We start from the raw sequence: 57,671 nt of genomic DNA on the forward strand, positions 1-57,671 counted from the left end.
GATAGGTCTGAGGTGGAAGCGTGGTGACACGTGGAGCTGACAGATACTAATAGATCGAGGACTTAACCTATATTCTAATGTGAAACATGAACATTGTTATCTAGTTTTGAGAGAACATTCTCTCCATCAGGTTTGGTGGCGATAGCGAAGAGGTCACACCCGTTCCCATACCGAACACGGAAGTTAAGCTCTTCAGCGCCGATGGTAGTTGGGGGTTTCCCCCTGTGAGAGTAGGACGCCGCCAAGCTTTTTGTTTATATCCTTCCAATGGAAGAAGTTACTTTATCATTCCGCAGTAGCTCAGTGGTAGAGCTATCGGCTGTTAACCGATCGGTCGTAGGTTCGAGTCCTACCTGCGGAGCCATGCTTCCATAGCTCAGTAGGTAGAGCACTTCCATGGTAAGGAAGAGGTCAGCGGTTCGAGCCCGCTTGGAAGCTTTCCTCTATATGTTGATATGACAAGGTTTCTCGATGATGAGAAGGCTTTTTTTTATGTCTTTTTTTATTGTGCGGGGGACGTATTGGGGACGAAATTTATGGTTATGTATATCATGACAGGCGATGTCTTACGGATGATGATGATTGGCGAATGGTGACATGGTAGAGGAGTTGGATTTATTGAGTTAAAGAGCAAATTTCCTTTGTTTCTGTCACGGACTTGATCCAAGCTTTCCATCAGGGGAAAGAACTCTAATCTGTTGTGATTGATTTGTCTGAAGCGCGTATATGGGATGAATCTGGCGTAGCAGCGTTAGGACGTATAAAGGAGAGGTATCAAGCAATTGGCGTCCAGGTGGACGTAGTTGGAATGGGTACATCAAGTCGAAAGCTTGTGAAACAAGTGAATGGTTCTTAAAAAGGCCTTTCTGTCTGTTACAATAGAAAAGGTAAGAAAGTGAAGGGATGGAGGTGGCCGGCATGCTTGTGCGTTTGAACCAAGTGCTCGGCCGGATGATGCCGCTTATTACACCTTTTAGTGTGTTACTCGGTGTTTTATTGGCGGCTTATTTAAAGGATTTTACGTTTTTGGTGCCATGGGTATTTGCTGTGATGACCTTTGCAGGGAGTTTGTCTTCTACTTTTTCGGCTTTAAAGCATACGGTGATGCACCCATTGCCTTTGATTTTATCGTTTATGATTTTGCATGTGTTGATGCCTCTTTATGCTTGGTCAGCCGGACATCTCATATTTGCGGGAGATGCCATGACGATCACGGGTTTGACACTTGCAATGGTGATTCCCACAGGAGTCTCTAGTTTAATATGGGCGGCAATGTATAAAGGGAATGTTGGATTAACGTTATCCATTATTTTAATTGATACATTGCTTTCGCCATTAATTGTGCCAGCCAGTTTGTCACTTTTGGCCGGTACACAAGTTCATATGGACATGGTGGCGATCATGAAAGGGCTGTTTGGGATGGTGGTGCTTCCATCTATTTTAGGGATGCTCGTTCGTCACTATGCAAAGCCTGCTGTGACAAAAATGATCAGTCAGACACTGTCACCTTTTTCAAAAATAGGCTTGTTTTTAGTGGTGTCGATTAACAGTTCTGTTGTTGCGCCTTACTTACGTGAACTGGATGCCGCATTTTTTAGCAAAGCAGCAACGGTGTTTCTCATTGCGATGAGCGGATATGCGTTTGCATGGTTGATTGGGAAGGCGATGAAATGTACTCAAGGAGAGATTGTGGCCATCGTGTATACGGGCGGTATGAGAAACATTAGTGCGGGGGCTGTGCTTGCCATTAGCTTTTTCCCGCCTGCTGTCGCTGTTCCGGTGGTGATTGGCATGCTGTTTCAGCAAGTGCTTGCTGCCTTGTTCGGCTTCTTACTCAATCGTTTTGAGCTGAAAGCACCTGCTGTGACCAAGTCTTTCTCATGAAAAAAACCTCTATCCTTTGATAGATGGAGGTTTTTTTGTGATTTAATAGATGAGATATTTTTTTCGCTTCTTTTCGAATGTTTTGAGGTCATGATGATAACGTTTCATGATGTGTTTGACGGAAGTTCCCTTTTTGATTTCTTCTTTCATCCAGCCATTCCCGATGAGTTTGTCAAAGCTGCCTGTTTGAAGGAACTGAAAGTCGTTAGGGTATAAATCATGTATTGCTTTGATGATGGATAACCCCGTTTTCACCGCTTCGAAAGATGAGCGGTCTGTGACGTATAACTGCACACCGTGAGATAGTGTACCGGCATGTTTAGAAAATGTGGGGGTGAATGACACAGGTCTAAATTGAACGCCTTTTAGTTTTAGCTGATTTAAATGATCTGCCAGCTCGCTGCTATTGATATATGGTGCACCAATGAGCTCGAATGGTTTTGTCGTTCCTCTGCCTTCAGAGACATTTGTGCCTTCAATTAATCCTGTGGCAGGATATACAAAGGTACTATCCACTGTTGGCATGTTAGGGGAAGGAAGGACGAACGGCAGCTTCGTGTCATCAAATGTCATGGACCGCTTCCAATTTTTCATTTTGATGATTGTTACATCAGCATTGATATGAAACTCTTTGTTAAACAGTTTTGCAAGCTCACCAGTAGTCATTCCGTGTCTTAGCGGAATAGGATAGAGCCCTACAAATGAGGCGTGTTCAGGCTCTAAAACAGGTCCTTCTACTTTTAGTCCGTCAATGGGATTTGGGCGGTCTAGGACAACAAATGGAATGTTGTTTTCTTTAGCGGCTTCCATCGCATAGGCCATTGTGTAAATATAGGTGTAATAACGAGTACCAACGTCTTGAATATCAAACAGCAGGACATCTACATTTTTCAGCATTTCAGGAGTTGGTTTTCTTGTTTTTCCATAAAGAGAGTAAACAGGAAGACCTGTTTTTTCATCGGTATAGGATTCGACGCCTTCTCCTGCTTGTGCATCGCCGCGCACGCCGTGTTCAGGCCCATATAAAGCAGTGAGCTTGATATTTGGATGTTCAAATAGGAGGTCGACACTGCTTTTCATATTTGCATCAATGCCAGTCGGGTTAGTAATGAGACCAACCCTTTTCCCTTTTAGCCATGAAAGATTGCTTGAGAGTAGTGTTTCGATCCCTGTTTTGACTGCTGCTTTTTTTCCTTTTGTGTCTGTTCGTTCTTGATCTGCGGGAGAGGCGGCGGTCAATGTGCTCATCATGAGAATGCTTGCGAGTATGAAACTTGCTGTTTTCTTCAAGAGAATCCCTCCTATTTGATCTGTTTTCCTTTCAAATTGAGTCCATAGCCGAATGGGTAAAGGGTTTGATTTGGATGAGTGACAGATGGGATATCAACTGGCAGTTTCCCTTTAGGTGATGCAGCTCCAAATATCACTTCTAGTCCAGCAGGAATATTTGGCTGATTGAATTGTCCGTTTGAGTAGCCTTTAAAACCGTACACAGCTAGTAAGGCATCGGCTTCTTCAAAATTTGCGGCATCATAAGGGTTTCTAAGACTCATGATGACCATTTTTTTGTTTTGTGCTGCTGCTTCTTTCATGACAGCACGAGGGAAGGCAGTAGCCCATTTTTTCGGATCCTGGACATTGTCATCAATTACGCCATCATTCACAGCTGGATCATTTTGGACAACGTAAGAGCCAGTGATGACATAGTCAGCTTCTTGAATTAGTTTGGCCGAGTCTTTGGTGAACGTTTTATCCGCAAAAGCATATGACTGGATGCGTACAGGCTTGATCTTTTTTTGTTTCATGAGAGATTCGACTGTGACAGACATTGCTTTAGTCTGATCTTCGTAAGGTGCCATGACCACGATTTTGTCATTCTTTTTAGGCTTGAAAGGTAAGGTCTTTTTGTTGTTTTTAAGCAGGGTGATTCCTTCACGTGCCATTTTTTGTTCTGCTTGACGGTGCGATTTTTTCCCGACGACTTGAGTGGCTTTTTTGATTTTTTTCTCAAGACTGATTGGTTTTTTGGAGGAAATAATGCCGCGTTTGATTTTCAATTGAAGAATTTTTTCGACGGATTCGTTAATCTGCGACATCGGAATTTCTTTCTTTAAAATCGCTTGTTTGACCGCATTAAATACATTCTCTAGGTTTTTCTCTGTTTTTAATGAGGTAACTGGTGCTGGCATGAGAGCGATGTCGACGCCTGCTTTAATGGCCATCACTACGGCTTCTTCCTGTCCGAAATTATCTGCAATCGCTTTCATGTTTAGGGCGTCTGTCACAACAACACCTTGAAAGCCCATCTCTTCTTTTAATAAGTGAGTGATGACTTTTTTTGATAAGGTTGCTGGAACCATGATGTCCTCGCCATCTTTCTTGCTTCGATACGTTGTGTCATCAATGGCAGGAAATTGCACATGAGCGGTCATGACCATATCTGTACCAGCATTGATCGCTTGTTGAAATGGATACAGCTCAACCTTTTTTAAACGATCTAGGTCATGCTCTACGAGCGGCAAGCCATAGTGACTGTCGACGGCTGTATCACCATGTCCCGGGAAATGTTTTAGTGTGGAAATGGTCTTTTCCTTTTGAAGTCCTTTCATGGTTTGAAGGCCAAGTCTAGAGACAAGAGCAGGATCAGAGCTAAAGGAACGGACACCAATGACGGGGTTGTTTGGGTTATTATTCACATCAAGCACAGGAGAGAAGTTTGTATTAATCCCTAAGGCGTTTAATTCTTTTCCGATGATTTTTCCTGTGTCATATGCATTTTTTTTGCTTCTAGAGGCACCAATCGACATATTTCCTGGGAAATGTGTTCCCTTTTGTAACCTTGTGACGATTCCGCCTTCTTGATCAATGGAAATGAGTAAAGGAATGTTTGGTGATGCTTTTTGAAATTCGTGGGTGAGTTTCACGGTTTGTTCCGTATCAACGACATTCTCCGCAAATAAGATGACACCACCTAGATGATATTTTTCTACAAGGTGAGATACTTCGTTATTCATCTTTGTGAAGCCTGTAGGTGCGGATTCATCTTTTGTTTGCCAATTGCGAAAGTCCGGCATGAGCATTTGACCTATCTTTTCATCCAGTGACATGTCTTGAACCATTTGTTTAGCGGTTGGCAGAGAGGCAGAGCTAACCTTTTCCGTTGGAATGGAAGAGGTTAGCAGGGCTAAAACTAGTGCAGCGGGGAAGAGAGCTTTCAACATCGAATTCCTCCTTTTACTTAAAAGATTCGTAGATTGCGGTCATAATGCTTCCATAAGTACCAGTTGGGAACATGTCACCTTCAAATTGATTAGGATTGGTTTCTGGTGAAACAACGGGTGAATGTTTTTTATTCGTCAGCAAGACGACACCTAAATTGTGTTTAGGATCAATCAACGTCATTGTGCCGGTCCAGCCAGTATGTCCATAGGCTTCGTTACTTGCAAATTTTCCAAACATCCATTCCATGTCAGTATGACCGTTTTTTCGCCAGCCTAGCCCGTAGGTTGGGTTCGTAGCAGAGGAGGCTGTAAAGAGATCGATGGAAGCTTGATCAAAGATGGTTGTTTTTCCATAGCCACCTTTGTTAAGCATCAGCTGAAGCAGCACGGCCATATCTGAGGTATTCGAGAAAAGTCCAGCGTGGCCGGAGATACCTGCCATTGAGTAATATGCTTTCTCGTCGTGTACTTCACCTAGCAGGGTGTACCGTCGGATGTTTTCAAAATCGATCACACCGTCTCGTGAATTGCCTAAACGTTCTGTTGCTGCAAAATGCTTCGGCTTGAACCCCTTTTGCAGCGGATTGAACATTGTGTGTTTGAGACCTAGCGGCCGATAAATGGTTGACTCGACATATTGATCAAGAGGCATGCCTGTTTTCTTCTCGATAATCATGCCCAGCAGCATGTAATCAATATCGCTATAAATGTGCTGGGTACCTGGTTTGTATTGCAGTGGTACCTTTGGCAGCCATTTCATCGTTGTTTTTCTATCTTGAGAATAAAAAGAGCCAGCTGATTCTTTGCTATAAAATAAGACACTGGAAGGGAGACCGGCAGAATGGGTGAGAAGATCCTTTACTCGGAGCTGGTCTTTACCGGTTACCTTTGCATCAGGTTCATCCTGAAAATCTGGAAGGATGGTCTGTATTTTTTCGTTGACATCAAGTTTTTGCTCGTAGACAAGCTTTTGCAGGGCATAGTTGGTCGCATACATTTTTGTATTAGATGCCAAATCGAATAGTGTATTCTTTTTCATTTTTTTATATGATTTGAGCTCTGTTGTACCATCGTATTTTTGCCGGTAGCCATAGGCTTTTTGATGGACGATCTTTCCGTCCTTAATAATAATGAGAGCGGCTCCTGGAAATCCTGCTTTGATATCGTTTTGAATCATTTGATCAACCTTCCTCAGCTGCCTGGAAGAAAAACCTACTTGTTCCGGTCGTTTTGCTTTTTTTAAGACGGGATATTCTTCAGGTGCTGTTTTAGACAAAGACGATCCAGGATGGGAGCTAGTTGCAAATGTTTGTACTGGAAACCCAAGGAGCATGAGCAGGCATGTGATCAAGAGAAAACATTTCTTCAAGGTCTAGACCTCCTTATTGATTGTGATCCTCGAATTCAACTGCCATATCATCATGAAATCCAAATAAGTATGTGAAGAAAAATCCAGCAACATATGCGATAAATAGTCCAATTAAATAAAGAAGCATTTGATGTGTGTGAACAATAAAGGTTAATGGTAGACCGGATACACCGATGGCTTTCGTCGCGATTTGGAAGTAGGCTTGAAATGCGCCGCCGATTCCTGCACCAAGACAAGCGGTGAGAAATGGTCGTCCTAGCGGGAGTGTGACACCGAAAATGAGTGGTTCACCAATGCCCAGCATCCCAGAAGGAAGTCCACCAGCAATGGCTCTTTTGAGCTTTTTCTTTTTTGTTTTCATATAAATGGCGAATGCAGCGCCGACCTGTCCTGCACCGCCCATAGCGAGAATTGGCAGAAGCGGGTCATCTCCAATTGAATTGATCAGTTCCATATGAATCGGTGTCAGCCCTTGATGAAGTCCTGTTACAACAAGTGGAAGGAAGGTCGCACCAAGAACAAATCCTGCGAAGATTCCGCCCATATTTAATAGGTAAGTCAGTCCTGAGGTGATGGCATCAGATATAAATCCGCCGACTGGCATGAAGACAACATAAGTGAAAATGCCTGTAATGAGTAGTGTGATGGTTGGTGTGACGATGATATCAAGTGATTGCGGGACGAAGCGTCTCATTCTAGTTTCCACAAGTGCCATAAAGATGGCGGCTAGAAGAACACCGATGAGTCCGCCTCTGCCTGGTAGAATATTTGTGCCAAATAGCATAATGTCTGCGGAGGCTGGGTTAATAATGAGAATACCAGCTAATGCGCCTAATGCAGGAGAGCCTCCAAATTCCTTTGCGGCGTTTGTTCCGACTAATATCCCTAGGTAGGCGAAAAGGCCAGAACCGATAACTGTTAAAATAACTGCGGCTTGAGATTTTTCGTCAAGCCAGCCTGCTTGCACGATCGCTTTTGTAATTCCAGTAATAAGACCTGAAGCAACAAGTGCCGGAATGATTGGAATAAAAATGCTGGCGATCCGTCGTAAGAACAGCTTGAACGGTGTGCGGTTTTTTTGTGAAATGGCTTGCTTGTTTTTTTGTGCTTCGTTGTTTAAATCATAAGAGCCAGAGGCATTTAGGAGCTGTTCAAACGCACTTGATACTTGGTTGACAACACCAGTGCCTAAAATGATTTGAAGCGTTTCTGCTTCGACGACGCCAATGACGCCATCGAGTTCTTTGATTGCTGTGATGTGAACTTTTTCATTATCGATCGGTGTAATTCGAAGACGTGTCATACAATGTGTATGGGAAGAGATATTTTCAGAACCACCACAGAGTGAAAGAATGTCTTTCGCCAACTGCTGATATTTCTTTTGATGACTCATGTTGAATCCCCCTTTGTTTTTCGTTTCATGGAGCGGATGGCATGCCTTGTCTTGTCAATATATTGGGCTGTCTCTTCATATTGACGAGAAGCTAAACTGAGGAACAAGACATCAATTAAGTAGAGCTGTGCCATTCTAGAGGAAGTGGCAGCACTGCGAAAAGGTGCTTCATTGGAACCGGACGTCGATAGGTGAACATCACATAAAGCAGAAACGCTTGTATGACCTGGATGTGTTAAAGCAATTGTTTTCACTTGGTTGTCTTTTGCGAGCTGAAGGGCTTGAATGATGTCTAACGTTTCTCCTGAAAAGGAGATGCCAAACACAATGTCATTCTCTCCCGCATTTGCGATGACCGTAGATGCAATGTGCATGTCAGTGAAGGCTGTCGCTGCATAGTTAATTCTGAGAAATTTCTGCTGGGCATCAGCTGCGACGATGCCAGATGCACCAACACCGATAAAATGAATTTGGTTTGCATTCAGCAGTAATTGAACAGCCTTTTCTAAAGCGTCTGCATTTAAAATAGAAGCGGTGTCCTTAATCGATTGAATCGAGTTTCCTGCTGTTTTTTGAATAATGGATTGAAGTGGTTCATCTTGTTCGATATCTCTGTAGCCTTGTTTATCGTCATGCATCAAATCTCCAGCGATCCGCATTTTTAAATCTTGATAGCCATCCAGCCCGAGAGATTTACAAAGACGGATGACTGCAGAGCTGCTTGCGCCGGCTGCCTGACTGATTTCGTGTACTGTACTTTTAATGACTTTGTCAGGATGGGCAAGGATATAGTCTGCAATGATTTTTTCAGATTGGGGGAGCTTTGATTTGATTGTGTGTAGTAGGGTAAGTCCACCTGCTGACATGAGCTCTGCCTCCTTTAGGATTGATAACGTGAGATTGCTTTGTCGATATGACCATTCGTTTTGCTCAGTAAATCTTTGGCTGTTTTCTTGTCTGTGTTTGTTTGGAGCATGACGATGGCGGTTTTGACTTCTAAGTCTGCTGCTTCGAGAGTCTTTACGGCTTGTTCGTAGGAAGCATTTGTCACATGTTGAATGATGGTGATGGCGCGTTCTTTTAATTTATGATTGCTGACTTTAACATCAACCATCAGGTTTTCATATACTTTGCCTTGTCTGATCATGACTGAGGTGGAAAGCATATTTAAAATCATTTTATGAGCGGATGCTGCTTTCATTCTTGTTGACCCAGTGATGGCTTCTGGTCCTACAATGACCTCAATGGCGCAATCTGCAAGCTCGCTAATTTCTGCTTGTTCATTGCAGCTGAGTGCTACTGTTTTAGCTCCAATTGACTTTGCATAGTTTAAAGCGCCGATGATATAAGGTGTCCTGCCGCTTGCGGCAATTCCGACGACTGTATCTTTTGATGTGAGATTGATGTGTATTAAATCCTGTTTGCCGGCTTCTTCACTGTCTTCCACATCTTCGGCAGCTTGAGAAAAAGCTGAGTCTCCGCCTGCCATGATGCCTACAATGACATCAGGTGAGACGCTATAGGTTGGGGGACATTCGACAGCATCCATTACGCCAATTCGGCCGCTTGTTCCGGCGCCTAAATAAACGAGTCTGCCTCCATTTGAGATGGATTCATAGGCAAAGTCACTTGCTGTTTTGACATGTGGAAGTACAAGGTTGACTGCTTGAGCGACCTTCCTATCTTCTTCATTAATCATCTGGAGTATTTCAAGCGGATCTGCTTGAGAAATTCCCATTGTGTTGGGGTTTCTTGATTCTGTTGTCAAAGAACGCAGTTGAGATGGCTGCATGTGACATACCTCCTTATTTCTTCATTTTCAGTATATTGAGTATGATATGAAATTTCAACATTATATTTGAATATTGAAATTATATTTCAGTTGAAATGTTGAATAAATAGGGAGTGAATAGTTAGAAAATAAAAAAAATAAAAATCCCCTTTACAAAAGGGGGACAACCTGTATATAATAACTTTTGTCAGCTTCACGGAAACAACAAACTTGACAAACTGGCCCGTTGGTCAAGCGGTTAAGACACCGCCCTTTCACGGCGGTAACACGGGTTCGAATCCCGTACGGGTCACCATGATGTGGAGGATTAGCTCAGCTGGGAGAGCATCTGCCTTACAAGCAGAGGGTCGGCGGTTCGAGCCCGTCATCCTCCACCATATGCCGGTGTAGCTCAACTGGTAGAGCAACTGACTTGTAATCAGTAGGTTGGGGGTTCAAGTCCTCTTGCCGGCACTGTTTTTCTTTATCAATTTCATATGTGGAGGGGTAGCGAAGTGGCTAAACGCGGCGGACTGTAAATCCGCTCCCTCCGGGTTCGGCGGTTCGAATCCGCCCCCCTCCACCATTTTTGGGCTATAGCCAAGCGGTAAGGCAACGGACTTTGACTCCGTCATGCGTTGGTTCGAATCCAGCTAGCCCAGTTAAGACACCTTTTTCAAAAAGGTGTCTTTTTTTATGTTGGCAGAGAGAATGTATAACTATTCAAAATGTTGTTGAGTTGAGTCAGAAGGCATCAAGAAAGTAAAATATAAGCATGAACGGAAAGGGGATGTACATATGGGAGAGCAAAAGAAGGTCACGATTGTTGGAGTTCCGATGGACTTGGGTCAAACGAGAAGGGGCGTCGATATGGGGCCGAGTGCGATTCGTTGTGCAGGCGTAAAAGAAAAATTGGAAACGCTCTCATTTGATGTGGAGGATCTCGGAGATATTCCAGTTGAACAAAGAGATGATGAGAAAGGTTTATATACAAGTGAAAAGCTAAAAAATTTGACCGAGAATGCTGGGGCGAATCAACTGCTTGCTGAGAAGGTTGACAGTATTGTGCAATCAGGTTCGTTTCCGCTCATTTTAGGTGGTGATCACAGCATTGCGATTGGCACACTTGCTGGGGTAGCCAAGCATTATGAAAACTTAGGAGTCATTTGGTATGATGCGCATGGTGATTTAAATACGGAGGAAACCTCACCTTCTGGAAATATTCATGGCATGCCGCTTGCTGTCAGTCTCGGTCTTGGGCATGCTGATTTAATAAACATTGGCGGTTATTCTCCTAAATTGAAGCCTGAAAATGTCGTTTTAATTGGTGCTAGATCCTTAGATGAAGGAGAGCGGGCATTGATTCGAGAGAAAGGTATTAAAGTGTATACGATGCATGAAATTGATCGTTTAGGGATGACAAGGGTGATGGAGGAAGCTATTGCTTATCTAAAGGAAAGAACAGATGGTGTCCATCTCTCGCTTGATTTAGACGGGCTGGACCCAGCGGAATGCCCTGGTGTAGGCACTCCGGTAGCAGGCGGCATTAGTTACCGGGAGAGTCATCTTGCAATGGAGCTTTTAGAGGAGGCGGGTATTTTAACGTCTGCTGAATTTGTTGAAGTAAATCCGGTTTTAGATGAGAAAAACAAAACAGCAGAAGCGGCTGTGGCATTAATTGGATCGTTAATGGGTGAAAAGCTATTGTAGAGCGGGACTTGTTCCCGTTCTTTTTTGTTTTGGGAAAATTTAAGGATATGTTAAGGTTTTTACCGGTTGATAAGCGTAACACACTGTCAAAAATTTGTTACACTATTTTTTAGAGGAGAATGAAACCTTTTGGAAAGAGGTTCGTATACATAAAGACCGGTGAAGGCAGAGGTTGAATATACTATGGACACAATGATTAAAAAGAGAATTAAGCAAGTGAAAAAAGGCGACCAGAACGCATTTGCAGACATCGTAGACCTGTATAAAGACAAAATTTATCAGCTGTGCTACCGTATGCTTGGGAATGCACATGAAGCGGAGGATATTGCGCAGGAGGCGTTTATTCGTGCTTATGTGAATATCGAAAGCTTTGATGTGAATCGTAAGTTTTCCACGTGGCTGTACCGCATTGCAACCAACCTGACCATCGACCGTATTCGCAAAAAAAAGCCGGATTACTATTTAGATGCAGAGGTGGCAGGAACAGAAGGATTAAATATGTATTCTCAAATTGCTGCTGATGGCATTTTGCCAGAGGATGAGGTGGTGTCTCTTGAATTATCGAGCACCATTCAGCAAAAAATTCTAAGATTACCCGACAAATATCGTTCGGTCATCGTATTAAAGTATATTGATGAACTCTCGTTAAAAGAAATTAGTGAGATTCTAAATATACCAGTTGGTACGGTGAAAACGAGAATACACAGGGGTAGAGAGGCTCTCCGGAAACAGTTGAGAGACCTTTGAGTGAGGTGATTTTGATGAGCTGTCAGGATAGAATCGTCCAGCTTATGCATCAGTATTTAGACGGGGACATTGAGCCCCAAGACGAAAAAGAATTAAAAAGCCATCTGCAATCGTGTGAGGAGTGCCGTACTCATTTTCAACAAATTGAGAAATCCATCGCGCTAGTGCAGAGTACATCTCATATAGAAGCACCATCTGATTTCACTGCAAAGGTGATGGCAGGTCTTCCAAAGGAGAAAAAGCGTGTGTCGGTTCAAAGATGGATCAAAGCTCACCCGCTGATGGTAGCCGCTGCCCTCTTTCTCATTTTAATGGGAGGCAGTTTGTTTACGAGCTGGAATACCGATCATAATTTCAGTGTGTCAAAGCAGCCGAATCTCGTCGTTGAAAATGATACAGTGACCGTACCTAAAGGGGAAACCGTAAAGGGAGATGTCACTGTCAAAAATGGCAAGCTGATTGTAGAAGGCAAGGTTGATGGAAATGTCACCGTCGTCAATGGGGAACAGTTGACTGCTTCTGCCGGACAAGTCACTGGTCAAATTAATGAAATTAATGAAGTGTTTGATTGGATCTGGTACAAAATGAAATCAACAGCACAAAACGTAATGCGGGTCATTGGGCCAGAGGAGCAAAAGTAACTCAATCGGCTTAAAGAGCAGTCTCTAAGGGGGCTGCTCTTTTTCTATACATTTGTGAGATTCACGCATACTAGTAAGTCAGCCAGATATGGCAACTATTTTCCTTGCTGAAACAAAATGTGGTATAATAGCCACGCTATGTATTGATACATAGGCTCTTTTTATATTAAAAAATGCATCAAACGAAGAATAACTGAAAATTCTGGAGGACGAGGAAATGGCTTTAGGGGATATTCCTTTTTTGCAGTACCTCGGTAATGCTGTTGATATTCTCGTTGTTTGGTATGTGATATATAAATTAATGATGGTCATCCGCGGAACAAAAGCGGTTCAGCTTCTCAAGGGAATTGTGGTCATTGTTCTCGTCAGGATGGGAAGTGCGTATCTCGGTCTTAACACACTTCAATGGCTGATGGATCAAGCGATTACGTGGGGATTCCTTGCGATCATTATTATTTTTCAGCCAGAGCTAAGGAGAGCGCTTGAGCAGCTTGGGCGCGGCCGTTTCTTCTCAAGAAGCGGGACACCTGTAGAGGAACAGCAGCAGAAAACGATCGAGGCAATTACAAAAGCAATTAACTATATGGCGAAACGCAGAATCGGCGCGCTGCTGACAATTGAGCGCGATACCGGAATGAATGATTACATAGAGACAGGGATTCCTTTGAATGCAAAGGTGAGTTCAGAGCTGCTCATTAATATTTTCATTCCGAATACACCGCTTCATGACGGTGCTGTCATTATGAAGCGGGATGAGATTGCAGCTGCAGCTTGCTATTTACCGCTGTCAGAAAGCCCTTTTATCTCTAAGGAGCTTGGGACGCGTCATAGGGCGGCAGTTGGAATAAGTGAAGTGACAGACAGCTTAACTGTCATCGTTTCTGAGGAAACTGGCGGCATTTCTGTCGCAAGAAATGGTGATCTCCACCGAGAATTGACAGAAGAAGCGCTTGAAGAAATGCTGATTGCTGAATTTAGTAAGAACAGCAAAGATGCTTCCTCGACCAAATGGTATTGGAGGGGCAAGAAAAATGGATAAGATTTTGAATAATCGCTGGGCCGTTAAGCTTCTTGCATTGGTCTTCGCTTTATTGCTGTATGGTGCAGTCAATTCAGCGCAAGCGCCCACGCCGAAAAAAATCGGTGAATCCTTTTTCCCAACATCGACGACAGATGAAGCAACTTTAACCGACATTCCTGTTAAAGCGTATTATGATGACGAGAAGTACGTCGTCACTGGTGTGCCGCAGACAGTCAATGTCACGATTAAAGGATCAACAAGTGCTGTGAAAACAGCAAGACAAACAAAGAATTTTGAAATTTACGCAGACATGCAGAACTTATCGACAGGTACACATAAAGTGGAGCTGAAGGCAAGAGATGTATCGAAGGGGCTCACACTATCGATTAATCCATCTGTGACGACTGTGACGATACAAGAAAAAACGACAGCTGAATTTCCTGTTGAAACCGAATTTTATAATCAAAATAAAATCAAAGACGGCTATTCTCCTGAACAGCCCATTGTGAATCCGAAAAAGGTCACAGTCACTGGATCAAAGGACGTCCTCGACAAAATTTCTGTCATTAAAGCTTTTGTGAACTTAGAGGATGTCGATCAGCAAATTGAAAAAGAAGCGAAGCTCACTGTGTATGATAGCAGTGGGAATGAGCTGCCAGTCGAAGTAAGTCCATCCGTGGTGGATATTACAGTCCCAATCTCGAGTCCGAGCAAAAAGGTTCCGTTTAAACTTGAGCGGACGGGCAGCTTGCCAGAAGGGATTAGCATCTCAAGCATTGAGACAAGCCCGAGTGAGGTCACAGTGTACGGCTCTCAAAAGGCACTGGATGCACTTGATTTTATTGATGGCGTCAAGCTGGACCTAAGCAAGATCAAAGATGATACGGAGATTGATGCCGACATTCCCCTGCCAGATGGTGTGAAAAAGGTATCACCCGAAACTGTAAAGATCAAAGTGAAGGTTGCAACAGCTGAAGAAAAAAAGATTGATAATGTACCGATTTCTGTCGTGGGTTTGAGCAAGGATCTCACATCTGATTTTGTGAGCCCATCTTCTGGACGGATCACGTTAACAGCAAAGGGATCAAAGAGTGCGATTGATAAACTAAAGGCTTCAGATGTTGAAGCTTATATCAATGCAGGGGACTTGAACGAAGGAACCCATGAGGTCAAAGTTCAAGTGAACGGTCCTCAAAATGTGACATGGACATTATCAAGATCAAAGGTCAAAGTGAAACTCACTTCTACTGATACAGAGGATCAGCCGGCGTCGACGAATGATCGAAAGGATCAAAAAGATCAATCAACTGATGATGATGATCAGAGTGAGAAGAGTAAAGAAGAATCCACACAAGATAAAGCAAAGAAAGAATCAAGTCAAAGACAGCCGGTCAAAGAAGATAAAAAAGAGGACGAAGCGTCCTCTTGAATGGAAAAAAGGAGCGATTGAAACATGGGCAAGTACTTTGGAACTGACGGTGTAAGGGGTGTAGCAAATAGCGAACTAACGCCAGAGCTCGCATTTAAAATTGGGAGATTTGGCGGCTATGTGCTCACAAAGGATAAAGAACGTCCAAAGGTACTCGTTGGACGAGACACACGTGTATCCGGTCATATGTTAGAAGGAGCGCTCGTTGCAGGCTTACTTTCAATTGGAGCTGAAGTGATGCGTCTAGGTGTGATCTCAACACCTGGTGTGTCTTATTTAACGAAGGCAATGGATGCAGAAGCGGGTGTCATGATTTCTGCTTCACACAATCCAGTTCAAGACAACGGCATTAAATTCTTCGGCGGTGACGGCTTTAAGCTGTCAGATGAACAGGAAAACGAAATTGAGCAGCTGATGGATCAGCCAGTCGATCAATTACCTCGCCCAGTTGGAGCCGATCTTGGAACGGTGAACGACTACTTCGAAGGCGGTCAGAAATATTTGCAATTCTTGAAGCAGACAGCGGACGAGGATTTCACAGGTATTCACGTGGCGCTTGACTGTGCACACGGTGCAACCTCTTCTCTAGCGACACATTTATTTGCAGATTTAGATGCTGATGTGTCCACAATGGGAACATCACCAAACGGATTGAATATCAATGATGGTGTAGGCTCCACTCATCCAGAGGCACTTTCTGCTTTTGTGAAGGAGAAGGGTGCAGATATTGGTCTTGCGTTTGATGGTGACGGTGACCGTTTAATTGCAGTCGATGAAAAAGGTGATATCGTAGACGGCGATCAAATTATGTACATATGTGCACGTTATTTGAAGGATGAAGGCCGATTAAAGGATGACACCGTCGTGTCAACGGTCATGAGTAACCTTGGTTTCTATAAAGCGCTTGAGAAGCAAGGTATTAAGAGCATTCAAACTGCTGTTGGTGACCGCTATGTGGTCGAAGCGATGAAAAATGATGGCTATAATGTCGGCGGTGAGCAGTCAGGCCATTTGATTTTCCTTGATTATAATACGACAGGTGATGGCATGCTTTCTGCGATCATGCTTGTGAATACGCTCAAAGCGACAGGGAAAACATTATCAGAGCTTGCAGCGGAAATGGAAAAGTTCCCACAGCTTTTAGTGAATGTGAAAGTGTCTGATAAATATAAAGTAGAAGAAAATGAAAAAGTAAAAGCGGTGATCCAAGAGGTCGAAAAAGAGATGAATGGTGACGGCCGTATCCTTGTTCGTCCATCGGGAACAGAGCCGCTTGTACGTGTCATGGCAGAGGCGAAAACAAAAGAGCTGTGTAATGAATATGTGTCTCGAATTACAGCTGTTGTGAAAGAAGAAATGGGTATTGAGTAATAGATGAAGGCAAACCGCTGGCAGCGGTTTGCTTTTTTTTGAATAAACGACATAATTGGATGGATCTATACGAATGATATAAGCGAGGGCACCTTGAAGCTGCCTTCATACATAGGAGAGCATATCAAAGGTAGAACGTGACAAGCCTCATCGCATATAGTGTATGGAGGTCTCACTTTCTCAAATGAAGGGGATCACCCGCTAAATTGTGATTGACGGAGGTCAGACCTTATAGTACAATCATCCTTGTGTTACTGGATTTTTATTCTATCAGGAAAGGCAGGGTAGATGTTCAGGAACTCTCTTATAATTATAGCGCCCGAACTAAGCGATCGGACGAAAGATGCTTAGTTGACGAGGATGGAGGTTATCGAATTTTCGGCGGATGCCTCCCGGCTGATCAAAAAAAGAGATCACAGCCGTAAGTGTTTCTTTAAACCAAAGAGGTGACTCTTTGTACAAAGGGAATACACATGATCTCCCAAAATAAACATGTAGAGAGGGACGAAGAAATGTCCCTTCTATTTTAGTAGGCTTTCTTTGTCCCTTTCACATGATCGGGAGGAAGAATATTTATGTGTGGAATCGTAGGTTATATTGGTCAGAATGATGCGAAGGAAATCTTATTAAAAGGTTTAGAGAAGCTTGAGTACCGCGGGTATGATTCAGCAGGTATCGCTGTGGCAAACGAAGAAGGCGTGCACGTGTTCAAAGAAAAAGGACGTATCGCTGAGCTTCGCGAAGTCGTTGATGCAAACGTGGCATCTTCAGCAGGAATTGGACATACACGCTGGGCAACTCACGGTGTACCAAGCCATCTAAATGCGCATCCGCATCAAAGTGCTTCTGGCCGTTTTACGCTTGTTCATAACGGTGTCATCGAGAACTATGTTCAATTGACACGCGAATATTTACAAGACGTCACACTAAAAAGCGACACAGATACAGAGGTTGTTGTTCAAGTCATCGAACAATTTGTCAGCAGAGGTCTTGATACAGAGGAAGCTTTCCGTCAAACGCTTCTTCAACTAAAAGGCTCTTACGCGATTGCCCTTTTCGATAACGAAAACAAAGAAACAATCTATGTGGCGAAAAACAAAAGCCCATTATTGGTTGGTTTCGGCGAAGATTTCAACGTTGTGGCTTCTGACGCAATGGCGATGCTTCAAGTAACAAACGAATATGCGGAATTAATGGATAAAGAAATGGTCATTGTCACAAAAGACGAGGTTATTATTAAAAACCTTGACGGTGATATTATGACACGTCCTTCTTATATCGCTGAGCTTGATGCAAGCGACATTGAGAAAGGCACATATCCTCACTACATGTTAAAAGAAACGGATGAACAGCCGCTTGTTATGCGCAAAATCATCCAAGAATATCAAGACGAAAACGGCAAGCTGTCAGTTGCTGGCGATATCGCAAGCGCAGTAGCAGAAGCAGACCGCATTTACATTGTGGCTTGCGGAACAAGCTACCATGCTGGACTTGTCGGTAAACAATACATTGAAGACTGGGCAAAAGTACCTGTAGAAGTCCATGTAGCAAGTGAATTCTCTTACAACATGCCGCTTCTATCGAAAAAACCGTTGTTCATCTTCCTTTCTCAATCTGGGGAGACTGCGGACAGCCGCGCTGTACTTGTTCAAGTTAAAGAGCTTGGTCATAAAGCATTAACGATCACAAACGTACCAGGATCTACGCTTTCTCGTGAAGCGGACTTCACATTGCTTCTTCATGCAGGACCAGAAATTGCAGTGGCTTCAACAAAAGCCTACACAGCACAAATCGCTGTACTTGCAATCCTTGCATCCGTTGCAGCTGAATTAAACGGTCAATCTCTTGACTTTGATCTTGTCAAAGAGCTTGGTATTGTAGCAAACGCAATGGAAGCCCTTGTCGATCAAAAGGATGAAATGGAACAAATCGCTCGTGACTTCTTCACAGTGACACGTAACGCATTCTTTATCGGAAGAGGACTTGACTACTATGTGTGCCTTGAAGGTTCACTGAAGCTAAAAGAGATCTCTTACATCCAAGCAGAAGGCTTTGCTGGCGGAGAACTCAAACACGGCACAATTGCTTTAATTGAAGAAGGCACACCGGTCATTGCCCTTGCAACACAAGAGCACGTGAACCTCAGCATTCGCGGTAACGTCAAAGAAGTCGTCGCACGCGGAGCAAACCCATGTGTCATCTCACTAAAAGGCCTAGAAGACGAAGGCGACCGTTTCGTCCTTCCAGCTGTACACCCAGCACTTGCACCACTTGCATCTGTTGTTCCATTACAGCTGATCGCTTACTACGCAGCCCTTCACCGCGGGTGTGATGTGGATAAACCACGTAACCTTGCGAAGAGTGTGACGGTGGAGTAGGAATTAAATAAGATCGGATTTTTGATACCCCTTTAGATATCGTTTTCTAAAGGGGTATTTTTATGTTAAAAGAACTAGTGTTATAAAGATTTAAGCTGAACTTTGATTAATGGACAATATCTCCACTTGCTGTCATCATAAATATAGATACGTATTTTAAGGGGGAATTATTATTTTTATTCGATACGTAAAAAAAGAAAAATGGGGAATTGTTTTTTTCATAATTGGTTATATTGCATTGTTTATCATTTCTTATTGTTTAATTGGTGGTCCTGTCTCAAGTGGAGGACCAATAGGTGTATTCCTTGGATTTTGTATTGTTCAATTTCTTAAATATAGAGTTTTCAAAAAAGATGAAAGAAATAATAAAGGCATATATCATCGTTTATAAGTTATATTTTATAGCACATTTTCATTTAGATGGACATGTATACTAAGTGCATTAAATAGAAAGGTTTGAACATAAAAAAATAGGCATAATGAGAGAGCGGCCCCTTGAGAAAGCATGACAAGTTAAATATTTAACGAAGAAAGAGAGCAGACACATGACCAAACATAAAATCTACACAATGAGCTTTGCAAAAGTCTATCCTCTCTATATCGCAAAGGCAGAGAGAAAGGGACGAACAAAGGCTGAAGTCGATACGATTATTTGTTGGTTAACAGGGTACAGTCCAGAAGAGCTGCAGAAACAGGTAGATAAACAGATAGACATTGAAACCTTCTTTGCTGAGGCTCCTGAGCTTCATCCTTCTCGCAGTTTAATCAAAGGAGTCATCTGTGGTGTCCGGGTAGAGGACATTGAGGAAGAAACCATGAAAAACATTCGGTATATGGATAAGCTGATTGATGAGTTAGCGAAAGGAAAGAAGATGGAAAAGATTTTGCGAGGTTCATCATGAGAATAACAAGCAAGCCCAGTGAACTAACCTTCACTGGGCTTTTTTATCTTATAGATCATTCGACCAATAAAAATAAGATCCATTTGAACGAATTCACTCTTCATGTCGTCAAAAGAAGTAATACCAAAACAAATTGACGTTTGAAAAAGGAGTGGTGTGGATGGATATGAAGATGATATTACCTCTTATTTTGATGCAAGCGATTTTAATGGTGATTGGTTTGTTTGATTTGCTTAAAAGAGATCCATCGAGAATCAGAGGAGAGGTGAAATGGGTTTGGGCTTTGGTGATTGTGTTTGTGGCGAGTGCCGGTCCTATTGTGTATTTCATTTTTGGTCGTAAACAATCTTAATAGGGGGGATTCGCTTGAATATGCTGGAGTGTCATGGGCTGACGAAATCGTATGGCCCGAATGAAGTTTTAAAAGATGTTTCGTTTTCTGTTGGGGAGATTGGATGTGTTGGCTTTTTAGGGGCGAATGGAGCGGGGAAGACAACAACGATTCGGATTCTCACAGGGCTTGCTCGTCCTACGTCTGGTGTCGTGAAGGTGGCAGGTTTGGATGTCACAAAGCAGATGGATCAAATCAGTCATGTGATTGGATATTGTCCGCAGCATCCTGCATTTTATCAGGATATGACGGGGCAGGAGTGGATGCATTGGGTTGGTGGGTTATTTCATTTAGAGAAAAACATCATTCGCTCCAAAACAGAGGAGCTGTTGAAGCTTTGCCGCATATATGAGGCGAAGGATCGTGCCATTGGCAACTATAGTGGAGGCATGAAGCAGAGACTTGCCATTGCCCAGGCGCTTATCAACAGCCCGAAGGTTCTCATCTTGGATGAACCTGTGTCCGCACTTGATCCAATGGGAAGAAAAGATGTCTTGACGTTGATTGAGTGTCTAAAGCATGAGATGCTGATCTTTATGTCGACACATATTTTAGATGACATTGAACGTGTGGCAGATCATATTATCATGATCAACAGCGGCAAAATTGAGATGTCTTCTTCCATGAAACAGATCAAAGAAGACTATATCCAGCCAGTGTTTGAATTTCAATTAGAACAACAAAATACGAAATTAGTGGCTTGGTTAAAAGAGCGGGATTGGGTGGAGGAATGCTTTGAAACAGGAGATGTTTATCAGGTGCGAGTGAACGATCAACAAATGGCATTGAAGGAGCTGCCTCGTCTGATCACTGAAGCTGGCGGTGTTCTCCTCCATTATCGACTATCTAAGCTGACGCTTGAAGATATTTTCATGAAGGTTGTGAATGCATGATGATGTTGAAAAAGGAATTTAAGGAATTATTTACTAGCTATAAAATTTTATTTGTTCCTATCATTTTTATGATTTTAATGATCACACAGCCTATTACGCTCAAAATGCTGCCAGATCTTCTATCGAAATCAGCTAATTTACCTGAAGGGTCTACATTTTATATACCAGAGCCTAGTGCTGGAGAGGCTTTGGCGAGTGCATTGAGTAAATTTGATTCGCTAGGTGTGTTTATCCTGATTATGATCGTGATGGGGACGATCGCTGGAGAGCGTGCCTCTGGAGTGACCGCGATGATTATGGTGAAACCGATCAGTCGAACGAGTTACTATGTCTCGAAAATATGTGCCTATGCCTGTTTGACCTTGTTTAGTTTGGTGGTGGCGGTGCTTGCCTCTGTTTATTATGTGGACATTCAATTTGGTCATGTGGATTGGGTCAATGTGTTAAAAGGAACACTTCTTTATTATCCAAATTTATTGCTGATTGTGGTATCGACCATTTGTGCTTCGGCGTTCTTTAAACGTTCTGTCACAGCTGGCGGTGTGTCGCTTTTGATCAACCTTATTCTGTTTACCGTTCCTTCATTTTATGAAGAGACATTAGGGAAGTTTGCGCCTAAAGGCGTGACAAGTGCAGCCGAAGAGATGATTCATAAGGGAACTTATTCGGATCAGGCACTTACAAGTCTTTTAGGTGTATCGGTATTGATTGTTTTCTTTTTTCTCATTGGATGGTTTCTTTTTAGAAAACAAGAATTATAGCAGGCTGTTGCGATTGTTTCTTCAGGTTTACTTTGAGCATAAAAATCTGAATATGGTAGAAAGTTTGATATGATGATAAAAATTGACTGTATTTTCAGAAAAGAGGTTTTTATCAATGAGAACATCACGTAATCCTGAGACCATTCACCCGCCAGTTGCCCCATATACCCATCAAATAGAAACAACAGGACCACAGCGGTGGCTAACCCTGTCAGGTCAGGTGGGAATGGAGGCGGATGGGGCAATCCCAGAGAGCCCGTTGAAGCAGCTCGAACTAGCGTTAGAGAATGTGAAACGAAATGTAGAAGCGGCAGATATGGCTGTGGAAGATATAACGAAATTAGTATTTTATCTCGTTGGAGAGTTCGATGCAGAGAGCAGGAAACAAATCATGGGGCAGTTTTTAGGCGATCACCTGCCTTGTATGACGATGATTTATGTAGTGGCATTGGCTTCCCCTGCTTTAAAGATAGAGGTGGATGCTTGGGCGTGTCAGGAGATGGTTTTGGGTGAATAGATAAAAGATTGGGATGCTGCAACCCAATCTTTTTTTATTTTGTACATAATCTATTTTATTTTCCCGTTGTATATAGAATAGATTACCTCATTCCTATTACCTTGTTATTCTCTATATGGTAATATTAGGGTTAATGATTAGTGGGTCTAATGACATTCGTTTTTGATTTTTAACACACCATAGATAAGCATACATCACTCTAATAAAAGGGAGAGATTTGATGCCATTCATGGAGGTTCAGAATGTAAGCAAACGATATAGAAATGGTGATGGGATAGAGGATCTGTCATTTTCCATCGAACCAGGGGAGGTTGTGGCGCTGCTTGGGCCTAATGGTGCCGGGAAGACGACAACGATTCGGTGTTTAACAGGTCTTTATAAACCAGATGGAGGGGAAATTCTCATAGAGGGTTTCCCGCCTGGTCATTCCCATGTCCAAAAACGAGTAGCTCTTATTCCTGATCAGCCGTATTTGTATCCAGACTTAACGGCTGCTGAACATGTTCAATTCCGTGCACGTGGATATCATAAAGGCTTAAAACAGATCAAGGAAAAGGTATATGAAGCGTTGAAAGAAGTACATATGGAAAAGAAGATGAATGAACTGTGCGGAAGGCTTTCAAGAGGCCAAAAGCAGCGTGTCGTCTTAGCAGGAGCCATTGTTCAAGATGCCTCCCTTTTTATATTAGATGAACCGACTGTCGGGTTAGATATTCCGTCTAAACAGTGGCTGTCGGATTGGCTGAGACAAAAAAGCAGTCAAGGTGGGTCGGTCTTTGTGTCGACTCATAGTCTGGAGTTCGTTCTCGATACAGCCAGTAGGGTGGTATTGATTCGAGACGGTGCCATCATGAAGAGTATGGATGTTCCTCAATTAAAGGAAGAACAGGTTGAGTGGAGGGCAGAAGTTATTCAACTTTTGGGGGAGTGGTCAAGTGAATAACACACTCTCCCTTTTATGGATGAAATCTCAAAGGCGCTTGATCAGTAAAAATCAAGCAAAGAAAATGCCTTTTCTGATCTTACTTCTTTTCATAGCGGCAATTGGTTTTCAGCTTAGCGCGGTTTCAAGTATGGGTGATTGGAATACGGGTACAGCTGGATGGATCATTATCTGTTTGTTTGTTCTTTATACGGGGGTTGGTTTGTTTACGAACCGGCTGCCTAGTCAAATGAACGATATCATTTGGTTATATGGAAATGGCGCTTCTTTATGGACGGTTGTTATCAGTGTGTGGATGTATCACATTTTCTGGCGAGGGGCTCTTCTCATTTTCTCTGCTGTAGCTGCCGATCTACTCCTGTTTTTTATGACGCAGCAGTACCCGTTTCTGCTTGGAAAATCACTCATTCTGACAGGGCTGTTATGTTTGGTCGAAACTTGGATGATTGCGGTTTCTTGTGCTAGAACCATTCGAGTATACAAGCGTTTGCTCTTACTCGGTTTTGTCTTGATGTTTTTCAGCTTTGCACTACTTGTTTTGAATCAATTGGTGATGAAACAGCCTTCATTGATGAACATTGCTGATTCTTTAATGTTTCAAGCTGGACGTATGATCGAAGAGTTCTCCATTCTTTCTATCTCCATTTTTATTGGAGTGATGTTTCTATCTTTCATGATGATGTACAAGGCTAGTCATCGTTTAGAAATGAAGGAGTCTTTAGTCAAGGAGGCAGTATTTTGGGAGGAATTTGAGGGGAAACATATTCAATCAAGTCCAATCGTTCAAAAAAAGAGCAGGACATGGTGGGGACTTCCGGCATTAACGGGCATTTGGGCTTTTCTTTGGATTGAATTATTGCTGATAAAAAAATATATCACCTTCCATGTGCTATCTACCATGCTGTTAATTGGTACTTACTATGTCGTCTTTACTTATTTTTCAGATTGGCTGAATCTATTCTTGATCGTCATCGCGGCATCCGTTCTTTTTAGTTCATACTATGCAGGGATTGTAAGACACGCACAAACAGGAGTGCTCTACCTTTTTCCAGGTGCTTTATATCAAAAAATCATTTTGTTAGAAGTGTTTCAAACCTTTTGGCTGTATGCTTTCTACTTGATTTCTCTTTATTTGGTTGAGATTCAGGATGTTTTGTATTGGACCTTATTTGGTGGAGGAGTTTATATATGGTTTTTGGCCATACGGCTCTTTGCCTTTATGCAGCCTCTGAGAAGAGAAAGGAGTTTTGCTTTGGCCGCCTATTATCGATCATTGCTATTTGCGTCTGTGATCAGTGCGATGGTCATGATTAGCATTTATCTCATCACTGATGGCTTGTTGACTACAATTGTATCCCTAGCGGCTGGGGCTGGATTTTATGTACTTTGTTATCGATACCGTGCGGTTCATTAAAAAGAGGAGTTGATTGTAAATGAAACCAGAAAATAAGCTGTCTCAATCAGTTCAACAATTGGCCAATACAAATGAAGTAACGATCGTTCAAGCAATGGGCGAATTGAGAAAATCAGGAAAAGATGCAGTGCCCGTGCTTATTGAAGCTTTAAAAGAAAAGGGGTCTCTGCGAAATATTGCAGCAGCTGTACTGGGTGAATTTGGAGCGGATGCAGAGGACGCAGCTGAGTCTTTAGCCCACCTCTTAGAGAGTGACGAAGAGGAGACAAGAATGGCTGCTGCCATCTCACTCATGAGGATTGGGCAGCCTAGTCTGCCATTCCTTCTGCCATTAGCGAAACGTTATGAGGGGCCTACTTGTTTTTGGGCATCATGGTGTATTTCTTGGATTGATCCATCAAAAATCGAAAAAAACATGTACGAGTGCTTAAAACAAGAACAAGAAAATCCATCAGGCAACGTAGCGCCTTTTGCTGCAGAGGAAGCATTAGGGAAGATTATTGCTTTTCAGCTAAAGGAAAAGGGGGATGAATAGTGGAAACGCAGAAACTCAACTGGCCTGAGCATCTTCCTTGGATTTACCCTTCAGATCAAAGGAGTGTACCTAAGGGACAGCATCAGCTTCTTTATTTTTGGTCCGTCAACTGTCCTCATTGTGAAGAATTAACCAATCATATCCTACAACGTGTGAATGAGCTGGGTATTCATTTAACCTGTGTCCATGTTCCATATACAGAAGAGGAAAAATCGGAAGATGTTGTTTCAGAGTATGCAGAGGAAAAGAATATGACTGCTCCTATTGTATTGGATCAGAATTATGAGATTGTTGCAAAGTATAAGATTCAAGGATTACCTAGCTTTTGTCTCATAGATCAACAGGGGCAGTTAATAGATCGGAAAATGGGAGATACCGGCTGGGAAAGAATTTTGAAAAAGTTAGAAAAACATTCAATTGGATAAGTGGAGGAGAGAGTGTTGTTTCAATCAAACAAAGAATTAAAAAGAAACGTCATTTTTTTCGCAGGTGTTGGAGCGGTTTTGCTGATTTCTGCAGACTGGGAAATGGCGTTGATTTTATTCGGTTTGGGTATGTTGTTTTATTTGAAGCGAATGCTGCGGAAAGAAGAAAGTCATAATTATTCAGTATGATACCTAGAATGTATATTCTAGGTTTTTTTATTAAATTTACCTTAAAACACACCTTTTCACATGGGGATATGAACCAATTCTTTAAAAGTGTGGTAGGATAAATATGCTTTATCTTTATATTGTCCGAAGGAGCTGTCGTGTTGAAGGGATCTAGGGTTGAGTTTATTGATAGTTTACGTGGTTTTAGTTTATTAGGTATTTTGATTGTGAATATGCTTAATTTTCAATATGATTATGATTTTGAGAAAATGTTTGATTCGAGTTTTTGGGGACAGGAATTTGGTGTATATGCGACGGAAATTTTGTTCCAAGGATCTTTTTATCCGATCTTTTCCTTTTTGTTTGGGTATTCTTTTATCAAGCTGATTGAATCGACGAAGGCTAAGGGGCTAAATACGAATGCCATTGTCGTTCGCCGAGGCTTTGGTCTGATTGTGCTTGGGATGCTGCATTTAATCTTCATTTGGAGTGGCGACATTCTTCTCTATTATGGAGCTTGTACGTTTTTCCTAATGATGTTTATAAACAGCCGAATCAAAACAGTGTTTATATGGTCGGGTATTTTAGGTGCCTTATCTTTAGTGATTTATCCATCTCTAATGAATTTTATTTACGGAAATCCTGATTTATTAACGAATGTATATGGGACTGGTACATATGGCGATATTGTATTGAGCCGGATTACAATTGAAGATGATATGGTAGTCGTCTCCATCATTATGGCAATTGTAACACTTACTATGACACCAATTTTAAGTCTTCTCTATGCTCCTATCATGATCGGTCCATTTGCACTGCTTGGCATGGCGATCGGGAAAAAAGGTCATTTGACAGAAGAAGATCGAGGCATGGCTTATCGTAAAGGCTGGGTTTGGATGATTATCATCGGGCTTGCTTTAAAATGTGCGACGTTTATTGATGCTCCTTGGAGTGAAATGGTGTTCACGTTAGGAGCCTATGTCCTGACGATCGGTTATATTCAAGCCTTTATTGTTTTCTACTATTCAAAGGCTGCTCAAGGGTTGAAACGTCTGCTTGCAGGGCTTGGCCGTTTGTCTCTATCAAACTATTTGGCACAGTCGATTATTTGTACAACGATTTTCTATTCTTATGGACTTGGTCTATTTGGACAATTGGGGTCAATGTTTGGGCTACTTCTTGCTGTCGGACTGTACACAGCACAGCTTTTCATCAGCTATCTCTATTTGAAAAAATGGAGAAGAGGTCCTGTGGAGTGGCTTATGGGAAAATGGGTATATTGGAAATAAAGCATTTTGTTAAAGAACCGCATGGCTTCAGGCTGTGCGGTTTTTTCGTGTATTTTATTTTAAAATGGTTGAATATTCTTCTAGTGTGTATATAATGTGTATATAGTATATATACATTATTTCGTTCCAACTATCTGAAAAAAGAGGTTTTTATATGCAAATTACGATTTCAAACCATTCTAAGGAGCCCATCTATGAGCAAATTACGCATCAAATCAAATCGATGATTTTAACGGGTGAGCTTGCAGAAGGCGCAGCACTGCCGTCTATTCGAAAGCTGGCGAAGGATCTACAAATTAGCGTGATTACAACAAAGCGAGCGTATGAAGAGTTAGAGAAGGCAGGATTTATTTATTCAATTGTAGGCAAGGGATCATTTGTTGCGGAACAAAACCTAGAAGTGATGAGAGAGAAGAAATTGAAGGTGATCGAGGAACAGCTTGGAGCTGTTGTCACAAACGGGAAAGAATTAGGCTTATCTTTTGATGAATTGCAGCAGTTATTAAAGTTCTTATATGAGGAGTGAGATGAGTGGAGCATGTGATTGAATTCAAAGGAGTTTCGAAACGATTCAAGGATTTTTCAGTTCAGAATCTCGATTTACAGGTTAAGAAAGGCTTTGTTACAGGGTTTATTGGAGAGAATGGAGCGGGTAAGTCGACCACCATTAAAATGATCATGAATTTGTTAAAACCCGATTCAGGTGACATCAAGGTTTTTGGATTGGATTATCATACTCATGAAAAAGAGATTAAGGAACGAATCGGTTTTGTTTACGATGCTAACGTTTTTTTCCCAGGATTGAATTTAAAGGACATCAAACGGATTGTGGCACCTGCCTATAAACGTTGGGATGACCGGCTTTTTGATCAATATATTGAGCAGTTTGGTCTGCCGCTGAATAAAGCGATCAAAACATTTTCAAAAGGGATGCAGATGAAGGCGTCACTTGCGATTGCGCTGTCACATCATGCAGAGCTGATTATCATGGATGAGCCAACTGCTGGTTTAGATCCGGTATTTAGAAGAGAGCTGCTTAGCACGTTACAAGAATTGATGATTGATGGAAATCGGACGATCTTTTTCTCGACGCATGTGACGACTGATTTAGACCGGATCGCGGATTATATTGCGTTTATACAAAATGGAAGATTGGTGTTTCAACAGTCGATTCATGAAGTGGCAGAAAGTTATGCGCTTGTGAAAGGAAGCCTGGAGTTATTGGATCGAGACACAGAAAAGGCCTTTGTCCATATCCAGCGTACAGCAGCCGGGTTTGAAGCATTAACGGATCGGATTCATGAAGTAAAACTTATTTTTGGGGATGCTGTTGTGATTGAACCGGCGTCGCTTGAGGATATCATGTTTTATTTGAAAGGCGGGGTTGCGCATGTTTCATTTAATTAAGCGTGATGTGATTTTGCAAAAGAAGCAGTTACTTATTTTTATTCCGTTTATCTTATTTTTTATTTTCATGGATGTCCATCCAGTATTGACGTTTCTAGTCGCTAGTGTTTTCATTCCATTTAACACATATGCGTATGATGAAAAGGCAGAAACGAATATTCTATTAAACTCCTTGCCCTATACACGTAAAGAAATTATCACATCACGTTATCTTGGCGCCATTTTCTATATGAGTATTGCGATCGTGCTGACAAGTGCTGCATTATTTGTGTTTGGGAAGCTGTTTTCGCTGTCAGATATTGCGATTGGCAGCGGGTTGTTTTTATTGTTCGCGGCGTGTACGTTTCCATTGTTTTATATCTTAAAGCCTGGTTATATCACAACGGCAGTGATCATTGGCTTTATTGTATTATCTGCTATGGGACCGCCTGTTGTTCTCTATTTAGCAGAGCAATTCAGTGGGATCACTGATTTTATTATGAATTTATCGATCCCTATTTTATATACGGGATCAGCTGTGCTGATTATGCTTTTCTACCTGCTGTCTTGGGGGCTTTCTACTGCGATTTACCAGAGGAAAGTGTTTTAATTCAGATGATCAGATCATTTATAGAGAATCATTCATTTTGAGTAGGACTTTCAAAATGGATGATTCTTCTTTTTTGAATCAAGTGAAATTGACATACAGAAGAAAAGAGGTTATTGTTATTTAACATAATGTTAATTATTTTTAACATTATGTTAAATAAAATATCCTTCAAGAAAGGAAATTGAAATGGAGATTAAAAATAGAATTAAGGTGTTACGGGCTGAAAAAGACTGGACACAAAAAGATCTGGCAGAGAAGTTAGGTGTGACTCGCCAAACGGTAGCAGCGATTGAAAATGGTAAATATTCTTTGTCTTTAAAACTAGCATTTCAAATTGCTAGAACATTTGAAGTTGATTTGTATGACGTATTTCAAGAGGTCGACAAGGAGGAACAACAATGATGACGACGATCATACTTTATTCTCTGATTATCCTTTCTATTTTAAGCACGGCCTTTCAATTTAAGAAAAACCGTGAATATAAACATGATGAACGTGGTCAATTTATTTTAGCGAAAGCAGGAAGTTTTTCAATCATAGGTGTGGCTTTAGCTTATATATTGGTTGCGATTGTTCAAGCTTTGCATCAATTTACCTCCCCAACAGAGTGGTTTTATATAGCGATTACGTTTATGTATGTATCAAGTGTTTGCGCAAATACAATCGGTATTATCTATTGTGAAAGAAAATATTAATTTTTCTTCGAAGCTAAAGTTCTTCATCGTGAAGGGAAGAGAAAAACAATGAAAAAATTATTGAAAATCATGCTGATATCTATATGTACCATTATCACGGTCATGGTTGTTTTTCTAGCTACTGTTTATACAGTAAACCTCATTAGTAATGAAAGGGAGAAGGGGAAAATAGAAGCTTATGGGCAAAAGGTCTTGGTGGACGGGAAGCATATGAATGTACTCATTCAAGGCGATGGGAAAGAAACGATTGTACTTCTCCCGGGCTATGGAACTGCTTCACCCGTGCTGGATTTTATGCCGCTAGTAAATGAATTATCACCATATTATAGAGTCGTAGTGATTGAACCATTTGGATATGGTTTAAGTGACGATACAGATAAAGTACGCACAAGTCAAAACATTGTAGATGAGATTCATGAATGTTTGCAGAAGCTCAACATTAAAAAGTATACGTTGATGGGGCATTCGATTTTTGGCATTTATGGATTAGAATATGTAAATCAATATGAAAAAGAAGTGAAAGCATTTGTTGGAATTGATAATAGTGTTCCGAAGCAGGAGGATTCAGATGAATTGCCAGTCTCCAGCTTACAGCTGCTTCATCAATCCGGTTTTTACAGATTGATAGTGAAAATGAATCCAGATCAACTGGTGATGCCTAACGTGGATGATCAAACGAAAGATCAGATTAAAATGCTGACCTTCCGAAATTTCTTGGATAAAAGCCAAGCTAGTGAGGCGGAAAACTTTAGAAATAATTTTAATAACGCTCAACGCTTACATTTCCCTAAGAATCTCCCTGTTGTTTTCTACCTAGCGAATGAAACGGAGGAAGAAACACCAAGCTGGAAACCAATGCATGAAGATCTTCTGAAAAATGTAGAACACGGAAAAGTTGTTACTTTCAAAGGTGGCCATTATTTGCATCATACGAAATCTAAGGAAATAGCAGCTGATTTTAGAGAATTTCTATCTATCAACGAGAGTCACCGATAGTGAGGGATTCTGGTGGAGGCTTCTGCATTGCAGATGTTCAGTTTGCACTCGAGAAGACCGTGTGAGCGGTCTTTTTTTATTTTATATAAAGAACCGATATTGACAGTTTATCATGTAGTAGATTAAAATACATACCAACGGTCGGTATGTAAAAGGAGGCGTTTTAATTGGCCAGAAATAAATATCCAGAAAAGACGATCCAGCAAATTTTAGATGTGTCGACGAAGCTGTTTCAGGAAAAAGGGTTTGAAAAGACAAGTTTGCAGGATATCATCCATGAATTGAATATGTCTAAAGGGGCTATTTATCATCATTTCAAATCGAAGGAAGAAATATTACGTGCCGTGATGGAGAGGCAATTTCGCCATGCGACTAAGAAACTTGAAGATTTGATTGAGCATACAGAGGCAGCGCATGCGAAAGAGAAGCTGCAGCGTATTTTAGAGCAGCTTGTGGCAGATCCACAATCTCATTCGATAGATGGGATCTTGGTTGACCAGATCAAAAACCCGCAATTTGTGGTGGAGGGAATGAAGGCAGGCGTAAATGAGGATGCGCTTAAAATCAAACAGCTTATTCTGGAAGGAATAGATGATGGTTCAATGAAGACTGCTTTTCCTGGTGAAGTGGCAGAAGTGTTTATGCTTCTCGTGAATATATGGCTGAACCCAACGCTATTTGCTCGTGATCAACAGGAAACTAGTCAGCGTTTGCTGTTTTTACAACAGATGATGAAAGGGCTTGGAGTGGATGTGGTGAGTGATCTATTCATTCAAAAGGTCACAGCGCATTATGCTGGGATTGGTGGATATGATCAGCCTGAAATCTAACTGGTCAAATAAGAGACAAAAGGAGAATTCATTACATAGGAGGATGCCTTATGCTTCACTTCATAAAACTAGAGCTAAGAAAAAGTCATATGAAAAATTACATTCAAGCTAGTATGATCGCAAGCATTGTACTGTTGGTGTTTATCTATTTTGCCGCATTTGCTGCACGGGTTGAACAGGAGATAGGTTTTCAGCAGTATCCGAATATCTATTTGTTGATCAGTATAGTATGGATGATCTTTTTTTCGATCGTCACATCATGGATGTATTGTCGAGTAGTGGTGAATACATTGAAAGACTATGAAGCTCATTCACCAAGTTTGAAAGCATCACTCCTTCCGAGACTGGTCTGGATGCTGTGTTTTTCTACGATTGCTATGCTGTGTAGCATCATTCCTTCATTTGTTGTGTTTAGTGTTACTGAAACGTTCTTCCCTATTGTTCAGGATGCGCTGACTGCTGATGTGATGTTCAATGTGATCAAAACGTACCTAGTGTTTACTTGCTGTATTAATGGTATTGGCATGATTGCGATGAGAGTGGGATTAATGAAGAAATCTACCTTCATGACGATCATGACTGCGATTGTTCTATGTGCTGTTTTAGGAAACGTATGTATCGCAGTTGATGGAAATGATCAAATGAATGTCATTTTGTCAGGAGTCATGGTCGCAGCTGTTCTGATTGTAATGTTGGAATTGTGGGCCAGTATCACCCGGCTTCAAGCGAGATAAGCCACGATGAAAAAGGGGGAAGACATGTGGAGCATACGGTTCAAATTGAAGAATTGGTTGTAGAATTATCGCTTGATTGGCTGCTCGGAGAGGTGCGTATCCATCACCATGATCATCCTTATCTCATCATTCGTCAAACGACCAATCAAGTCTTTCCAAAGCGCTATTTGCTGCATCATCAGGTAAAAGATGGGCGGCTGGTCATTCAAGATAGGCGAAAAAAAATATTCAGCTTAGGACTGCACTTTTATCAAACAGATCTCTCTATTTATCTTCCGAAAAATCAATTACAGTCTATGTCCATTCGTTGTAAAGGAGCAAATCTTCAGGCAGAAGGGTTGAGGGTGGAAAATGTCTATGGTCATTTAACTTCTGGAAAGACGATGCTGTCAGGTGAAATCAAGCATCTTCTTTTAGAGACAGTTGGTGGACTTATTTCTAGCCGGCAGCTGGTCGCGCAGACATTGTCATTGCACGCCACATCGTCAAAAGGTGAGTTGACGGGTGCTTTCTCAGAAGTTGATCTGCATGTAACAGGTAGAAGGATACAAATTCATTCTACAAGCATGCTACATTCACTTAAGTCTATTTCAACTGGAGCATATGTCAAAGTGGCGATTCCAGAAAATGATGGGTTTACTTGTTATGTAAAGAAAAGATCTGGCACTTTTCAGAATGACTTTCTTTGTTATCGAGAGCAGAAAAACTTGGTGCATAAGAATGGACCAAGATCCTTTGAGGTTGATATAAGAGGTGGTCATTTTCTATTAAGTCATCAGCATTGAAGTAACTTTCTTCCCTTGATTCAATATATCAATATAAAACAATTTGAAACTCTTTTTATGTCAGAATATTTTGTTAATAGTGTTTTCCTCAAAAAAACAATTGTTTTTTAAGGGTAGATTTATTATGATAATATACATCGAAAGATTGATGTTTCTCAATCAGAATGAAAATTCTGATTTTTGTTTTTTATGTTGTTTGTTGATGAGGGGGAAGAAAAGTGGCTCAAAAGGAATTGAAGAGAGGGTTAAGTGCCCGCCATATTCAAATGATTGCTCTTGGCGGCACAATCGGTGTTGGCTTATTTATGGGGTCAGCGAAGGCCATTCAATGGACAGGTCCATCGGTTCTTCTAGCGTACGCAGTGTGTGGTATTTTTATCTTTTTTATTATGCGAGCGATGGGAGAAATGTTATATCTTGAGCCGAGTACAGGGTCGTTTGCTACATTCGGGCATCAATATATTCATCCGCTTGCAGGGTATATGACGGCTTGGAGTAACTGGTTCCAGTGGGTCATTGTCGGAATGTCTGAAATTATTGCTGTTGGGGCTTATATGAAATATTGGTTCCCAGAGCTGCCTGCGTGGATTCCAGGGTTAATTGCGATGATCATTTTAGGAGCGGCCAACTTGATTTCGGTTAAGTCGTTCGGTGAATTTGAATTTTGGTTTGCGATGATCAAAATTGTGACGATTATCTTGATGATTGTTGCAGGGCTAGGCATTATTTTCTTCGGATTTGGAAATGGCGGGACGCCTATTGGCTTGTCTAATCTGTGGGCGCACGGCGGGTTCTTTACAGGTGGATTTACCGGATTCTTGTTTGCATTGTCGCTCGTCATTGCTGCCTATCAGGGTGTTGAGCTGATTGGGATTACAGCAGGTGAAGCACAAAATCCAGAAAAGACGCTGACAAATGCCATCAAAAGTATCATCTGGCGTATTTTGATTTTCTATATCGGTGCGATCTTTGTCATTGTGACTGTGTATCCTTGGGATCAGCTGAATACCCTTGGCAGTCCATTTGTGGCGACGTTTGCGAAGATCGGGATTACAGCAGCAGCTGGTATTATTAACTTTGTTGTGATTACAGCAGCGATGTCAGGCTGTAATAGTGGTATTTTCAGTGCGGGACGTATGCTTTATACATTAGGTGTAAATGGTCAGGCGCCTGCTTTCTTTACAAAAATTTCGAAGAATGGTGTACCGTATTTTGGGACATTCGCTGTGCTGATTGGTTTAGCCATAGGAGTGGTCCTGAATTATGTTTCTCCGCCAAACATTTTCGTCTATGTGTATAGTGCGAGTGTTCTTCCTGGGATGGTGCCTTGGTTTGTCATTTTGATTAGTCATATTGGCTTCAGAAAGGCGAAGGGAGCAGCGCTTGATCAGCATCCGTTCAAGATGCCGCTAGCGCCGTTTTCGAATTATCTCACAATCGGTTTCTTACTGATGGTGCTTGTGTTTATGCTCATTAATCAGGATACGCGTATTTCTCTTATTGTAGCAATTGGGTTCTTGATTTTAGTGGCACTTAGCTTTTTTGTATTTGGAATTGGAAAACGAAAACCGATTGAAACAGCTTCTTCTGATCAAACGGTGAAATAATCAAAAGCCTTGCGGAGTGGACCGCGAGGCTTTTGTCGTTTACAGAGAAGCTTTGACACGCTGAAAGACATCTGGATAGTTGGTGAAAAGACCGGTGACGCCGTATTGCAGAAGACGTGTCATGTCTGCTTCGCTGTTGACCGTATATGGATGAAGGAGGAGTCCGTGGCTTCTGACCTGCTGGGCGTTTTCAGGTGTTAAAGCTCTAAAATTCGGTCCGACTCCCACGGCGTACGTTTTAATAAAGTCGAGCTGATCGTCTGTGATGGATGTCATTTGGGCTCTGTCTAATAGCTGTACTTTTGGCAGGCGTGGAGCTAATTTCTGCAGCTTTAGCAGGCTGTCTTGACTAAAGGATTGTATGATAACCTGCCCTTTTCTTGTGTGTTTCCCAAGAAGATGATGTTTCTTTAAGGCGGCCAATAGTTTTTCTTCCATTTGCGGATAAAGGTCTGGTTTTTTTGTTTCAATATAATAATTCTCTCGTTTTCCGAAATAGCGCAACACCTCATCTAATGTAAGGACTCTCTGTCCGATATAGTTGGCATTTTGTCTGTCGGGATTGGCTTCGTTAAACCATGTGCCCGCATCAAGCTGTTTGATTTCGGCAAGTGTGAGGTCTTTGACCCACCCTGTTCCGTTTGTGGTCCGGTCAACGGTTTCGTCGTGCATCACGATGAGATGTCCATCCTTTGTCATTTGAAGATCGAGTTCGAGGTAATCTGCATTCATCTTTGTGGCGAGTTTATAGGAAGCCAGGGTATGCTCTGGTGCATACCCTGATGCTCCGCGGTGTGCAACGGTTAGGATACGATCTGGAGATAAAAGATGTTCATGAGCCGATATGGTGGCCGGCACCCACGCAAAAGACAGTAAAGCAAAAGAGAGCAACACGAAAGCAAGTAATCTACTTTTCTTCATATTTTATCCTCCTCTTACGGTAACTGCCTTCATCATAAGAAATAGATGTAAAGAGCATGTTGGGCGGATATGAATCTTTTATGTGATTTTCATTAAGCTTGCTCTACGCGTTTCCCTGTATTCCATGTCATCGCGAGGAAAACAATCGCAAGCACGCAGGAACCAACTAGTAAAATGAAGCCTCCAGTCCAGTCATAGTGATCCACGACGACGCCCATCATGGCATTGGCAAAGGCAGAGCCGCCAATGTAGCCGAAGAAGCCTGTCAGTCCGGCAGCAGTGCCAGCTGCTTTTTTCGGAGCGAGATCAATGGCTTGAAGTCCAATGAGCATAACAGGTCCGTAAATCAAAAAGCCGATGCTGATGAGGGCAATGTTATCGACCATTGGATTGCCAGCAGGATTTAGCCAGTAAACGAGAACGGCAATTAACACCCCGGCCATAAAGATGACGCCAGCTGGTGCGCGGCGGCTTCTAAAGAAGCGGTCACTGATCCATCCGCACAATAATGTACCGGGAATGCCTGCATATTCATAAAGGAAATAAGACCAGCGTGAATGCTCTGGTGAAAAGCCCTTCGCTTCTGTTAAGTAGGTCGGCGCCCAGTCAACGACACCGTAACGGACGAAGTACACAAACACGTTGGCAATGGCGATATACCATAGGAATTTATTGTTGAGTACATATTTAAATAAAATCTCTTTCACTGTTAATTCTTTTTCTTGATCCTCATAGTGTTGTGCCGGATAGTCATTTCGATATTCCTCGATTGGCGGAAGACCAGTGGATTGCGGGGTATCCCGTACGAGAAGAATGATCACGAAGGAGACGATAATGGCAATGATGGCAGGGAAGAAAAAGATACTTTTCCACGTCGCAAACAGTACAATTCCTAATGTGATAAGCGGTGCAAGAATCCCCCCGCCGATATTGTGAGCGACGTTCCAAATGGACATTTTCGTACCACGTTCACTAACCGAAAACCAGTGCGCCATCGTACGTCCGCATGGCGGCCACCCCATGCCTTGAAACCAGCCATTTAAGAACATGAATAAAAACATGATCCATACACTGGATGTGACCCATGGAAATGAGACAAATAGGATATTGATAAGAGCTGATAAAAAGAGTCCGGCAGCTAAAAAGTATCTGGGGTTACAGCGGTCTGAGATCATCCCCATGATGAATTTACTAAAGCCATAAGCGATAGATACGGCTGCAAGTACAAAGCCTAATTCACTTTTCGTGAACCCCTCTTCCTGTAGATATGGAATGGCAAAAGCGAAATTTTTGCGCAGCAAATAGTAGCCCGCATACCCGATAAAGATGCCTAGAAAGACTTGCAGCCGCAGCCGCTTATACGTCTCGTCTGTTTTGGCATCATCAAGCCTGTCGATATGCGGAGCAGGTTTAAACCATTTGAACATAAAGATCCTCCTTTTGTAGATGTCCGATTGACTGAAGCAAAAGTACGAGAACTGCTTTTGATCCTGTACCTTTTCAGAGACAAAAGAATTGTTAGCGCTTTCTTTTGTACTCCCATCATATCGGATGGAAGAGACGTTTATGATGAGGCTTTTGTCATAAATTTGGAAAAATAGTTTGTGAAGTAACAAAAAAATCCGCACAATAGCGGATTTTTTCTTAGCTGTTACAGAGACACATTAATTTTCGCAGATTTCTTTAGTTTTTCAATTTCTTTTTGTACTTCTTTCTGCTTTTCTTGTGATTCTAGCTGTTTTTTAATTTGTGATTTAACCTCTTTGTATTCTGGTGCTTTTTGCTTTTGTTTTTTCATTTGGTCTGCGTATTGGTCATAGTACGCTTTGACGTCTTTCTCAGAGACGGAGGCTGATTTGATTTCTTTGTCGACATATTGGCTGTACTTGATGCTGTCGGCAATGTCACTTTTCAGCTGATCCAATGTAAGTCCGCTCTTTTTCAGTGCTTCTTCGAATTGAGCGTTGTCTTTAAACTGTTTCTTTTCTTCCTTTAGCTGCTTATCTACTTCTTTGTCAGAGGCTTTGAAGCCCTTCTTCTCAGCATCTTGCAGGATGAGCTCTTGGCCTACAAGCGCATCAATGGTTTGTTTCTTGACTGCTTTCTCGCCTTCTTTAGAAGTTGGGTCTTGCCCGGACTGCTGAAGCTGGCCTTGGATAGTAGATAAGGCGCTATTGTATTCACTGCCTGTGATTTTGTCTTTGTTGACGGTCGCAACGACCTTTTGATCATCGATTTTTTGTGCGTCTAATTTCTTTTGCATCTCTTCCATTTGCTTTTGCTGCTCTTTTTGATCAGCCTGTGTTGTTTCCTTGTTTTTGGCTGAATCGTTTTGCTTATCTTGTTTGGCATCGTTTGACGAGCAGGCTGCAAGCCCAACAGATAACAGACAAGCGATGAGTGTATATGATACCTTTTTCATCATTTTCTCTCCCTTCGGTATGAGAACATCTAGTGCGCATTCTAACCGTTTTAGAGGAAAAATAAAACCGTACAGACGATTTGTTAGCGGATTGACATGTTTTTTATCTGTTTGTCCTCATTTTGTCTTCTCATAGTCATCATATGACAAACTTAATCGTGGAATAACTGTTCCATCACTTCGTCGATTTGGGTGATCGGCTGGCGGCAGCTGTAGTTTTCGCAAATATACACGGTGGTGCTGCCGTCGATTGTTTTGTAATCTTTTGCAAATGGTGCGAGCTTGGCTAAGTCATTTCCTGTTTCGGCGGTCAAAATGATATCAAATGGCATAAATCGTTTCCGAATCGCCTGTAAAAGCCGTTCTTTTTCCGGATCTCCGTTTTTCCCAAGAATGATGATTTCTCTTTTTGCCGCATATTGACTCAAGAGCCCTTGCAGAAACGCTGTGTGTCCGCTTGGGTAGGAAGAGACATCGACATAAAAGGCTTTGAACATCTGTTCTAATGTTTTCAGCCAGTCTTGACGTCCAGTCATTCTGCTTAGCTTCAGAAGCTGGTGGAGTGCGGTGCTGTTACCAGAAGGCATGGCACCGTCGTACACTTCTTTTTCTCGAACGAGGAGCGCTTCCGCATCTGAACCTGAGAAGAAAAAGCCCCCTTTTCCCTTGTCCCAAAACAGCTCAAACATGTTCTCCGCAATGGCTTTGGCTTTTTCCAGCCAATCTAATTCAAAAGTCGCTTCGTATAAAGACATATACGCTTTTAGCATATGCGCATAATCCTCGATAAAGCCGAGATGCTTCACGTCACCTTCTCTGTAGCGGACCATAAGCCGCTCATGTTGAACAAGATGTGTTTCTAGAAAAGACATCGCCTGCTGCGCCATAAGAATCGCTTCCTCTGAATCAAAGACCCTTCCTGCTTTGGCGAGGGCTGCGATCATCAGCGCATTCCAGGATGTGAGCACTTTGTCATCTACAAGCGGCGCAGGTCGCTGCTGTCTGACTGATTGTAAAATGTGTCGGGCTTCTTGCAGCTTAGAGTGAAGTGTATGGTCATCAATTGAAAATGAGGCCTTGATGTCCTCAAAAGAGGTGGAAATGGTATGAGGGATGTTCTCCCCTTCAAAGTTCCCCTCTTCTGTGATGTGATAGACTTCGCAAAATAAAGCGCCGAGCTCCTCCCCTAAATGGGTGATGATCTCATCTTTTGACCAGACGTAATATTGTCCTTCTTTCCCTTCAGAATCTGCATCTATCGCTGAATAAAAGGAGCCGCCAGAATTCATCATATCTTGTTTAATAAATTGGATCAGGCGTTGGGCAAGTTTTTCATACTCAGATTTTGTGGTGAGCTGATACGCTTCTGTGTAAGCTTCCATCAGCAAAGCATTATCATACAGCATTTTTTCAAAATGCGGCACAAGCCATTTTTCATCCGTCGAATAACGAGAAAAACCGGAACCAATATGGTCATATATACCGCCATTTGCCATCCCATCTAACGTTTTCGTGACTGCATACAGCGCATTCTCCTGCCTTGTCCATTCGTAATAGCGCATCAGAAATGAGAGCATATGAGGTGCAGGAAATTTCGGGGCGGAGCCGAATCCGCCATACAGTGTATCAAAGCTGTTCATGAGCTGATAATAGGCTTTGTGAATTGCCTCTTGAGACAGCGTATTTTCTGTCTGCCCGGCTGCTTTGATCCGCAGGTTATTTGTTGCCTTCTCTGCCAATGATTCAATATGATCTCGGTCGTTATGGTACGCATCTAGCAATTGTGTCAGTGCCTCGATGAAGCCAGGCCGCCCGTATGCACTTCTCTTTGGAAAATACGTCCCCGCATAAAAAGGCTTTTGATCCGGCGTGACAAACACGTTGAGCGGCCAGCCGCCTTGCCCTGTCATCATCTGACAAACAGACATATACATAGAGTCGATGTCTGGACGCTCCTCACGATCGACTTTGATTGAAATGAAATGCTCATTTAAGATGTCAGCGACTTGTTGATCTTCAAAGCTTTCGTGTGCCATGACGTGGCACCAGTGGCAAGTGGCGTAACCGATGCTGACAAGCACAGGTTTATTTTCACGTTTGGCTTTATCGAATGCTTCTTGCCCCCATGGGTACCAGTGAACTGGGTTGTGAGCGTGCTGAAGGAGATACGGTGATTTTTCATGGATGAGTGGGTTGGTTGTTTGGTTGTTTGGCATGGAATCACCTTCCTTTCTAAATGTTTTTAGTATTTTCTTTTCTCTATTTAATATATCAGATTGCTGTTGCCCGTCATCATTTGTCTGTGAGGTATTCTCAAAATGAAAAAAATCAAGGGCTATAAACCCTTGATAGCTATATCAATCGTAATGCTTTAACAAGATGGCTGAATTATGTCCTCCAAAACCAAAAGAATTGGATAGCCCATATTTCAATGGAAGCTCCCTCGCTTCTAATACAACATCTAAATTGCAGTCTGGATCTTGATTCTCTACATTAATAGTTGGCGGAATCATTCCTCGTCTCAAACTTTCCACTAAAGCAATGGCTTCTACTCCGCCGGCAGCACCAAACATGTGCCCAGTCATTGACTTGTTTGCCGTTGTTGGAATTTCACCTGAACGATCACCAAATAATTTCTTAATCGCTAGAACTTCTGAACGATCACCTACTTGTGTACTTGTTGCATGAGCACTAATAACATCAATTTCATCTGTTGATATGTTTGCACTTCTCAATGCTTTTTTCATGGCTAAGTAGGCACCCTTACCTTCTGGGTGTGATGCTACCATATGATGAGCGTCTGAACTAGCTCCGTATCCCACTACTTCACATAATATCGGTGCATCTCTAAGAATTGCGTTTTCTAATGATTCTAATACTAAGATACCTGCGCCTTCACTCATCACAAAACCATCTCTATCTGTATCGAATGGACGGCTCGCTCGACTTGGATCTTGGTTTCTAGTAGATAGTGCATGTGCGTTTCCAAAACTGGCCAAAGATATTTGTGAGACGGCAGCTTCTGCTCCACCGGCAAATATAATATCTGCATCATCATTTCGGATCGCATTGAAAGCTTCACCAATAGAGGTGTTCCCAATAGAACAAGCTGTGACTGGTGACAATGATGGCCCTTGTGCCCCTAATCTTATGCTGATTTGGGCCGCAGCCGCATTTGAAATCATCATGGGGACAAGGCTGGGGCTTACTCTTGAGGGACCTCGTTTATCTAATACATTCACTTGATCAACAAGCGATTGGATACCCCCGATTCCTGAACCAACATATACGCCCAAACGTTCAAGATCAACTTGATCTAACTGTAATTGTGAATTTTCTAATGCTTGTTCGGCTGCTGCTAAGGCAAACTGACTAAAACGATCTAATCGTTTTGCTTCTTTTCTTCCCAATATTTTATCTGCATCGAAATCACGAACGATTCCGGCTATTTTTGTTTTATAATCAGTTGTATCAAAAGAATCAATGAGAGATATTCCCGATTGTCCTTTCATTAGTTGATTCCAAAAGCTATTTACATCATTTCCAAGTGGAGAAATAATTCCCATTCCAGTAATGACAACTCTTTTCATGATCATTCCCTCCTTGTTTTTATTAACTTTAGCCATTGTGTTATCCTATTACAAGTTGTTGTTTATCCTAGTATAATTAATAATATTTTAAAGGGAGATCTTCATGAAACCTGAAACAAGACTTCAAGCATTATCAGAATTTCTAAAAAACCAACGTTCGAAAATTACGCCCCAAATGGTTGGTTTACCTGTAGGAACCCGTAGAAGAACACCAGGATTAAGAAGAGAAGAAGTGGCTCAACTAGCCGGTGTGAGTCTTACTTGGTATACATGGTTAGAGCAAGGCAGAGATATAAAAGTATCTACTTCGGTATTAGATGCGATTTCTCGAGCATTACAATTAAATAACGATGAAAGGAGATATTTGTACGCTTTAGCGTTAGAGGAAGGAGTGAAACAATCCTTTATCATTGAGAATGAGAAGGAAATCAGTCCGGCTTTAGTGAAAATGTTGCAGGAGCTTCGTTATTGCCCAACGATTATATCTGATAGAAGAAGTCAAATTGTTGGCTGGAATCAAGCAGCAGCTAATGTATTTTTGGACTTTGAACAAATCATCCCGGCAGAAAGGAATATCATACGCTTACTATTCGCAAGAAAGGAATTTAAAAGTCTAGCCGTGAATTGGGAGCATTTTGTTAGAGGATATATCGCCATATTTAGAACGTATTATGGACAGTATGTGGCTGATGACTGGTATGAGCAATTTATCGAAGAAATGGAGCAGGCATATCCTGAGTTTCGTAAAATTTGGAATGAAAATGAGATCAGCTATGCGCCTGAAGTATTAATTGAATTTCGTCATGCTAAGGCAGGTAAAATGTTGTTTAATCTCACTTCATTACAAGTGTATGGGGATACTGATTTAAGATGCAGTGTCTATACTCCAGTTGAGGATACTGATACGGAGCTTAAGTTAAAACGTTTGATTGAAGGCTAGCTATTGTTTGGATGAAGTTATTATGGCTATTAAATATAAAATAGATCCTATGCCGTCAGTGATAAGTGGGCATAACCGATGCTGATAAGCACCGGTTTATTTTCACGTTTGGCTTTGTCGAAGTCTATTTGCCCCCCCAAGCCTATAACGTTTCTGGTAAATGGTGTTTATACATCTCAATCGCATCTGTATGTTCTTTTAAAACGCTCATTGTTTTTGGATGTGGTTTATCATATATCAAAGGATAGTCGACTTCATCTAATTCTTGTTGGGTATGAAAAGCTAATCTTTCATGATCAAGTGAGAATTGAGCATCAATTCCTGTTTTGTTGCCGCGAGAGTCTAATCGAATCCATTTATTAAGTGAATGAAAAAATACAGCATTTAATGCGTGAATACAATATCCTTTATCTGGCGTATCGAACAACATTAACCGCTGGTAACAGAAACCTGTGGGTATTCCTTGTGAGCGCAATAGAGCAGCTAATAGGTTGGACTTTGCATAGCAAATTCCCTCTTTATAAGTTAATACCTCAGATGCATGACAAGTCACTCGTTTGGATTGGATATCCCATGTATGGGGAATTTCATCTCGAACAAACTCATAGGCTGCTTTTGCTTTTTCTATTTCTGTCTGCAAAGGGTTGAAAAGTTCATTTGCAAGTGTACAAATAATAGGATTAGAATAATCAACTTCATTTAATTCAAGTAAATAATCATTAAAGTTTTTCGATTCACATTTCAAATTCATTTCTTCACTCCCATATTCTAATAAATGTTACTACATTATAGAACATGATCAGAAATATATTAAGAAAGAATAAAAGAGATTACTACTCAGTATAGTTTGAATATTTATAGAGTGCTATGAAAAGATGTAACACAAATTATGATTAGTTCTCTGCCTTAAAAATATGTAGTGACATCAATTTCAGGTCTTAACCTCACTAAAGTTCCTTCGTAAAAATTCATTAGTTAAACCCAGGAAAATTTGAAAGGTCTGAGACACTGTTTAAAAATAAGATTATGGCAAAGCTATCACTATAATCATTATCATGTTTTTAAATGGTTTCTTAACGAGCACCATTGACAAGGTTCCGACTATAGTAAAAATTACAATCAAAAGTGCACCTAATGCAATCCACCTTGTAACCCAATAACCGATAATTAAAGCTACTGCAGTAACTAATTCTTAGATACCACGAACCCATTGTGGTAGTCTCAGCGTTTTAAATTCTTCGATAGCTGTTTTATCGCTTGTTAATTTTCTATAACTTGCATAAGAAACATAAATATCAAAAACGTTTGCATAATAATCATGACAATATGCATTGTGATTATTAATAGATATTAGAATAGTATGATTTAAGATTTACGTATGGTTTATAACGATATCCCTTTTAGGCTGGAATCCGTACGTATGAGACCTGCTAAGAGGACAAAAATCAAATTAATTGCCCATAAGTTCCGCACTTACTAGTACCATAGCTATATTCGGCTCCAATGCGCCCCCATTTTAATTAAATATATCTCTCGTACTGTCATCGCCTATTCTTTCTCGCACTCTATTGCCTGTTACTGATAGATAAAAAACTTTAAGTCGGTTATTTTTTTGCATAGGATCATCTGCCCTCGTTTGTCTTTATTCTTCTTTAATGTAACATAAGTATTTAATAAAATACCTCCATCTAGATGTAACATGGGTATGTTGTTTTTTGTGGAAGTGAGTAAAACATTTAGCAGTGAGATATTATTTATAGGCTGGAATTTGGATTTTATGAAAAGTTTGAATCATTAAAGGGCTTCAAGAACCTTAGTAAATAAAGAGAAATCCCCTTTATATTACTGGTTATGTGTAGATCGTTGATCCTCAGCTTTGATAATCATGATAATTTGCCTACAATCATTAGCTTTTAAATTATGGGGAGTTTCTACTTTGAAAATAATGAATTAGTAACAATAAAGCAACAACTTAAATAAATATTAGACTTGTGATTATATTTGTTGTAAAATTGTAAAAACTAAGAAAAATACCCATTTAATAGTTTGGATATTTAGACTTAAATTCAAGTGAGACTTTTATTTTTTAAACAGTTTCTTTTGGGAGGGTAAAAAGAGTGAGTTTCGAAGAGATAAAAACTAAATTTATTGATAAGGCAGCTAATATTGGTGTAATAGGCTTAGGGTATGTTGGTTTGCCATTAGCTTTGGAAATCGCTGATTCTGGATTTTCTGTATATGGAATAGATGAAGATGTAAGAAAGATAAATAAACTATATCAAGGAGAATCTTATATTCAGGATATTCCTTCCTGCAAAATTAAGGAGAGTATTGTTCAAAAAAATTTTTTTCCGACTAACGATAAAAGTATTATAAAGAAACTAAATGCAATTATTATTTGCGTACCTACTCCTTTAACTGAAAATAATGAACCAGATATTACTTACATAACGTCTGCTCTTTATTATATAAAAAAATTTATGCAAGAAAATTTATTAATAATACTAGAAAGTACTACATATCCAGGAACTACTGAAGATATTATTCAAAAAGGAATTGAAGAGTTGGGTTATGTGGTAGGAGAGAATTGTTTTTTGTGTTACTCTCCTGAACGAGTAGATCCAGGCAATTTAAAATATAATACTAAGAATACGCCAAAAATTTTAGGTGGGACTACAAGAAAATGTGAAACTTTGGGTATGTTGTTGTATGAATCATTTGTAGATGAAGTTATTCCAGTATCGTCACCAAAAATTGCTGAAATGAGCAAGTTGATAGAAAATACATTTAGAAATGTTAATATAGCTTTTATTAATGAAATGGCTATTTTAGCAGAAAATTTAAAAATTGACATATGGGAGACAATTGAAGCAGCAGGAACGAAACCCTTTGGGTTTATGAAATTTTTTCCTGGTCCAGGGATAGGAGGGCATTGTATTCCTCTTGATCCTATGTATCTATCATGGAAAGCCAAAGAATCAAATTTCACTTCTAAATTTATAGATTTGGCTTATGAAACAAATAAAAATATGCCTAAATATATTCATGACAATATCAGTAAAGCCCTTTTTGAATATGGGAAAATAATAAAGGGATCAAAAATTTTGATTTTAGGGATCGCATATAAGGCTGATATAAATGATTTAAGAGAGTCACCAGGAATAGAATTGTATGAATTATTAAAGAAAAGTGGAGGATTGATAGATTTTAATGATCCTCATGTAATGGAGTTTGAGGATAATGAAGGAAGGCTATTAATATCTAAACCTCTTAACTATGACCTGTTTAATCATTATGATTGTGTTGTATTAATAACTGATCATAGCGAATATAATCGTGAATTGATCTTACAAAACACTAAACTCATAGTAGATACTAGAAACTTCTTTGAAAATTATAGAAGTGAGAAAATATTCAAGTTTGGATCTGTATTCCAAGAAATAAAAGAAAAAACAAAGCAATGAAGATACTCTCATTACTTTGTTCTAGTAATTAGTGACGTTGTAAAAACTCCAATCGATTACCGAATGGATCATTTACATAAAAACGTGTAGCTCCCTCTAAAGGTTCATCTTCTGTTATTTTAATATTGTTTTCAATTAATCTTTGTTTTAATTTATCTATATCTTTTAGCTTGAAAGCTGGATGTGCTTTAATTGCGGGGATAAAGTTTTCCTGAATACCAATATGAAGCTCATGGGTGCCGCATTGAAACCAAACTCCTCCGCGCTTTTTGAGATTTTCCGGTTTGGGTATTTCATCCATTCCGAGTATTTTTGAAAAAAATTCTCTGCACTCATCTTCACTACCTTTAGGAGCTGCAATTTGAACATGATCAATTCCAACAAACATAAGTTTCTCCTCCACAACGTTATTTGATATTCTTGCAATATAAACTTACCATAATTTTTTAATTTAAACAAAAAATTGACAAAAAAATAAATGCAGGTTAGAATTTTCGGGAATAATCTGAAAATTTGGCGGTGGGCAATATGATTCTAAAGGACATAACTGTATCCTTTGGTCCGACGGGTGAAGAAAATATTGTATTGGCAGCTTTAAACTATACTGTGAATGAAGGGATTGTGCAGGGGATAATAGGGTCTAGTTCGAGCGGGAAATCGACTTTAGCAAGAATTATGATTGGAGAAATTGCCCCATTGACTGGTGAAATAGTGAATACCAAAAAAGGTAAATCAATAGGTTTATTAAGCAAAAGACGAAAAAGAAGGTTAAGTTTAATTACTTTTAAAAGAAGGGGTAAGTGTTTTAGTGCCATTGAAAGAATTAAAAGTAATCCTCCTCAAATATTGATTATCGATGATATTGAAGATTTTGATTTTAATAAGTTATCGGAACTCTTGTATAACAGAAGAGCAAATTGTTTCACAACAATTCTTTTATCCAATAACTTTATGATTCTTAAAAAACACACATCAAATATCGTTTATCTAGAAAACGGTAAAATCAATGTCTAGCTTATACATTATGGAGGTTGTAATGTCTAAACAGTCAGAGTTAATAAATGCATTTTGTGGATCCGCCCCCGGATGGCCTTTAGTACTGTATTTCCACCATGTACATCCAACTTTAAAACACTATACCAGTATTACACCTAAAGACTTTGAGGAGGGTTTAAACTTGTTATTGAACAATTTTAAAGTAATAGACCCTTCCGTTATAAGTAAAAGGTCTTTCGATTGGAATCCTAAAGAACCATCAGTATTAATTACGTTCGATGACGGGTTTAGAGACACATATGATTTTGCATTACCTTTACTTAATAAGTATGAGGTAAAGGCTATCTTCTTTTTGACAACAAATAATATAGGCATAAAATCTTTGTGTTTAAATCCCTGGAAAAATTATTTGTCATGGACTGAAATAATTGAATTACATAGTATGGGACATACTATAGGTGCACATACCTTGTCACATTCAGCTTTAAATAAATTATCAATGAAAGAGGCTAATAATGAAATTATAATTTCAATAGATACCTTAAAAAGTAAGTTTAATAGAGATTCTATTCATTTTTCTTATCCTTACGGCTTATTACCCCGATCGGAAATAAACTTCCCTGAGGATACTTTAGCATTTGGGACAGTTAAAGCACCAGCACAATCGTGGGAAAAAATAGATACTAATATTCGCAGGACCTATCTTCCTGCTAGGCAAAATCATGAATGGGAAAGGTTGGTAGATAAATGGAGAATGCAATGGTACGGGTAACAGTGATTATCCCTACTAAAGATAGGGAACATGATCTTAAAAGGTGTTTACAAGGATTATTAAAAAATAATGTTGCATTGATTGAGGAAATAATCATTATCGATGATAATTCTAAAAAGCCTCTTGCGATAAAAGAATTTGATTTACCTTTAAAAATAATAAGAAACAGCAAATCAATTGGTGCAGCTGCATGTAGGAATAAAGCTGTAGATTTGGTTAAGTCTAAAATAATTGCTTTTCTTGATGATGATGCTATACCAACTCCTGATTGGATAGCTACTGCAATTTCTTTTCTCGAAAAAAGAAAATGTGGGATTACAGGAAGAGTACTCCGCTTTGACCGTGGTATTGTATCAAAAGCAAGACAGGAGAGATATAACATGAGGTACAAAAATCTAAGAAGAGGAGATAAAGTTGATTTTTTTTCGGGCGGTAACAGTGCGATTTGGACTGATATTTTTAAAAGGGTTAATGGGTTCAGTCGCTTATCTAGCGGTGGAGATAACGAAATAGTAGGAGATTTAGATGCTATTGGTTATGAAATTTGCTTTATTCCCGAATTAGTGATTTTACATAGGAATAGCAAAGGTGTAAAGCAGGCTGTTAAGGAGGCTTTTAAATCTGGAAGAGAAAAATCAGATGCTATTTGCTGGAAAACCTTTATTAAAGAAATAGTAAAGTTCCGAAACTTATATCAAGGATCTTTAATCGTTTCATTATTTAATGGATGTTTGAACATTATCCATTTAACTGCTCGACTATCCGCTAAGAAAAAAATAAGGAGAATAGATTAAATGTCAATAAATTTAGCATTAATTGGTTATGGGACGGCAGGAAAGCAGCATGTTGAAGCTATCAACAGTACCGAAGAAGTAAATCTTATAGGTGTTTTTGAACAAGATAAAACTAAACGAATAGATAATTATAAATCATATTCTAGTTGGCAAGATGTTTTAGATGATCCAAAAGTTGACGCAATAGCTTTTTGTGTTCAACCTCAATTTAAAACAAAAATGGCTATTGAAGCTATGAAAAAAGGTAAATCAATTTTATTAGAAAAGCCCCCGTGTCTTAGTGAAAAAGAATTAGATGAATTAATTGAATACTCAAATATTTATAACAAGGTTATTGGAGTAATGTTACAACATCGTTACCAGTTACCAAAAGAAGTGTTTGATATTGAGTGGGGACCTGAAACAATAGCTACATTAGAAGTATCAAGACCACGAGAGATGAAAAGGTATTTTAGGTCTTGGCGAGAAAATCCAAATTCAGCTGGGGGTGGAATTACGACTCATATAGGTATTCATTACATTGATATTGCATCAATTTTATTAGGGAAACCGGTCTCCTTTTTATTTGAAGGTATACGTAACTATCAATATGGCTTAGATATAAGAACAGCAGGAATAATAAAATTTAGTAATGGATCTGTACTTACCTTAGCAGTAACAGCTGAGGCAAAAAAAAGAAACGAACGAATAATAATATATGATCGAGATAATGTATTTACTTATATAAACGGAACTGTATATTTAGAAAGCGGTATAAATCAGAAGCAGATTTATCCTAAGAAAACAACAGTTGATTTAAGAAAGTTAGTGTATGAGGATTTCTCTTACTCAGTAAAAATAGGGAAACGCCCAGAAATATGTAATATTGAAAATTTTAGAGGAACGATAAAAATTATTGAGAAAATGAATTCTAATATAAGGGCACTAAAATGAGTGGATATGTGGGGTTTTCAACTAATTGTTTTCCTGAGAAAACTGCAGATGAAATACTTGCTTATTTAAAAAAACTTAAATGTAATACCCTAGATTTAAGAGTAGGTAAAGGACAAAAATGGGAGGAAAAGGGATGTGATTTTTTTATTGAAAATGGAATAAAAATTGCATTTATAGGACTAGATTTAGTTCTGGGAAAACAATTTTTTACCAAAGAGCTAATAAAGGAACTGTTAACTCCCTATAAAAATTTAAATGTAAAAATAAAAATATTAGCTCATAAGTCTTGTATGAGTGAACACAACAAGATGATTACAATACAGCAAATTTCTGAAATTAAAAAAAATATATTGAATAAGAATATTTTAGTGGAAACTCATTATGGTTACGCTGATATAGATACTTTGCTAACATTACACCAAGAAAATGGCGTTGATATTCTTTTGGATATTATGGGCCTCTTTAAAATTTGCAATGATATTGAAAATATTAGTTTATTACGCTTGAAAAAAGCTGTAAAAGCAATGCAAATAAAAGGATTTGATTGGTGTAATCCAATAAATTCTCGGCATTTACCTTTAGAGAAAATAAATTTAAATCCATTAAAAAAATTTTTTGAGCTGTTAGATAATCCATCTATGTTTATTACAATTGAAACGCGCTCTAACTCCTACGAAGAAGATTACTTAATTACTAAACAACTACTTAATCAAATAAATACTTAAGATTGGAGGTATTGACGGTGAATTTGGCCATAATCGGAGATGAAATCGATCAAGATTTAGATAATGTTATTTCCACAGTTCAGGAATGCGATTACAAAGGAATTGAGGTTAGGTCTGTATGGAATATAAGACCAGATCAACTTAACGATGAACAATTGGACTCTATTAGATATAGTATTGAAAAAAAGGGTTTGAGTATTGTTGGTTTTGATTCCCCTGTTTTTAAAACGGCAATTCCCAAGACAATAAAGCAGATAGAAGAAGCGAGAGATAGTTTTTTACATGCAGTTCATCAAGCGAGAATTTTAAAAGCCCAATTCATTAGAGTCTTCTCATTTTATAGAAAAGAACAACCTGAGCCAAAAGAGGCGGGAAGAATAATGAAAGGTATTATTGAAGATATTATACCAAAGGATATTATGATTCTTGTGGAAACTGGAATGAGAACGAATACACCTTCAATAGTACAAATGATCGATTTTTTAGAAGTATTAAATAATAATAGAGTAGGTGTACTTTGGGATCCTGGAAATACAGTTTATTCTGGATTTAATAAAAATCCATTTCCTAATGATTATAAATTAGGGAGAGATGTTATAAAGCACATTCATGTAAAAGATTCCAAAGGTCAAAAAGAATACGTCAATATTGGCGATGGAGATGTCCCATGGAAAGATATCGTGAAATTTTTAACTAATGACGGTTATGATGGTTGGTTTTCACTTGAAACTCACTGGAGACCAGATCGTATAATTCCTCAACAGATAAGAGATAATCCTTGGTATGATGAATTTTCAAGAGGAGGGTATGAAGCAAGTTTAAAAAGTATGAAAGAGTTTGCTTCATATTTTAAATAAAAATATGAATGTCTTACAAAAAAATAATCCTGTATTTTTATTGGGAGTGCAACGGTCAGGTACAACAGCATTATCGTATTCCTTGAACCATGAGTTTAACAAACATGGCGGTCTATTTACCATTAATGGGAAATTGATTTACTTTTTACAAAGATGGCTTACTGATGACGATATCGCTTTTGGACATTTTAGATCTGATGAAATTTCTTTCGCATTAAGAAGAATTATGCCCAGCGGAATTGGAGTGGAAAATTGGTTAAAGAAAGTCGATTTCGCTCTTCATGAAGCAGCAGCTTTGGTAGCTAACGGGACTGATTTGGATGCTGTTAGTTTGTCACGTCAAATCATTATGAAAGCTTATGAAGACTATATATTATGGGGCGATAAGTATAACGAGTATATGCATCAAATACCGTATATTGATAAATTGTTTCCGGATGCCAAATATATACTGCTAATTCGCAATCCATTTGACGTTTCAAATTCCATCTTAAACTGGAATAAAAATAAGCCATGGCGTCCATTTAACTCTACCAATAATTTAATAAAATGGAAGAGTTGGCATGAACCAATTATTTCAATTATGCGCAAGTGGGAAAAAGATAAGTATCTTATAATTGAATATAATGATCTGTGTGAAGGAAAAGAGACAGTACGTTTAACAAACTTTTTGAACATGTCATTTCATAATACGCTCAATAATTTAAAAATAAATAAAAAAAATTCCGATTTTTCAGTTGATTTATTACCGCCTACAATAAGAGACATTTGGCTTGAATTGATCAAAAATAGATAGTTTTCAGAATATAACCCCAATTATATTTACAATCTTTTTATATAATGTTAAAATAAACCACGAAAGTATTATTTTAACTATAAAGGAGGTGAGATAATATGAAAAAGAAAAAAATCGAAAAACTTTTAAATATTAAAGGAAGTGTATCTGTAATTAGCAAATAAGTAGTTTTAAAGAAACAAATAAGGCAAATTATTTAACATTTGCCTTATTTGTTGTTTGGATCAATATATAAGGGGCTGTCTACTATGGTTCAAATGGTCAATTCAACAAACTTAAAAAAATTCATTTCTCAAGTTTTGCAAAGAGTAGGTTTACCTATGAGAGATGCCGAAATTACATCAGATGTTTTGGTTAGTGCTAATCTTTGTGGTATTGATTCTCATGGAATTTCATTAATTGAGACTTATATTAAGCGAATTAAAGAAGGTGGAATTAGGATTAATCCTAAGAGGAATATTGAAAAACTTAATGACATGTTAGAAATGATAGATGCTGATGGAGGAATAGGTCCGGCAACAGCATCTCTAGCTACAGAAAATGCTGTAAAAAAAGCTAAAGAAGAGGGGGTTGGGATCGTTATGGTTAAAAACAGTAATCATATTGGTATGCTTGGATATTATGCTAATATGATTGCTGAAAATGAAATGATAGGTATAGTATTGACGAATTCAGGACCAAACGTAGCTGCTTGGGGAGGGGCCGAGGCTGTATTGGGTAATAATGCAATGGCAGTTTGTTTTCCTGGAAGGCAAGAGAATTCTTTTTTACTAGATATTGCTTCTGGGGAAGTTGCTTGCGGTAAAGTAAGGGCAGCTGTAGAAAAAGGAGATGAAAAAATACCTTTGGGCTGGATTGTTGACAAAAATGGTAAAAATACTGATAACCCGTTAGATTTTTTAAATGAGGGGGTAGTTTTGCCATTCGGTAAACACAAAGGATACGGCATTGGCATGTTAATCGATTTGTTTACTGGAGTATTAAGTGGTGGGCTATACGCTTCTCAAGTAAAAAGACAAAGGGCAGATTATTCCTCAGTTGCAGAATCTTCACATACTTTTATTGGAATACGTATAAATATTTTTATGGAATTAGAACAATTTTTTAATAGAACGGAGGATTGGATTTCCTTAATTAAATCTTCAAAAAAAGCAGAAGGAACTGAGGAAATTTTAATACCTGGTGAACGTGAGAAAAGATTTTATCAAAAAAAAATAAAAGAAGGGATAAGTTTAGATCAGAAGCAAATAGAGACATTAAATAATTTGGGGAAACAATATAACATAGATACTCGGATCTTGCAAAAATAAGATAGGAGTGGGTAATATGATTCCTTTAGTAGAAGAGCGATTAAATAAGAAAATCAAAATTAAAAATAAATCCAGGAGTGATTTTTCTTTTAGAATGAAAGTTCAAGAAGAGAGGTTGCAGGAGCTTTTGAGTTATGCAACACAAAAAGTTCCGAAATTTTTAAATTTAGAAAAAGAAAATTCGGTAAATCCAAGAATTCTATTGAATGAAATATCTACAGTAGATAAAGAACAAATTATAGATAGTTACGAAGATTATGTATCGGATGATATAAATAATATAAATGAAAATGATTGTTATGTTACAAATACCTCAGGCTCTACAGGAACCCCCTTTTCTTCTATACATAATATTGAATCCTATTATGAGGGACTAGCTAACCTTATGTTCATTTTAGATGAATATAACATAACGGAGCATCCAAGGATTTTAAGAATTGCTGGAAGAATTAATGGATTTTCAGATAAAACAGAAGAAACTTTACCATTTTTCAGTTTAGGTTTAATAGGTATAAATGGTTCTTTAGGTAAGTTTGAAACAAGTATACTGAATCAAATTATAGACTTTAAGCCAAATATTATAAGTGGTCATGGTTCTGAAATCCTCTTATTATACAAAATTTTCGAAAAAAATCAATTACTTCATAAACTAAAGGGCATTAAATTACTAATATGCGGTGGAGAATCTTTAACAAGTCAAACCCGAAATTACATAAAAAATGCCTATAAGTCGAAAGTAGTTGATACTTATGGGATGCAGGAAATAGGAGATATAGCAGTCCAGTGTTCGTCCATAGAGGATCATTATCATATTTATGAGGAAAGTGTAATTATTGAATTAATTGATGAAGATGGAAACTTAATAAATGAAAAGAATAATCAATCAGGAGAATTCGTGGTTACTGGATTAATAAACAAATATATGCCATTTATGAGATATAAAACTGGGGATACGGGTTTAATATCAAGTAAATGTCCTTGCGGATATAAAGGTGAAACAATTAAATTACTTGAAGGTCGAAAAATGAATCCGGTTGTTTTGAAGGATGGTGATTTATTAAATACGTATGTTTTAAAGAGAGATTTGGAAGATATAAATGTCGTTTGCTTCCAATTAAAGCAGTCAATTCCAGGGGAAATTGATATTAATATTGTAATTAATGAAGAAAAAAACAAAGTAGATATATTTAAATACCGAGAAAAGTTAAATTTAGAATTAGGATGTAAATTAGACATCAGGTTAAATTTTTGTAATATCGAAGATTTAATAGGGAGTAATGGGAAAATAAAGTCTTTTTTATGTAATGTTGAAACGAGTTAAATCTGGAGGAATTACTATGTTAAATAAATATAGTTCATGGTTATACGTATTAACCGTTCTTTTTTCCTCAACATCTTCTTCAATGTATATAATTGCTTTAACTTGGATTCTATATGAAACATCAGGTAATGCATTCTATTCTGGCTTAATGGTTGGAATTGGTTTTATCCCAGGATTGTTAGTAAATCTCTTTTCAGGAGTTATTATTGATCGCTTAAATAAAAAAAAAATTATCATTATTTCTTTATCAATTCAGAGTTTAATGATTTTATTTCTGACAATCTTTATTGCTACCAACTCATTAGTTGTTTGGACAATAATTACATCTCACGTAATAGTCCAATTGTTGAGTTCAATTATTAGACCTGCTATGCAGGCCCTTATTGTACAAACTTTTTCTAAAAAAGAGTATACAAAGATCATTGGGATTTCAACAAGTATCGGTGAAATAGGATGGATTCTTGGGGTTAGTTCCACAGGATTTTTATTTATATTTTTAGATGCAGTATATATTTTTTTGATAATATTAATAATTAGCCTCCTATCTTTATTATCTTTATCTTTTATAAAATCTATTAATGTTAATTCAATTCAATTAGAACGGGAGAAAAATTCGATATTATTCGATCTTAAAGATGGTTTTAACTATTTATTAAAAAATAAGATCATCTTAGGACTTTTTGGAATTGGATGTGTTGGTCAGCTAGTATTGCATTCAAACACCGGTCTACTTTCTGTTTATACTAAGACATATCTTGGTAAACCAAGCTTTATATTTGGTTTATTGGAAGCAGCCTTGTCTACTGGGGCGATAGTTGCAGGTTTAATTATTTCATGGTTATTTTTAAAAACAAAGTCTTTTGTCCCGACTATCTCTATAGGTGTTGTTATTTTAGGACTTTCTCTCCTTTCTTTTAGTAGAATTATTATTTTTTCTTTTTTTGGTATTTTCTTTTTAGGCTTTGGTACTGCTTTGTTAAGAGTAATTACACAATCCATACAACAAATGATTACTGATTCATTATATCATGGTAGAATGGCCAGCTACAGAATGTTTATTAACCAAGGATCTGTAGTTATAGGAAGCCCAATACTAGGACTAATAAGTGAAACTCATGGAGCTAATTTCGCTTACATGGTTTTACTAATACCAACCATTATTGCTTTGATATATGCCATAGTTTTTCTCAAACAAAAAAGTACTCAAAAATTAATCTCATCAGTTATTTCTAGATAAAGAGATATTAATAAATATAAAAAAACAAATCTTTTTATTAATATTACAGTTAATCTGACACTATTTTTTGCAAAGGATGTGTTACACATAAGAAAAAAATTCATTTTATTCAGACGGTTATTTAAAATTTATATGAAAGAATAATGGCAGGAGCTCTACTTCTTCACCAACACATATTGTAAGTTTTCTAATTCGAACATATCAATCAGATCATCGATCTCTTTAAAATCGATATGTTTTCCATACCGTTTTTTGCTTAGGTCAATTTCTACATCCAATTGATCGTCCTTTTCTTTCGTTTCGAGTTCATTTAGACAAGAATAGATTTCGATGGTTTCTCCTTTTGATAGCTCTTTTTCAATGAATTTAAAAAGTGCACGAAGAGAATGAATGATGTCTAATTCATAAACAAAAGGATGCGTGAATTTGTTTCTTACCGCTTCATAGACAGGATCTAGATCATCAATGTGAATGCCTTCGAAATCCTCTTCTGTTTCAAATACTTCTATCAAAAGTTCTTCTTTTTGATAGGTTTTTGGCTTTTTTTGATTTTTATCAAACATGTTGATATTGAGTTCAGAGAATGGTTTATAGGTAGGATTTTGACCAATGGTACCAAGCGGCAGTTCTTTGTTTGATCCAATATAATGCTGTAAAGTCATGGGCTGTCCTCTTTTCTTTCAATGATTTCTCGTTCGTTGATTATTTTCTTTTTATCAATAAATGGTGGAATGTGCAATTATTTTCACATACTTTCTCTAAAAAAGAGAAGGACAAGTCGCTTGACTAAATACCTCTTAGGGTATAATATCTGTTCATAGAAAGAATAGAAAGGGGTACTTGTGCATGGAATATAATCAACAGATGAAGAACCGTCTTCGCCGGATTGAGGGGCAGATTAAAGGGGTTCTTGCGATGATGGAGCAGGGAAAGGATTGCCGCGAGGTGGTGACGCAACTGTCTGCATCACGCAATGCCATTGATCGTGCAATGGGTGTGATTGTGAGTACAAATCTTGAGCAATGTGTCCGTGAAAGTCTTGAACAAGGCAAGGATACGGAGGGTCTTGTGAAAGAAGCGGTTGAGTTATTGGTGAAAAGCCGGTAAGAAATTCTTCAGCCTTTGGAGGTTGACGGATTTTTTCACTTGTTATAATATACCCTTACCGGTATATGTATATATTTTTTATTTTATTTATACCCCTATGGGTAATTGAAAAAGGAGGAGCAGAATGGAAGAACAGAAAAAACGCACGACGATTGTGCTATTTAGTGGAGATTATGATAAAGCGATGGCGGCTTACATTATTGCCAATGGTGCAGCGGCCTATGATCATGAGGTGACGATTTTTCATACGTTTTGGGGGCTGAATGCCTTGCGCAAGGATGAGTTGGTGCCAATGAAAAAAGGTTTTTTAGAAAAAATGTTTGGTAAGATGATGCCGCGCGGGGCTGATCGAATGGGCATTTCAAAAATGAATTTTGCTGGTATGGGCCCGAAGATGATTAAGCACGTGATCAAAAAGCACAATGCGATGACCTTGCCGCAGCTCATTGATATGGCGAAGGAACAGGAGATTAACCTCGTGGCATGTACAATGACGATGGACCTTTTAGGGCTGCAGGAGAAAGAGTTATTAGATGATATTCAATATGCTGGTGTGGCGGCGTATTTAGCTGAGGCTGAAATTGGGAATGTGAATTTATTTATCTAGTGAGGTGTTAATACATGATTCAAACACTTTTGATCATCATCGTCATTGGTTTGCTGGTGAGCC

Annotated in this window: 59 protein-coding genes, 7 tRNA genes and 1 rRNA gene (1 of these 67 running past the window's edge); 53 read left to right on the plus strand and 14 right to left on the minus strand. The window is 39.3% G+C overall.

What is annotated here, in order from left to right:
- The first annotated feature begins 131 nt into the window (after positions 1–131).
- The 5 genes from rrf to QSJ46_RS05045 all read left to right on the plus strand — a co-directional run bounded on the left by rrf (position 132) and on the right by QSJ46_RS05045 (position 1,884).
- A 5S ribosomal RNA gene (gene rrf / locus QSJ46_RS05025) occupies positions 132–247 on the plus strand.
- Between the two features lie 42 nt (positions 248–289).
- Positions 290–364, plus strand: a tRNA-Asn gene (locus tag QSJ46_RS05030).
- 1 nt (position 365) lies between these two features.
- A tRNA-Thr gene (locus QSJ46_RS05035) sits at positions 366–438 on the plus strand.
- A 262-nt stretch (positions 439–700) separates the two neighbouring features.
- Entirely contained in the window at positions 701–856 is a 156-nt protein-coding gene (locus tag QSJ46_RS05040; protein WP_235436000.1) for an STAS domain-containing protein, read from the plus strand.
- Between the two features lie 62 nt (positions 857–918).
- Positions 919–1,884, plus strand: coding sequence for a bile acid:sodium symporter family protein (locus QSJ46_RS05045; RefSeq protein WP_047202013.1), 966 nt, complete (start codon positions 919–921; stop codon positions 1,882–1,884).
- A 42-nt stretch (positions 1,885–1,926) separates the two neighbouring features.
- On the opposite strand, the gene QSJ46_RS05050 is transcribed toward QSJ46_RS05045, so the two are convergent.
- From QSJ46_RS05050 to murQ, 6 genes are read right to left on the minus strand one after another with little or no spacing between them, the layout of a single operon-like run.
- A complete protein-coding gene (locus tag QSJ46_RS05050) occupies positions 1,927–3,135 on the minus strand; it encodes an exo-beta-N-acetylmuramidase NamZ family protein (RefSeq protein ID WP_483298732.1) in 1,209 nt (402 codons plus the stop codon).
- A gap of 50 nt (positions 3,136–3,185) precedes the next feature.
- Positions 3,186–5,105, minus strand: a complete 1,920-nt coding sequence (locus QSJ46_RS05055; RefSeq protein WP_285604387.1) for a glycoside hydrolase family 3 protein — start codon at positions 5,103–5,105, stop codon at positions 3,186–3,188.
- Between the two features lie 13 nt (positions 5,106–5,118).
- A complete protein-coding gene (pbp4b, locus tag QSJ46_RS05060; protein WP_285604388.1) occupies positions 5,119–6,474 on the minus strand; it encodes a penicillin binding protein PBP4B in 1,356 nt (451 codons plus the stop codon).
- Between the two features lie 13 nt (positions 6,475–6,487).
- A complete protein-coding gene (locus QSJ46_RS05065; RefSeq protein ID WP_212040615.1) occupies positions 6,488–7,867 on the minus strand; it encodes a PTS transporter subunit EIIC in 1,380 nt (459 codons plus the stop codon).
- Positions 7,864–8,733, minus strand: a complete 870-nt coding sequence (locus tag QSJ46_RS05070; RefSeq protein WP_058837196.1) for a MurR/RpiR family transcriptional regulator — start codon at positions 8,731–8,733, stop codon at positions 7,864–7,866. The genes QSJ46_RS05065 and QSJ46_RS05070 overlap by 4 nt, the downstream gene beginning before the upstream one ends.
- Positions 8,734–8,747: 14 nt before the next feature.
- Positions 8,748–9,659 carry an N-acetylmuramic acid 6-phosphate etherase gene (murQ, locus tag QSJ46_RS05075; protein WP_285604389.1) on the minus strand — a complete coding sequence of 304 codons (912 nt, stop codon included), beginning with the start codon at positions 9,657–9,659 and terminating at the stop codon, positions 8,748–8,750.
- Between the two features lie 220 nt (positions 9,660–9,879).
- Here murQ and QSJ46_RS05080 point away from each other — a divergent pair.
- The 33 genes from QSJ46_RS05080 (at position 9,880) to QSJ46_RS05240 (ending at position 34,816) form a co-directional block, all read left to right on the plus strand.
- A tRNA-Glu gene (locus QSJ46_RS05080) sits at positions 9,880–9,954 on the plus strand.
- A 6-nt stretch (positions 9,955–9,960) separates the two neighbouring features.
- Positions 9,961–10,036, plus strand: a tRNA-Val gene (locus QSJ46_RS05085).
- Between the two features lie 3 nt (positions 10,037–10,039).
- Positions 10,040–10,112 (plus strand) — tRNA-Thr (locus QSJ46_RS05090).
- 27 nt (positions 10,113–10,139) lie between these two features.
- A tRNA-Tyr gene (locus tag QSJ46_RS05095) sits at positions 10,140–10,224 on the plus strand.
- A 4-nt stretch (positions 10,225–10,228) separates the two neighbouring features.
- Positions 10,229–10,300 (plus strand) — tRNA-Gln (locus QSJ46_RS05100).
- A gap of 136 nt (positions 10,301–10,436) precedes the next feature.
- Complete coding sequence (gene rocF / locus QSJ46_RS05105) at positions 10,437–11,348, plus strand: arginase (protein WP_107163888.1); 912 nt, start codon at positions 10,437–10,439, stop codon at positions 11,346–11,348.
- 183 nt (positions 11,349–11,531) lie between these two features.
- Positions 11,532–12,095 carry an RNA polymerase sigma factor SigW gene (gene sigW, locus QSJ46_RS05110; protein ID WP_024424449.1) on the plus strand — a complete coding sequence of 188 codons (564 nt, stop codon included), beginning with the start codon at positions 11,532–11,534 and terminating at the stop codon, positions 12,093–12,095.
- A gap of 14 nt (positions 12,096–12,109) precedes the next feature.
- Positions 12,110–12,736, plus strand: coding sequence for an anti-sigma-W factor RsiW (gene rsiW / locus QSJ46_RS05115; protein ID WP_024424448.1), 627 nt, complete (start codon positions 12,110–12,112; stop codon positions 12,734–12,736).
- Positions 12,737–12,953: 217 nt separating this feature from the next.
- Positions 12,954–13,775 (plus strand): diadenylate cyclase CdaA, encoded by an 822-nt coding sequence (cdaA, locus tag QSJ46_RS05120; protein WP_008344027.1) that lies wholly within the window; start codon positions 12,954–12,956, stop codon positions 13,773–13,775.
- Entirely contained in the window at positions 13,768–15,186 is a 1,419-nt protein-coding gene (locus QSJ46_RS05125) for a CdaR family protein (protein ID WP_285604390.1), read from the plus strand. The genes cdaA and QSJ46_RS05125 overlap by 8 nt, the downstream gene beginning before the upstream one ends.
- A gap of 24 nt (positions 15,187–15,210) precedes the next feature.
- Positions 15,211–16,557 (plus strand): phosphoglucosamine mutase, encoded by a 1,347-nt coding sequence (glmM, locus tag QSJ46_RS05130; protein WP_285604391.1) that lies wholly within the window; start codon positions 15,211–15,213, stop codon positions 16,555–16,557.
- Positions 16,558–17,132: 575 nt separating this feature from the next.
- Positions 17,133–18,935 (plus strand): glutamine--fructose-6-phosphate transaminase (isomerizing), encoded by a 1,803-nt coding sequence (glmS, locus tag QSJ46_RS05135; protein ID WP_003216893.1) that lies wholly within the window; start codon positions 17,133–17,135, stop codon positions 18,933–18,935.
- A gap of 545 nt (positions 18,936–19,480) precedes the next feature.
- Entirely contained in the window at positions 19,481–19,837 is a 357-nt protein-coding gene (locus QSJ46_RS05140; protein WP_144490654.1) for a DUF2200 domain-containing protein, read from the plus strand.
- Positions 19,838–19,997: 160 nt separating this feature from the next.
- The gene (locus tag QSJ46_RS05145; protein WP_285604392.1) at positions 19,998–20,189 is read left to right on the plus strand and encodes a PLD nuclease N-terminal domain-containing protein; all 192 of its coding nucleotides are present in this window, start codon (positions 19,998–20,000) and stop codon (positions 20,187–20,189) included.
- Between the two features lie 14 nt (positions 20,190–20,203).
- The gene (locus tag QSJ46_RS05150; RefSeq protein ID WP_352230640.1) at positions 20,204–21,121 is read left to right on the plus strand and encodes an ABC transporter ATP-binding protein; all 918 of its coding nucleotides are present in this window, start codon (positions 20,204–20,206) and stop codon (positions 21,119–21,121) included.
- Positions 21,118–21,882: an ABC transporter permease gene (locus QSJ46_RS05155; protein ID WP_285604393.1), complete on the plus strand. Its 765-nt coding sequence runs from the start codon at positions 21,118–21,120 to the stop codon at positions 21,880–21,882. The genes QSJ46_RS05150 and QSJ46_RS05155 overlap by 4 nt, the downstream gene beginning before the upstream one ends.
- Positions 21,883–21,997: 115 nt before the next feature.
- Positions 21,998–22,399 carry a RidA family protein gene (locus tag QSJ46_RS05160; protein WP_285604394.1) on the plus strand — a complete coding sequence of 134 codons (402 nt, stop codon included), beginning with the start codon at positions 21,998–22,000 and terminating at the stop codon, positions 22,397–22,399.
- A gap of 220 nt (positions 22,400–22,619) precedes the next feature.
- The gene (locus tag QSJ46_RS05165) at positions 22,620–23,342 is read left to right on the plus strand and encodes an ABC transporter ATP-binding protein (RefSeq protein WP_285604395.1); all 723 of its coding nucleotides are present in this window, start codon (positions 22,620–22,622) and stop codon (positions 23,340–23,342) included.
- Positions 23,335–24,756 (plus strand): sporulation killing factor system integral membrane protein, encoded by a 1,422-nt coding sequence (skfF, locus tag QSJ46_RS05170; RefSeq protein WP_285604396.1) that lies wholly within the window; start codon positions 23,335–23,337, stop codon positions 24,754–24,756. Before QSJ46_RS05165 ends, skfF begins: the two co-directional genes overlap by 8 nt.
- Before the next feature lie 19 nt (positions 24,757–24,775).
- Positions 24,776–25,291, plus strand: coding sequence for a HEAT repeat domain-containing protein (locus QSJ46_RS05175; protein ID WP_048238239.1), 516 nt, complete (start codon positions 24,776–24,778; stop codon positions 25,289–25,291).
- Positions 25,291–25,716, plus strand: coding sequence for a TlpA family protein disulfide reductase (locus QSJ46_RS05180; RefSeq protein WP_285604397.1), 426 nt, complete (start codon positions 25,291–25,293; stop codon positions 25,714–25,716). Before QSJ46_RS05175 ends, QSJ46_RS05180 begins: the two co-directional genes overlap by 1 nt.
- 15 nt (positions 25,717–25,731) lie before the next feature.
- Entirely contained in the window at positions 25,732–25,905 is a 174-nt protein-coding gene (locus QSJ46_RS05185; RefSeq protein WP_285604398.1) for a hypothetical protein, read from the plus strand.
- 140 nt (positions 25,906–26,045) lie between these two features.
- A complete protein-coding gene (locus QSJ46_RS05190; protein WP_352230641.1) occupies positions 26,046–27,173 on the plus strand; it encodes a DUF418 domain-containing protein in 1,128 nt (375 codons plus the stop codon).
- 154 nt (positions 27,174–27,327) lie between these two features.
- Entirely contained in the window at positions 27,328–27,699 is a 372-nt protein-coding gene (locus QSJ46_RS05195) for a GntR family transcriptional regulator (RefSeq protein WP_285604400.1), read from the plus strand.
- A gap of 5 nt (positions 27,700–27,704) precedes the next feature.
- Entirely contained in the window at positions 27,705–28,580 is an 876-nt protein-coding gene (locus QSJ46_RS05200) for an ABC transporter ATP-binding protein (protein ID WP_285604401.1), read from the plus strand.
- Positions 28,564–29,169 carry an ABC-2 transporter permease gene (locus QSJ46_RS05205; protein ID WP_285604402.1) on the plus strand — a complete coding sequence of 202 codons (606 nt, stop codon included), beginning with the start codon at positions 28,564–28,566 and terminating at the stop codon, positions 29,167–29,169. The genes QSJ46_RS05200 and QSJ46_RS05205 overlap by 17 nt, the downstream gene beginning before the upstream one ends.
- A 186-nt stretch (positions 29,170–29,355) precedes the next feature.
- Entirely contained in the window at positions 29,356–29,571 is a 216-nt protein-coding gene (locus QSJ46_RS05210) for a helix-turn-helix transcriptional regulator (protein ID WP_039176085.1), read from the plus strand.
- Positions 29,568–29,864: a hypothetical protein gene (locus QSJ46_RS05215; RefSeq protein ID WP_060698027.1), complete on the plus strand. Its 297-nt coding sequence runs from the start codon at positions 29,568–29,570 to the stop codon at positions 29,862–29,864. Before QSJ46_RS05210 ends, QSJ46_RS05215 begins: the two co-directional genes overlap by 4 nt.
- Positions 29,865–29,912: 48 nt before the next feature.
- Complete coding sequence (locus QSJ46_RS05220) at positions 29,913–30,860, plus strand: alpha/beta fold hydrolase (RefSeq protein WP_285604403.1); 948 nt, start codon at positions 29,913–29,915, stop codon at positions 30,858–30,860.
- 197 nt (positions 30,861–31,057) lie between these two features.
- Complete coding sequence (locus tag QSJ46_RS05225; protein WP_285604604.1) at positions 31,058–31,690, plus strand: TetR/AcrR family transcriptional regulator; 633 nt, start codon at positions 31,058–31,060, stop codon at positions 31,688–31,690.
- Positions 31,691–31,740: 50 nt separating this feature from the next.
- Entirely contained in the window at positions 31,741–32,424 is a 684-nt protein-coding gene (locus tag QSJ46_RS05230) for a bacitracin ABC transporter permease (protein WP_285604404.1), read from the plus strand.
- A 26-nt stretch (positions 32,425–32,450) separates the two neighbouring features.
- Entirely contained in the window at positions 32,451–33,209 is a 759-nt protein-coding gene (locus tag QSJ46_RS05235) for a DUF4097 family beta strand repeat-containing protein (RefSeq protein WP_285604405.1), read from the plus strand.
- A 218-nt stretch (positions 33,210–33,427) separates the two neighbouring features.
- The gene (locus QSJ46_RS05240) at positions 33,428–34,816 is read left to right on the plus strand and encodes an amino acid permease (protein WP_107163904.1); all 1,389 of its coding nucleotides are present in this window, start codon (positions 33,428–33,430) and stop codon (positions 34,814–34,816) included.
- 39 nt (positions 34,817–34,855) lie between these two features.
- On the opposite strand, the gene QSJ46_RS05245 is transcribed toward QSJ46_RS05240, so the two are convergent.
- From QSJ46_RS05245 to fabF, 5 genes are all read right to left on the minus strand, one after another.
- Positions 34,856–35,737, minus strand: a complete 882-nt coding sequence (locus QSJ46_RS05245) for a glycerophosphodiester phosphodiesterase (RefSeq protein ID WP_224930038.1) — start codon at positions 35,735–35,737, stop codon at positions 34,856–34,858.
- 92 nt (positions 35,738–35,829) lie between these two features.
- Positions 35,830–37,164 carry a glycerol-3-phosphate transporter gene (glpT, locus tag QSJ46_RS05250; protein WP_269773270.1) on the minus strand — a complete coding sequence of 445 codons (1,335 nt, stop codon included), beginning with the start codon at positions 37,162–37,164 and terminating at the stop codon, positions 35,830–35,832.
- Positions 37,165–37,388: 224 nt separating this feature from the next.
- Complete coding sequence (locus QSJ46_RS05255; RefSeq protein ID WP_024424429.1) at positions 37,389–38,159, minus strand: SurA N-terminal domain-containing protein; 771 nt, start codon at positions 38,157–38,159, stop codon at positions 37,389–37,391.
- 152 nt (positions 38,160–38,311) lie between these two features.
- Complete coding sequence (locus QSJ46_RS19580; protein WP_352230642.1) at positions 38,312–40,375, minus strand: thioredoxin domain-containing protein; 2,064 nt, start codon at positions 40,373–40,375, stop codon at positions 38,312–38,314.
- A 141-nt stretch (positions 40,376–40,516) separates the two neighbouring features.
- The gene (fabF, locus tag QSJ46_RS05270) at positions 40,517–41,749 is read right to left on the minus strand and encodes a beta-ketoacyl-ACP synthase II (protein ID WP_024427471.1); all 1,233 of its coding nucleotides are present in this window, start codon (positions 41,747–41,749) and stop codon (positions 40,517–40,519) included.
- Between the two features lie 103 nt (positions 41,750–41,852).
- On the opposite strand from fabF, the gene QSJ46_RS05275 reads away from it, so the two are divergent.
- Positions 41,853–42,689: a helix-turn-helix transcriptional regulator gene (locus QSJ46_RS05275; RefSeq protein ID WP_047204154.1), complete on the plus strand. Its 837-nt coding sequence runs from the start codon at positions 41,853–41,855 to the stop codon at positions 42,687–42,689.
- A 142-nt stretch (positions 42,690–42,831) separates the two neighbouring features.
- Here the strand turns inward: QSJ46_RS05275 and QSJ46_RS05280 are convergent, their stop codons facing one another.
- On the minus strand, positions 42,832–43,440 hold the full coding sequence (locus QSJ46_RS05280; RefSeq protein ID WP_285604406.1) for a transglutaminase-like domain-containing protein: 609 nt from the start codon (positions 43,438–43,440) through the stop codon (positions 42,832–42,834).
- Between the two features lie 1,366 nt (positions 43,441–44,806).
- Between QSJ46_RS05280 and QSJ46_RS05285 the strand changes: the two genes are divergently transcribed.
- Positions 44,807–46,153 (plus strand): nucleotide sugar dehydrogenase, encoded by a 1,347-nt coding sequence (locus QSJ46_RS05285; RefSeq protein ID WP_224930049.1) that lies wholly within the window; start codon positions 44,807–44,809, stop codon positions 46,151–46,153.
- 28 nt (positions 46,154–46,181) lie between these two features.
- On the opposite strand, the gene QSJ46_RS05290 is transcribed toward QSJ46_RS05285, so the two are convergent.
- Complete coding sequence (locus QSJ46_RS05290) at positions 46,182–46,541, minus strand: VOC family protein (RefSeq protein WP_024427468.1); 360 nt, start codon at positions 46,539–46,541, stop codon at positions 46,182–46,184.
- A 140-nt stretch (positions 46,542–46,681) separates the two neighbouring features.
- On the opposite strand from QSJ46_RS05290, the gene QSJ46_RS05295 reads away from it, so the two are divergent.
- The 10 genes from QSJ46_RS05295 to QSJ46_RS05340 all read left to right on the plus strand — a co-directional run bounded on the left by QSJ46_RS05295 (position 46,682) and on the right by QSJ46_RS05340 (position 55,894).
- Positions 46,682–47,167, plus strand: coding sequence for an ATP-binding cassette domain-containing protein (locus QSJ46_RS05295; RefSeq protein ID WP_024427467.1), 486 nt, complete (start codon positions 46,682–46,684; stop codon positions 47,165–47,167).
- A gap of 163 nt (positions 47,168–47,330) precedes the next feature.
- Positions 47,331–47,921: a polysaccharide deacetylase family protein gene (locus QSJ46_RS05300; RefSeq protein WP_224930051.1), complete on the plus strand. Its 591-nt coding sequence runs from the start codon at positions 47,331–47,333 to the stop codon at positions 47,919–47,921.
- Positions 47,897–48,715, plus strand: coding sequence for a glycosyltransferase family 2 protein (locus QSJ46_RS05305; protein ID WP_285604407.1), 819 nt, complete (start codon positions 47,897–47,899; stop codon positions 48,713–48,715). The genes QSJ46_RS05300 and QSJ46_RS05305 overlap by 25 nt, the downstream gene beginning before the upstream one ends.
- Complete coding sequence (locus tag QSJ46_RS05310; protein ID WP_224930056.1) at positions 48,716–49,648, plus strand: Gfo/Idh/MocA family protein; 933 nt, start codon at positions 48,716–48,718, stop codon at positions 49,646–49,648.
- The gene (locus QSJ46_RS05315; protein WP_224930059.1) at positions 49,645–50,373 is read left to right on the plus strand and encodes a hypothetical protein; all 729 of its coding nucleotides are present in this window, start codon (positions 49,645–49,647) and stop codon (positions 50,371–50,373) included. The genes QSJ46_RS05310 and QSJ46_RS05315 overlap by 4 nt, the downstream gene beginning before the upstream one ends.
- Positions 50,374–50,390: 17 nt before the next feature.
- Positions 50,391–51,230 carry a sugar phosphate isomerase/epimerase family protein gene (locus tag QSJ46_RS05320; RefSeq protein WP_224930062.1) on the plus strand — a complete coding sequence of 280 codons (840 nt, stop codon included), beginning with the start codon at positions 50,391–50,393 and terminating at the stop codon, positions 51,228–51,230.
- Complete coding sequence (locus tag QSJ46_RS05325; protein WP_285604408.1) at positions 51,211–52,026, plus strand: sulfotransferase; 816 nt, start codon at positions 51,211–51,213, stop codon at positions 52,024–52,026. The genes QSJ46_RS05320 and QSJ46_RS05325 overlap by 20 nt, the downstream gene beginning before the upstream one ends.
- A gap of 248 nt (positions 52,027–52,274) precedes the next feature.
- Positions 52,275–53,336, plus strand: a complete 1,062-nt coding sequence (locus QSJ46_RS05330; protein ID WP_285604409.1) for an Ldh family oxidoreductase — start codon at positions 52,275–52,277, stop codon at positions 53,334–53,336.
- 16 nt (positions 53,337–53,352) lie between these two features.
- Positions 53,353–54,657: a phenylacetate--CoA ligase family protein gene (locus QSJ46_RS05335; RefSeq protein ID WP_024427459.1), complete on the plus strand. Its 1,305-nt coding sequence runs from the start codon at positions 53,353–53,355 to the stop codon at positions 54,655–54,657.
- 16 nt (positions 54,658–54,673) lie between these two features.
- Positions 54,674–55,894 (plus strand): MFS transporter, encoded by a 1,221-nt coding sequence (locus tag QSJ46_RS05340; RefSeq protein ID WP_285604410.1) that lies wholly within the window; start codon positions 54,674–54,676, stop codon positions 55,892–55,894.
- 155 nt (positions 55,895–56,049) lie between these two features.
- Here QSJ46_RS05340 and QSJ46_RS05345 read toward each other — a convergent pair whose 3' ends face one another.
- Positions 56,050–56,556 (minus strand): hypothetical protein, encoded by a 507-nt coding sequence (locus QSJ46_RS05345; RefSeq protein ID WP_224930075.1) that lies wholly within the window; start codon positions 56,554–56,556, stop codon positions 56,050–56,052.
- Between the two features lie 184 nt (positions 56,557–56,740).
- On the opposite strand from QSJ46_RS05345, the gene QSJ46_RS05350 reads away from it, so the two are divergent.
- From QSJ46_RS05350 to QSJ46_RS05360, 3 genes are all read left to right on the plus strand, one after another.
- On the plus strand, positions 56,741–57,001 hold the full coding sequence (locus QSJ46_RS05350; protein ID WP_003217059.1) for a metal-sensitive transcriptional regulator: 261 nt from the start codon (positions 56,741–56,743) through the stop codon (positions 56,999–57,001).
- Positions 57,002–57,125: 124 nt separating this feature from the next.
- Positions 57,126–57,608, plus strand: a complete 483-nt coding sequence (locus tag QSJ46_RS05355) for a DsrE/DsrF/DrsH-like family protein (protein ID WP_039176122.1) — start codon at positions 57,126–57,128, stop codon at positions 57,606–57,608.
- Positions 57,609–57,622: 14 nt separating this feature from the next.
- Positions 57,623–57,671, plus strand: the 5' portion of a protein-coding gene (locus tag QSJ46_RS05360; RefSeq protein WP_285604411.1) for a rhodanese-like domain-containing protein. Its footprint extends 305 nt past the window's final position; 49 of the gene's 354 nt are visible here — the first part of the coding sequence; it begins with the start codon at positions 57,623–57,625; its stop codon lies beyond the right edge, outside the window.

The organism is Bacillus sp. YKCMOAS1 (genome assembly GCF_030268125.1).
Classification (GTDB): domain Bacteria; phylum Bacillota; class Bacilli; order Bacillales; family Bacillaceae; genus Bacillus; species Bacillus safensis.

Bases quoted from the DNA above. Each gene is read 5' to 3' on its own strand.
- rsiW (WP_024424448.1), top strand. From the start codon at position 12,110: ATGAGCTGTCAGGATAGAATCGTCCAGCTTATGCATCAGTATTTAGAC.
- QSJ46_RS05280 (WP_285604406.1), bottom strand. From the start codon at position 43,440: ATGAATTTGAAATGTGAATCGAAAAACTTTAATGATTATTTACTTGAA.
- QSJ46_RS05070 (WP_058837196.1), bottom strand. From the start codon at position 8,733: ATGTCAGCAGGTGGACTTACCCTACTACACACAATCAAATCAAAGCTC.
- QSJ46_RS05315 (WP_224930059.1), top strand. From the start codon at position 49,645: ATGAGTGGATATGTGGGGTTTTCAACTAATTGTTTTCCTGAGAAAACT.
- QSJ46_RS05290 (WP_024427468.1), bottom strand. From the start codon at position 46,541: ATGTTTGTTGGAATTGATCATGTTCAAATTGCAGCTCCTAAAGGTAGT.
- QSJ46_RS05350 (WP_003217059.1), top strand. From the start codon at position 56,741: ATGGAATATAATCAACAGATGAAGAACCGTCTTCGCCGGATTGAGGGG.
- QSJ46_RS05195 (WP_285604400.1), top strand. From the start codon at position 27,328: ATGCAAATTACGATTTCAAACCATTCTAAGGAGCCCATCTATGAGCAA.
- QSJ46_RS05045 (WP_047202013.1), top strand. From the start codon at position 919: ATGCTTGTGCGTTTGAACCAAGTGCTCGGCCGGATGATGCCGCTTATT.
- QSJ46_RS05310 (WP_224930056.1), top strand. From the start codon at position 48,716: ATGTCAATAAATTTAGCATTAATTGGTTATGGGACGGCAGGAAAGCAG.
- QSJ46_RS05295 (WP_024427467.1), top strand. From the start codon at position 46,682: ATGATTCTAAAGGACATAACTGTATCCTTTGGTCCGACGGGTGAAGAA.
- glpT (WP_269773270.1), bottom strand. From the start codon at position 37,164: ATGTTCAAATGGTTTAAACCTGCTCCGCATATCGACAGGCTTGATGAT.
- QSJ46_RS05065 (WP_212040615.1), bottom strand. From the start codon at position 7,867: ATGAGTCATCAAAAGAAATATCAGCAGTTGGCGAAAGACATTCTTTCA.
- QSJ46_RS05305 (WP_285604407.1), top strand. From the start codon at position 47,897: ATGGAGAATGCAATGGTACGGGTAACAGTGATTATCCCTACTAAAGAT.
- QSJ46_RS05140 (WP_144490654.1), top strand. From the start codon at position 19,481: ATGACCAAACATAAAATCTACACAATGAGCTTTGCAAAAGTCTATCCT.
- QSJ46_RS05205 (WP_285604402.1), top strand. From the start codon at position 28,564: ATGTTTCATTTAATTAAGCGTGATGTGATTTTGCAAAAGAAGCAGTTA.
- QSJ46_RS05055 (WP_285604387.1), bottom strand. From the start codon at position 5,105: ATGTTGAAAGCTCTCTTCCCCGCTGCACTAGTTTTAGCCCTGCTAACC.
- QSJ46_RS05050 (WP_483298732.1), bottom strand. From the start codon at position 3,135: ATGATGAGCACATTGACCGCCGCCTCTCCCGCAGATCAAGAACGAACA.
- QSJ46_RS05160 (WP_285604394.1), top strand. From the start codon at position 21,998: ATGAGAACATCACGTAATCCTGAGACCATTCACCCGCCAGTTGCCCCA.
- QSJ46_RS05210 (WP_039176085.1), top strand. From the start codon at position 29,356: ATGGAGATTAAAAATAGAATTAAGGTGTTACGGGCTGAAAAAGACTGG.
- QSJ46_RS05345 (WP_224930075.1), bottom strand. From the start codon at position 56,556: ATGACTTTACAGCATTATATTGGATCAAACAAAGAACTGCCGCTTGGT.
- QSJ46_RS05220 (WP_285604403.1), top strand. From the start codon at position 29,913: ATGAAAAAATTATTGAAAATCATGCTGATATCTATATGTACCATTATC.
- QSJ46_RS05215 (WP_060698027.1), top strand. From the start codon at position 29,568: ATGATGACGACGATCATACTTTATTCTCTGATTATCCTTTCTATTTTA.
- QSJ46_RS05340 (WP_285604410.1), top strand. From the start codon at position 54,674: ATGTTAAATAAATATAGTTCATGGTTATACGTATTAACCGTTCTTTTT.
- rocF (WP_107163888.1), top strand. From the start codon at position 10,437: ATGGGAGAGCAAAAGAAGGTCACGATTGTTGGAGTTCCGATGGACTTG.
- sigW (WP_024424449.1), top strand. From the start codon at position 11,532: ATGGACACAATGATTAAAAAGAGAATTAAGCAAGTGAAAAAAGGCGAC.
- QSJ46_RS05165 (WP_285604395.1), top strand. From the start codon at position 22,620: ATGCCATTCATGGAGGTTCAGAATGTAAGCAAACGATATAGAAATGGT.
- QSJ46_RS05175 (WP_048238239.1), top strand. From the start codon at position 24,776: ATGAAACCAGAAAATAAGCTGTCTCAATCAGTTCAACAATTGGCCAAT.
- cdaA (WP_008344027.1), top strand. From the start codon at position 12,954: ATGGCTTTAGGGGATATTCCTTTTTTGCAGTACCTCGGTAATGCTGTT.
- QSJ46_RS05330 (WP_285604409.1), top strand. From the start codon at position 52,275: ATGGTTCAAATGGTCAATTCAACAAACTTAAAAAAATTCATTTCTCAA.
- QSJ46_RS19580 (WP_352230642.1), bottom strand. From the start codon at position 40,375: ATGCCAAACAACCAAACAACCAACCCACTCATCCATGAAAAATCACCG.
- QSJ46_RS05275 (WP_047204154.1), top strand. From the start codon at position 41,853: ATGAAACCTGAAACAAGACTTCAAGCATTATCAGAATTTCTAAAAAAC.
- QSJ46_RS05255 (WP_024424429.1), bottom strand. From the start codon at position 38,159: ATGAAAAAGGTATCATATACACTCATCGCTTGTCTGTTATCTGTTGGG.
- QSJ46_RS05230 (WP_285604404.1), top strand. From the start codon at position 31,741: ATGCTTCACTTCATAAAACTAGAGCTAAGAAAAAGTCATATGAAAAAT.
- QSJ46_RS05355 (WP_039176122.1), top strand. From the start codon at position 57,126: ATGGAAGAACAGAAAAAACGCACGACGATTGTGCTATTTAGTGGAGAT.
- QSJ46_RS05155 (WP_285604393.1), top strand. From the start codon at position 21,118: ATGATGATGTTGAAAAAGGAATTTAAGGAATTATTTACTAGCTATAAA.
- QSJ46_RS05145 (WP_285604392.1), top strand. From the start codon at position 19,998: ATGGATATGAAGATGATATTACCTCTTATTTTGATGCAAGCGATTTTA.
- glmM (WP_285604391.1), top strand. From the start codon at position 15,211: ATGGGCAAGTACTTTGGAACTGACGGTGTAAGGGGTGTAGCAAATAGC.
- QSJ46_RS05335 (WP_024427459.1), top strand. From the start codon at position 53,353: ATGATTCCTTTAGTAGAAGAGCGATTAAATAAGAAAATCAAAATTAAA.
- glmS (WP_003216893.1), top strand. From the start codon at position 17,133: ATGTGTGGAATCGTAGGTTATATTGGTCAGAATGATGCGAAGGAAATC.
- QSJ46_RS05125 (WP_285604390.1), top strand. From the start codon at position 13,768: ATGGATAAGATTTTGAATAATCGCTGGGCCGTTAAGCTTCTTGCATTG.
- QSJ46_RS05245 (WP_224930038.1), bottom strand. From the start codon at position 35,737: ATGAAGAAAAGTAGATTACTTGCTTTCGTGTTGCTCTCTTTTGCTTTA.
- murQ (WP_285604389.1), bottom strand. From the start codon at position 9,659: ATGCAGCCATCTCAACTGCGTTCTTTGACAACAGAATCAAGAAACCCC.
- fabF (WP_024427471.1), bottom strand. From the start codon at position 41,749: ATGAAAAGAGTTGTCATTACTGGAATGGGAATTATTTCTCCACTTGGA.